This window comes from Burkholderia pyrrocinia (assembly GCF_003330765.1).
In the GTDB taxonomy this organism is placed as follows: Bacteria; Pseudomonadota; Gammaproteobacteria; order Burkholderiales; family Burkholderiaceae; genus Burkholderia; species Burkholderia pyrrocinia_B.
This window is the reverse complement of the sequence record NZ_CP024903.1, coordinates 112,923-170,277: the sequence shown is the minus strand read 5'-3', so window position 1 is coordinate 170,277 and position 57,355 is coordinate 112,923. Positions and strand designations below refer to the sequence as shown.

The following is a 57,355-nucleotide window of genomic DNA, read 5'->3' as shown; positions in this document are numbered from 1 at the left end:
AACAGCGTCAGCGCATTCGCGAGCTTCCATTGCTCGGCCCACGTGCGGCGCTTGCCGCTCGCGACATCGAGCATCAGCCGGAACAGTTCCCAGCCCGTATCCTCGATCGTGGCCGCGCCGGTCGCGATCTGCCCCGCGTCGAGATCCATCAGGTCGTGCCAGCGGCGCGCGAGATCGCTGCGCGTCGCGACCTTGATGACCGGCACCTGCGCGAGGCCGTACGGCGTGCCGCGGCCGGTCGTGAACACGTGCAGGTTCATCCCCGCCGCGAGTTGCAGCGTGCCGCAGATGAAATCGCTCGCGGGCGTCGCCGCATACAGCAGCCCCTTCTGCCGCGCGCGATCGCCGGGACGCACCACGCCGGCGATCGGCGCGCTGCCCGACTTCACGATCGACCCCATCGCCTTCTCGACGATGTTCGACAGCCCGCCCTTCTTGTTGCCGGGCGTCGTGTTCGCGCTGCGGTCGACGCGGCCACGCTGCAGGTAGCGGTCGTACCAGTCCATCTCGCGGATGATCTCGCGTGCAACCTCCTCGTTCGCCGCGCGCGACGTGAGCTGCGCGACGCCGTCGCGCACTTCCGTCACCTCGGAGAACATGATCGTCGCGCCCGCGCGCACCAGCAGGTCGGCCGCGAAGCCGACGGCCGGATTCGCGGTAAGCCCCGAGAACGCGTCGCTGCCGCCGCACTGCACGCCGACGACGAGATCCGACGCGGGGCACGTCTCGCGGCGGCGGCGGTTCAGCCGCTCGAGATGCGATTCGGCCATCGTCATGATCGAGTCGATCATCGAGTTGAAGCCGACGTGCGCGGCGTCCTGCAGGCAGACGACGCCGCCGTTGTCGGTCGCGCCGTCGGCGGTCACCGGAATCACGCCGGGCGGCAGCAGGCGCTCGGGCTGCAGCTTCTCGCAGCCGAGGCTCACGGTCATCACCTCGCCGCCGAAGTTCGGATTCAGGCTGATGTTGCGCAGCGTGCGGATCGGGATGTCGGCGTCGGGCGCGTCGATCGCGACGCCGCAACCGTACGTGTGCTCGAGCCCGACCACGTCGTCGACGTTCGGGTAGCGCGGCAGCAGCTCGGTCTTGATTCGCTGCACCGCATGCTCGACGACGCCCGACACGCACTGCACGGTCGTCGTGATCGCGAGGATGTTGCGCGTGCCGACCGACCCGTCGGCATTACGGAAGCCCTCGAACGTATAACCTTCGAGCGGCGGCAGCGACGGCGCGGCGCGCGTCGCGAGCGGCAGGTCGTCGAGCCCCGGCGGCTCGGGCATGCGCATCGTGCGCTCGTTCACCCAGCTGCCGCGCCGCAGGTCGGCCAGCGCATAGCCGATCACCACGTTGTAGCGGACGATCGGGTCGCCGGCCGCAAGGTCGGCAAGCGCGACCTTGTGCCCCTGCGGCACGCCTTCGCACAGCGTCAGCCCGTCGGCGAACGTCGCGCCCTCGGGCAGCCCGCCGTCGTTGACGACGATCGCGACGTTGTCGTCCGGATGCACGCGGATGTAGAGAGGGGAAGCAGTCATTGGAATTCCTGGAAACGGCCGGTCACATTGTTAGTCATCATACGACATTCAACCCTAACCGGCGATGCTGCGTAAACCCTTACTCGGAAAGACCCTACCATTGAACGGCCAGCAAACCGCTTGCGTCACCCTTCCCCTCGTTGTACGATGACATACAACGACATCGCCAATGTGGCACGTATGCCGTTCCCGACGAACCCAGCACTCGCGCTAGACGGACGACCCCAACCATGACTTCACCGCAAGAACTCAAACAGATCATCTCCCACGGCCTGCTGTCGTTTCCGCTGACGGATTTCGACGCCGACGGCAGCTTCCGCCCGACCACCTATGCCGAGCGCCTGGAATGGCTCGCGCCGTATGGCGCGAGCGCGCTGTTCGCGGCCGGCGGCACCGGTGAATTCTTCTCGCTCACGCAGCGCGAGTATTCGGACGTGATCCGCGTCGCGACGGAAACCTGCAAGGGCAAGGTGCCGATCCTCGCCGGCGCGGGCGGTGCGACGCGCGTCGCGATCGAATATGCGCAGGAAGCCGAGCGCCTCGGCGCGAGCGGCGTGCTGCTGATGCCGCACTACCTGACCGAAGCGAGCCAGGAAGGGATCGCGGACCACGTCGAGCAGGTGTGCCGCTCCCTGAAGATCGGCGTCGTGGTGTACAACCGCGCGAATTCGAAGCTGGACGCCGACATGCTCGAGCGCCTCGCCGACCGTTGCCCGAACCTGATCGGCTTCAAGGACGGCGTCGGCGAAATCGAGAGCATGGTCACGATCCGCCGCCGCCTCGGCGACCGTTTCGCGTACCTCGGCGGCCTGCCGACGGCCGAAGTCTACGCCGCCGCGTACAAGGCGCTTGGCGTGCCGGTGTACTCGTCGGCCGTGTTCAACTTCATTCCGAAGACGGCGATGGACTTCTACGAAGCGATCGCGAAGGACGACCACGCAACGGTCGGCCGCCTGATCGACGATTTCTTCCTGCCTTACCTGAAGATCCGCAATCGCCGCGCGGGCTATGCGGTCAGCATCGTGAAGGCAGGCGCGAAGCTGGTCGGCCACGATGCAGGCCCCGTGCGCGCGCCGCTCGTCGACCTCAACGACGACGAAATCGCGCAGCTCGACGTGCTGATCAAGAAGATGGGCCCGCAGTAAGCGGGCGCGGCCGGCGCGGGGCTTCATCGGCGCCGCGGCCGGCAGTTTGCGTCGCGGCCGGCTCTCGCCGGCCGCGACCGTTTGTTTCCGCCATGACGCGCGCATCCGCCGCGATGCGTGCCGTCGCCGTTACATCTGCGCGATGATCCCGACGATCCGGTGGCGCACGTTCCCCAGCTTGACCCGCGTCATCTCGATCTGACCCTGCGCGCCCGTACGCGCGCGGGTATTCGATTCGCCGTCGAGAATCTGTCCGAGCACGTCGCGGTCGACGACCGCATCGAAGAACCGGCCGATCGTGATCGTCGCCGACTGCTTCGCGGTCGCAAGCTGGCTGTTCGCTTGCGTCAGCGCTTCGGCGCGCAGGCTCTGGTCGCGTTCATCGATGCTGCGCCGGTACTGGAGCGCGAACACCAGCGCTTCCATGTCCTGCCGGAAACGGCGAACGGCCTGCCCGAACATGAGCGAATGCGCGTCGGCGCCCGTGACGAGCCGCCCCTGGTTGATGGTCAAGTCGAATTCGCTGCCGCCCAGGTCGCGCTGGAATTCCAGCAGTGCATTCGCGAGCACGCGCCCTTCGCTGTATTGGCCGATCTGGGTGCGGACGGATTTCGCGACGTCGCCGATCGCTTTCCACAATCCGGCCGCGAACAGGTGATCGCCGCGCTTGTTGATGTTCATCGGAGGGTTCCTCTTTGGTCTTTTGTCGGTCTCTCAGGCTCGCCTGCGGACCGGGCGGTCCGAGGCTTCGCTACTGTAGGAGAAATTCGGGGGACGGGGAAGATGGGGCGACGACGCGCGTCGCGGTTGATATGGGAGTCGATACCGGCATCGATTGACGGCAAAATCGATGCGCCCGCGTCTCCAGAGCACATCGTGCGCATAACCTTATCCATAGACAATGCATTGCTTGCCAAAGCGCAGCAATTGACTGGCATTGCCGAAACGTCGGCGCGGGTCAGAGAGGCGCTGAGCTCGCAGATTGAGCGCGAAAGTGCGCGGCGGCTCACCCGGCTCGGCGGCACCGACCCCGGTATCGGCGCCGTTCCGCGCGACCGATTGGAGCCCGGATGGTTCTTATAGGTACTTCCGTTTGGATCGACCACCTGCGGACTTGGGGTGCGGCATCCAACTGTGTGTGCTACGTGACTTCACGCAGTTGTCTTGCCATGGAAAAAGTAATTCGCAGGTTTCCGTGGACGTCGCTTGCCGACCGAGCCGGCCATTCCAGATGAACACCAAGCTATGGCCGCTTTCGAGGTGGAACTGCCGAAGCCTAGGAAGCTGAATCACTGCTTGTCGAGAACGATGCTGCTTGCGTGCTTAACAACGCGTCAACGCCGCATCCCGCTGGCGATTTCGTTTGCGCGGGCAGTCACAGGCATTTGTGCGACGCTTGCCAAGCTCGCGTCGTTTCGATCCTTTGCCACCGAGAGCAACGTCGCGCGTCGAGCGCTATCGAGCAAAGTCGCTAATGCAGCGTTGATGACCGCAGGAACGTCGAAGCGACCTTTGGGTCCTGATAGCGTCGACGCGCCTTGCAAATGCCCGAACGAGTCCGACACGGGCACTGATGCCGAGGCAGTTCCGGGGCTCTCTTCCCGAATGAGACGGCCCATAGCCGGTTCCGGATCTCCTGCCAGCGCGATCCTGCATTTCAGTGAACGCCAGCAAACCCTTGCCCCCATCGACCCCTCTTGCGAATGCTGGTGGGCCCTTGGTCGATATCCGCTTGCCCACGATGAGCTAGGTCTGCCTCAGATCACGGACGATCCATTCGAGCGCGGACTGCGCGAGATCATCGAGGCTGCGTCCGGCGAGAGTCAGTACTTGCAGACGGCGCTGTGTAAGCAGCGGATTATCGAACGGTATCGCTCTCATTCGATCGATGCTCAGCCGCTTGGCAACGGAAACATACCCTGACGGCATGATCGCCAGCGGCACCGAAAGCGCGAAGCGATAGAGCGCCGCGACGTATCGGCTGGTCATCAGCGGCACGATCTCGATGTTCTCGACGTTGCACGCGATATCGAAGAGTTGACGGTTCGTCGTGCCCTTGTCTTGCAGCACCACCGGATAGACGGCGAGATCCTTCAGCGCAATCTTCGCCTTTGCCACGAGCGGATGCTCTTCATGCATCAACGCCATGACGGGCGCGCGCTGCGTATGCTGCGCCACGACCCCCCCTTCCGGTTTGAAGCTGAACGTGAGCGCGATAGACGCCTCGCCCGACAACAGCATCTGGCTCGCACGCTCGGACGGCACGACCTCGAGTTGAATCGCGACATCGGGATGCTCGCCACAGAACGCGCCTAGCGACACCGGCAGGAAATCGAAGGCAAAACCCTCGGTGCAGGCGATCGTGATCGTGCGCGAGCGGCGTCGTTCTTCGCCCTGAATTTCATCGAAGACCTCCTGCGCGTCCGACAGCGTGCGTTGCGCGTGGCGCAGCAGGAGCCGCCCGGCGTGTGAGAGCACCATGCCGCGCGCGTGCCGCTCGAACAGTGGCACGCCTATATCACCTTCGAGTTTGGCGATATGCCGGCTCAACGCGGACACGGTGAGCCCGAGTTTCTCCGTCGCCGACGTCAACGACCCCGCCTGAGCGACAACCGAAAAATAGTAAAGCGACGGCTCCAGCAGCTTTCGCATGGCGATGAACGAGCGTAGCCCAGGTTCGAAGCTAGGTTTGAGGATTTTGCAAATGTACCTTGTTTGATTGCGAATACAAAAATACTTCCACACCGTTAATCTGGGACGGTCGCACCAACTTCTTTTCGACATGTCCAGACACAGCGCACTCGCCCTCGCCCGCTCGCACTTCGACAGCGGCGATTTCCTCGCCACCCTGACCCGGCGCGTCGCGCTCGCCACCGAAAGCCAGCGCGCCGAGGCCGCACCGCTCTTGCGCCGCTATCTCGCAGAGGAAATCGAAGGCGCGCTCCGCGCGCTCGGCTTCACGTGCGAGGTAATGGAAAACCCTGTAGCAGGAATGCCGCCGTTTCTCATCGGCGAGCGCATCGAATCGCCTTCGCGCCCCACGGTGCTGTTCTATGGCCACGGTGACGTGATCGACGGCGACGCCGCCAACTGGACCTGCGAGCGCACGCCGTGGCAGGTGAGCGTCGAAGGCGAGCGCTGGTACGGACGCGGCATCGCCGACAACAAGGCGCAGCACTCGATCAACCTCGCCGCGCTCGCCACGGTTTTCGCGGAGCGCGGAGAACTCGGCTTCAACGCGAAGATCATCTTCGAGATGGGCGAGGAAGTCGGCTCGCCGGGGCTCGACGCCATCTGCTCGATGTTGCGCGAACGCCTCTCGGCCGATCTCCTGATCGCCTCCGACGGGCCGCGTCAGCGCGCGGCGTCGCCCACGGTGTTCCTCGGCTCGCGCGGCGCGCTGCATTTCCGGCTGCGCGTCGCCAACGCATTCGGCGCGCGTCATTCGGGCAACTGGGGCGGCGTGCTCGCCAATCCCGCGACCGTGCTGGCCAATGCGCTCGCCAGTCTCGTCGATGGCCACGGCCGCATCCGCATCAATGGCCTTCTGCCGCCGCCGATTCCGCCGCTAGTACGCGAGCGCGTCGCGCATCTGGAAATCGGCAAGGATGAAGGCGATCCGCCGCTCTCGCCGAATTGGGGAGAACCCGGACTCTCGCCGGCGGAACGCGTGTTCGCATGGAACACACTCGAAGTGCTCGCGATGCAGTCGGGCAACGTCACCAATGCGGTCAGCGCGATTCCGCGCGCCGCCGAAGCTGTGTGCCAGTTGCGCTTCGTGGTCGGCACCGACTGGCGCCGCGCGCAGGAGCTGATCACCGCGCATCTCGCACGCGAGGGCTTCGAAGGCATCGAGGTGACGATCGAAGCTTCGGGCGGCGCGACGCGTCTCGACCCGGATGATCCGTGGGTCGCGTTCACGGAACGTTCGATCGAGGTGTCCACGGGCAAGCCCGTGACCTTGCTGCCGAATCTCGGCGGCACGATCCCGAACGAATGCTTCGCGGACACGCTCGGCCTACCGACCATCTGGATTCCGCATTCCTATCCCGGCTGCCGCCAGCATGCGCCCGACGAGCATGTGCTCGCGCCCGTCATGCGCGAAGCGCTGCAACTGATGACCGGCGTGCTATGGGATCTCGGGGAAGCCGACGTACCGACCATCCGCTGAACTCCACTTCCATCCGACCTCTTGCCCGGAACATACATCATGGATTCGACCGTCATCGAGGACAACATGTGGCAGGCCAGCGCAAAGCCCATGCGACGCCTGATCATCGCGACGAGCATAGGCAACGCGCTGGAGTGGTTCGATTTCGCGGCATACGGCTTCTTCGCGGTCACGCTCTCGAAGCTGTTCTTTCCCGCTCACGACGCGACCGTTTCCCTGCTGATGACTTTCGGCACCTTCGGTCTTTCATATGTGTTCCGTCCGCTCGGCGCGCTGCTGCTGGGGCGCTACGCCGACCACCGCGGACGCAAGTCCGCGCTGCTCGCGGCGCTCACGCTGACGACGATCGGCACGCTCATCTGCGCGGTCATTCCCACGTATGCGCAGATCGGCCTTGCCGCACCGATCGGCCTGATGGCGGCGCGCATACTCATCGCCTTCTCGACGGGCGGCGAGTTCGGCAGCGGCACCGCGCTCATGATCGAGCAAAAGAGCAAGCGCAAAGCGTTTCTGTCGAGCTGGCAGTTTTCTAGCCAGGGCATGAGCACCGTGCTCGCGTCCTTCGCGGGACTTGCGCTCAGCACACAGTTGTCGCAGGCGCAGATCGAATCGTGGGGATGGCGCGCGCCGTTCATCTTCGGTCTGCTCGTCGCGCCCGTGGGTCTTTATATCCGCAAGCACATCGACGACACCCTGCCCGTCGCCAAGGAAGGCGCGCCGCTCAAGGCGCCCGTGAGCGAACTGCTCGCGCATAGCAAGGGCCGCATCATGCTTGCCGCGGGCATCATGGCCGTCTCCACCGCAGCGAGCTATCTGATGATCCTGTACATGCCGACGTACGCGGTCAAGCAACTGCACCTGCCGGCATCGACGGGCTTCGCGGCGACGGTCGTCACCGGCCTGATCCTCATGTTCTGCACGCCGCTGATGGGTCATCTCGCCGACCGCTACGGCCGCAGCCGCATGATGGTCGGCTCCGCGCTGCTCACGCTGCTGACGATCTATCCATGCTTCGCCTGGCTGCTGTCGAGCCCTTCGTTTGCGGTGCTGATGGCGATCATGATGCTGGCTGGCGTCTTGAAGGCGATCTACTTCGGCCCACTCGCCGCGGTGCTGTCGTCGCTGTTTCCGACGGGCATACGCAGCACGGGTCTGGGCTTCAGCTACAACATCGGCGTGATGGTGTTCGGCGGATTCACGCCCTGGCTCGTCACCGCGATGATCGGCGCGACGCACGATCCGATCTCGCCCGCGTTCTATCTGATGGCGTGCGCGGTGCTCAGTCTTGCCTGCGTCGGCATCTATCACTTCAAGCTCGTGAAGCACATCTAAGCTTATGACCATGCACCACAACGACACGCAAACGCTCCACGACGATTTCAGCGGCTGGCTCATGTATCACTCCGTCGGCGTGTATCCGGGCCATCGTCAGGCGATGACCGAGGCGCTCGCCCGCTTCGCCGCGACCTGGTGCGCGCCCGACGACACCCGCTGGGACGAGGCGCTCGCTGCGCGTGCGCGGCTCTTTGCGGACTGGGCAGCACTGATCGGCGCGCGCGACGCCGACGTGTTCGGCGCGCAGAACGTGACGGACACCTTCGCCCGCTTTCTCGACGGCCTCGCCGACGATGTGCTGCGCGATCGCACTGTGCTCGTCGCGGCGGATTGCTTCCCGAGCCTGCACTTTCTGCTATCGGGCCAGGCCGCACGGCGCGGCTTCACGTTGCGTACCGTTCCCGTACGTGAAGGTGAAGCGTATGTACGCGACGAGGACTTCATCGAGGCATGGACTGGCGATGTCGCGCTCGCGCTCGTGACGTGGGTCTCGTCGTTGACATCGAAGCGGGTGAGTCTCGCCGCGATGTGCGAGCAGGCGCGCCGTCGCTTGAGTCTCGTGGCGCTCGACGTGACGCAAGGCATCGGCATCCTGCCTTTCGACCTCAACGAAACGCCCTTCGACTTCGTCTGCGGCTCGACGCTCAAATGGCTGTGCGGCGCGCCGGGAACGGGCCTCGGCTACATCGCACCGCGCGTGCTCGCGCAGGGCTCGGAGCCAGCCGTGCGCGGCTGGTTCAGTCAAGAGAATCCGTTCAACTGGAACATCGATGCATTCTCTTATGCATCCGATGCACGCCGCTTCGATACGGGCACGCCTTCGATCTTGCCGTTCGTCGCATCGCAGCCGGGCATGTCGTGGATGCGCGCGCAACCGGCGGGCAGCATCCGCGCGCACAATCTCGCGCTCTGCCATGAATTGATCGCGATGCTCGACGGCAAGGGTTATCGCCTGCTCTCTCCGCGCGCGGACGACGAGCGCGGCGCGAGCATCATGGCCGAAGCGCCCGTGCATCTCGATGCGGCGAAGCTCGTTCTCCAACTGAAGGACGAGGGTGTCTTCGTCGATTCGCGCGGCCGCACGTTGCGCTTCTCGCCGGGCGTCTGCACGACGCGCGCGGGACTCGAAAGGCTCGCGCAATGCCTGCCGCGATGAACGCCGCGTGTACGCGATCGCGTGCACCGCGCCGCATCGGAATCGCCTGCGTGCTGACAGGGCCGCCGGCGCGCGTGTTGATCACACGCCGCCGCTTCCCTTTCATCACCTATGCGAGGTTCCATGAACACCTCTTCCATCAAGACTGATGCGCCGATCGCGGGCGTGCAAGGCTTCATCGTGCCTATGCATTGCACCGATCTTCCCGCGACGATGCACTTCTTCATCTCGCGGCTCGGATTCCGGCTCGATGCGATCTTCCCCGCCGACAGCCCGCGCACCGCGATACTTTCGCGCGGCGGTTTCAGGCTCAGGCTCGGCCTCGACGTGCGCGACGGCATCGGCACGCTGACCGTGCTGTGCGACGATCCCGCGCAGTTGCCCGGCGAGACGCGCGAACTAATCGCGCCCAATGGCGTCGTCGTGCGTCTCGTGCATGCTGATCCGCCGATGATCCTCCCCGCCACGCGCCAGCAACTCGTGCTCTCGCACGCGGGCGACGACGCTCACTGGAGCGTCGGGCGCGCCGGTATGCGTTATCGCGACCTGCTACCGGAGCGGCATGGCGGTGCTTTCATCGCGTCGCATATCCGGATACTCGAAGGCGGGCCGGTGCCGGACTACGTGCACTATCACAAGATCCGCTTTCAGACGATTTTCTGCCGCAAGGGCTGGGTGCGTCTCGTCTATGAAGGACAAGGCGAGCCCTTCATTCTCGAAGCGGGCGATTGCGTGCTGCAGCCGCCGGAGATCCGGCATCGCGTGCTCGAAAGCTCGGCGGGCGCGGAAGTCATCGAACTCGGCAGCCCCGCCGAGCACATCACGATGGCCGATCACGAGATGACGCTGCCTACGTCTATCTATGATCGCGAGCACGAGTTCAACGGTCAACGCTTCGTGCGCCATGTCGCGAAGCATGCGACGTGGCATGCGTGGAAATCGCCCGGATTCGCCGTGGCGGATACCGGTATCGGCGCGGCGACGAAAGGACTTGCAGGTGTGCGCGTCTTGCGCCCGCAAAACGGGCAACAGGAAGCCGCGCGCATGCACGACACCGAGTTCTGCTTCTTCTTCGTGCTCGCGGGCAGTCTCGATGTGCAGCAAGGCGACAGCACATGGCGCCTCACAGCCGATGACAGCATCGCGATTCCGGGCAAGCTTTCCTACTCTTTCAAGCGATGCAGCGCGGATCTTGAACTGCTCGAAGTGACACTGCCCGCCGATTTCTCACTCGACTGATGAGCCATCCATGATCGATTGTCATACCGTCGCTTTCGTGACGGGCGCAAATCGCGGGCTCGGCGCGCAATTCGTCGCGCGTCTGCTCGCACGCGGTGCGCGCAAGGTCTATGCCGCGTCGCGCGCGGGGACCGTCGCCATCGCGGATGAACGCGTGATTCCCGTCGAGCTCGACGTGACCGACGACGCGAGCGTCGCGCACGCCGCGCGCCTCGCCGACGACACCACGCTGCTCATCAACAACGCGGGCGTGAACCGCCATTGCGCATTTCTCGCGCCACAAGCGCCCGAAGCCGCCCGCGCGGAGATGGACGTGAACTACTTCGGCACGCTGCGCATGGCGCGCGCCTTCGCGCCCGCGCTGATGCAAACGCATGGCGCGATGCTCAACGTGCTCTCGGTACTCGCTCGGGTGAGCTTTCCCGCGATGGGTTCGCTTTGCGCGTCGAAGGCGGCGGGCTTGCGTCTCACCGAATCGCTGCGCGCCGAGCTCGCGCCGCACGGCGTGCGCGTGTTCGCCGCGATGCCCGGCGCGATCGATACCGACATGAGCCGCGACTTCGCTGGCCCCAAGCTTATTCCCGCCGAAGCCGCCGATGCCATGCTCGACGCGCTCACGGGCGACGCCGGTGAGATCTACATCGGCGAGATGGCGAAGAGGCTCGCGCAAGGGCTCACGATGGATCGAGCCACGACGCAGGCGCAACTTTTTTCCCCACCAGGAGACGCATAGCGACATGGGATCGTATATCGACATCGACAGTCACGATGGCAAGCACTTTCGTGCATATCAGGCCGTGCCCGCGCAGGGCTCGGGGCCGGGCATCGTGCTACTGCAGGAAATCTTCGGCATCAACGGCTATCTACGCGCGATGGCCGACCGCTTCGCCGAAGAAGGCTACGTGGTGCTCGTCCCGGACCTGTTCTGGCGCATGAAGCCGGGAGTCGAACTCGGCTATGGCGACGCGGATTTTCGTGAGGCGCTCGGGCTCAACGAAGCGTTCAACATCGATCTTGCCGTGCGCGATATCGGCTCGACGCTCGATGCATTGCGCGCGCTGCCGATGCAGGCGGGCAAGGTCGGCGCGATCGGCTACTGCCTCGGCGGTAAGCTCGCGATGCTCGCCGCCGCGCGGCTCAATCTCGATTGCGCGGTGAGCTACTACGGCGTCGGGCTCGATGCATATCTGAATGAAGTGCCGTCGATCCGCTGCCCGATGGTCTTTCACTTCGCGGGCGACGATGCCTTCTGCCCGCCCGAAACCCGCGAGCGGCTGCTCGCCGCGTTCGCCGCCAATCCGCGAGTGGAGGCGCATGTCTATCCCGGCTGCGATCACGCCTTCGCGACGCCCGAACGCCTGCACTTCGACAAGCCCGCCGCGACGATGGCCTACTCGCGTTCCATGGCGCTGCTGCGCCGAACGCTCGGGCCGATCCACGATCTCAATACGCTGTGGGAACGCCACTGCTACTACGAGTTTGCGACGCGCGACGTGGACGCCGTCATGCCGACGATGGTCGCCGAGCCCTACGTGAACCACGTTCCCACGATGACGGGCGGCGTCGGCCACGACCAGCTCAAGCGTTTCTATCGCTATCACTTCGTGAACGCGAATCCCGACGACACGAAGCTTATACCGCTTTCGCGCACGATCGGCGCGGACCGCCTCGTCGATGAGTTCGTCTTCTGTGCGACACACGACCGCGAGATCGACTGGCTGTTGCCGGGCCTCGCTCCGACGGGCAAGTACTTCGAGGTGCCGATGCTCGCCGTCGTGTGCTTTCGGGGCGACAAGCTCTACAACGAGCACATCTATTGGGATCAGGCCTCGGTGCTCGTGCAGATCGGCGTGCTCGATCCGACGGGCCTGCCCGTCGCGGGTGTTCAGACCGCAAGGAAGATGATCGACGAAACGCTGCCCAGCAATACGCTGATGCCCAACTGGGCGAGCAGCGAAGGCAAGCCGATCTGACGTGCATATCTGCAAAGACGCCCGCAGGCGCGATGGCATGACCGGCATCGCGCCATTTTTTTTCGCGCAAGACAGCCGCATGCGAAGCGTTGCGAAAGTTGCAAACCCAGCTTGATTGATTGCGAATACTCGATGCTTCACGAGACGGTAATGTTGCACGTGGAGCCGGCGATATGAACGCCCCTCGCGCGCCTGACACTTACAAACCATATCCATTCGTCATGCTAATTAAAACCAGGACAATATCGGCGGCCGTTCTTCTCGCTGCCAGCGGCGTCGCCCACGCCAATGTGAGCTCGGTCACCTTGTATGGGCTCATCGACTACGGTGTGAATTACCAGAGCAACAGCGGCGGCGGGCGCGTGATCAGCGGCTCGAGCGGCATCATGCAGGGCTCGCGTTGGGGCTTCAAGGGTGTGGAGGATCTGGGCGGCGGTGTGTCCGCTGTGTTCCAACTCGAAAACGGCTTCGATCTCGGCAAGGGCACCGCCTTGCAGGGCGGCACGCTCTTCGGACGCCAGGCGTACGTCGGATTGTCGAGCAAGACGTACGGCACGCTGACGTTGGGTCGTCAGTATGATTCGCTCGTGACGTTCGTCGAATCGCAAATGAACTCCGCGAACTACGGCGGCGGCACGACCGCGCATCCGGGCGATCTCGACAACCTCAACAACAGCAAGCGCGTGAACAACTCGGTGAAGTACACGAGCCCGAGCATCGGCGGCTTTTCTATGGGCGGTGTATATGGGGTCGGCGGCCAGGCGGGCGATTTCTCGCGCAATCAAATATGGTCGGTCGGCGCAGGCTACGAGTACGGGAATTTCTCCGCGGGCGCGGCCTTCATGGACGTGCGCAATCCGAACCAGTCTTTCTTCACCAGTACACCCACCAACGTCGCGGGTGCGAATCTCAACAACATGACGGCGAGCCCCGTTTATAGTGGATACGCTTCGGCGCACTCGTATCAGGCGGTCGCGGCAGCGGGACGCTATACACTCGGCCCCGCGACCTTCGGCCTCGTCTACAGCAACGTGCAATTCAAGAATCTCGGCGATACGTCGTCCGGCTCGGATCCGCTCAGGCTCTCGGGCACCGCGAAATTCAACACGGGGGAATTCAATCTCACGTACTTCTGGACGCCTGCTCTTGTGAGCGAATTCGTCTATAGCTATACGCACGGCTCGGGCGCCGGCACGATAGGATCATCGAGTTACAACACCCTTTCGTTGTCGCTCGACTACTACCTCTCCAAGCGCACCGACGTGTATGTGATCAGCAGCACACAGTTCGCAAGCGGCACTGATTCCACCGGGCACGCGGCGCGCGCGGCGCTCAACGCGTTGACCGCCTCCTCGACGAATCGGCAGACGTTCGTTCAGTTAGGCATTCGCCATAAGTTCTGAGCACAGGGACGGCGCGCGAGCGCCGTCATCGTTGTCGGTTGCGGTCGATCCGATGGACGGAAACGAATGCGACCACGGATTGCGACCGAGCATCACGGATCTAAGCAGGCCTCTGGAACTCGCTGCATGTTTCCTCCTTCTCGCCCAGCCTGCCGCGTGTCATCGCGACGTCCTCAGCGAGCATCGCCACCGGCTTGGTGTAGCGCTCCATGCGCCGTCGCGTTGCGCGTCATCGTACAAGCGAGCGCGCGCCAATGGCCAACTTCGCATAGACATCGTCCGTCCGTTCTACTTGGATTTTCACTTCGCCCCAGCGACTCTTATCGAATTCGAACCGCCGTTCGAATGACGACCCACCCCCGATGCTGAACGGCAGAAACTGACCTCGGACAACACATATCCCCCGAGTAACCCGTGACACGACTAACGATAAAAAAAAGCGGAAGCGGCCACCCGGCCGCTTCCGCTTCTTCGTTTCCAGCCCCCATTCCGACGTCAAAATCAGCCGCCGAAACGATGCTTTCAGTCGATCCGGCCCATCACTCCGCCTTCCCGTCCCGCAGACGCGGAATCGCGAGCGGGTTGCTTTCCTGCAGCCCTTCGGGCAGCAGGTCGTCCGGGAAATCCTGGTAGCACACGGGCCGCAGGAAACGCTCGATCGCCGTCGCGCCGACCGACGTGACGGCCGGGTTCGACGTGGCGGGGAACGGCCCGCCGTGCACCATCGCGTCGCACACCTCGACGCCGGTCGGGTAACCGTTCACGAGCAGGCGCCCGGCCTTGCGTTCGAGGATCGGCAGCAGCCGGCGCGCCAGCGGCTTGTCGTCGGCATCCATCTGCAACGTGGCCGTCAGTTGGCCTTCGAGCGCGTCGAGCACGCGCGCGACTTCGTCGAGATCGCGGCAGCGCACGATCAGCGACGCCGGCCCGAACACCTCGTGGCTGAACGCCGGCTCGGCCAGGAACGCCTGCGCGCCGACTTCGTACAGCGCGCCGCCCGCCTGGCATTCGGCCTGCGCAGCCTCGCCCGCGCCGATTTCGCGCACGCCCGGCAGTTCGGCCAGCTTGCCGCGGCCGTTGCGATACGCATCGGCGATGCCGCGCGTCAGCATCACGCCGGCCGGCTTTTTCGCGAGCGCTTGCGCGGCGACGGTCTCGAAGCGGTCGAGATCGGGGCCGTCGAGCGCGAGCACGAGGCCGGGGTTGGTACAGAACTGGCCGACGCCGAGTGTCAGCGAATCGACGAAGCCCGTCGCGATCGCGTCGCCGCGCGCGGCGAGCGCGGCCGGGAACAGCACGACCGGGTTGATGCTGCTCATTTCCGCGTAGACGGGAATCGGCTGCGGGCGCGCGTTCGCGAGCTGCACGAGCGCCATGCCGCCCTGCCGCGACCCCGTGAAGCCGACGGCCTGGACCGCCGAATGGCTGACGAGCGCCGCGCCGATCACACGGCCGGGGCCGATCAGCAGCGAGAACACGCCGGCCGGCATCCCGCATTTCGCGACGGCGGCGCGGATCGCGCGGCCGACCAGCTCGGACGTGCCGAGGTGCGCCTCGTGCGCCTTCACGATCACCGGGCAGCCGGCCGCGAGCGCCGACGCCGTATCGCCGCCGGCCACCGAGAACGCGAGCGGGAAATTGCTCGCGCCGAACACGACGACGGGTCCGAGCCCGACTTTCTGCAGCCGCAGGTCCGCACGCGGCAGCGGCGTGCGCGCGGGCTGCGCGGGATCGATCGACGCGGCGAGGAAGCGCCCGTCGCGCACGACGCGCGCGAACAGCCGGAGCTGGCCGACGGTGCGGCCGCGCTCGCCCTGCAGCCGCGCGACGGGCAGGCCCGTTTCGGCGTGCGCACGTTCGATCAACACATCGCCGAGCGCAACGATCTCGTCCGCGATCGCGTCGAGAAACGCCGCGCGGGCCGCGAGCGGCTGCGCGCGGTACGCATCGAACGCGTCGCGCGCGAGTTCGCACGCGCGGTCGACGTCGGCCTGCGTCGCGACGCCGAACGCCGGCGCATCGATCGGCGCGCCCTTCGTCGGGTCGAACGCGTGCAAGGTACCGGCCGAGCCGGCCACCGCTTCGGCGCCGATCAGCATCTCTCCTGTCAGTTGCATGGGGTGTGCTCCGTGGTTCGGGAATGGATTGCCTATTGTAGCTCAACAGATATGATGTCTGCCGACCCATTTGATGATTCACGCCGGCTACCGGCCAGTCGGCGATACGCGTGGAATCCTTGTCCAGTCGAGCTTATCACGACATTTTTACCATCTCGCGTCGCCATTCAAAGGGAAAACCCGAGGTTTCTGCGTCCGGGCATTACCCATAAACTTCGGCTCATGTCATACGACGACGTACATTAAAGTGCCCAATCAGACCACTCCTCGCGATCTTCCGATCGACCTCGCGCGCACGGCGCGCCGGACCGCCGTGCGCTACTGGATCCTGGCGATGCTGTTCGTCGTCACGACGCTCAACTATGCGGACCGCGCGACGCTGTCGATCACCGGCACGCCGATCCGCAAAGCGTTCGGCATCGATCCGGTGACGATGGGCTACATCTTCTCGGCGTTCAGCTGGGCGTATGTGCTCGCGCAACTGCCGAGCGGCTGGCTGCTCGACCGCTTCGGCGCGCGGCGCGTATATGCGGCGAGCATCTTCCTGTGGTCGGCGTTCACGCTGCTGCAGAGCACGATCGGCCTCGGCGGCAGCGCCGCATTCGCGGTCGCCGCGTTGTTCGCGATGCGTTTCGCGGTCGGCATCGCCGAGGCGCCGGCGTTCCCGGCCAACGCGAAGGTCGTCGCGAGCTGGTTTCCGACCGCCGAGCGCGGCACGGCGTCGGCGATCTTCAATGCCGCGCAGTACTTCGCGGCCGTGGTGTTCTCGCCGCTGATGGCGTGGCTCACGCATGCGTACGGCTGGCACCAGGTGTACCTGTGGCTCGGCCTCGCGGGCATCGCGCTCGCGTTCCTGTGGCTGCGCGTCATGAAGGATCCGGCCGACCATCCGGCCGTGAACCGCGCGGAACTCGACCATATCGAGCAGGGTGGCGGCCTCGTGCGGTCGACGAGCAGCCCGACTGGCGCGCGCGGCATCGGAGGAGCGTCCGAAGGCAGCCGCGTCGCCGGCTGGTACTACGTGCGCCAGTTGCTGTCGAACCGGATGCTGATCGGCGTGTACCTCGGCCAGTACTGCGTGAACGTGCTCACGTACTTCTTCCTCACGTGGTTCCCGATCTACCTGGTGCAGGCGCGCGGGATGTCGCTGCTGAAGGCCGGCTTCATGACCTCGCTGCCGGCGATCTGCGGGTTCCTCGGCGGCGTGCTCGGCGGGATGCTGTCGGACGCGCTGATCCGCCGCGGCGTGTCGCTGACGCTCGCGCGCAAGATTCCGATCGTCGGCGGGATGGCGCTGTCGATGGCCATCATCGGCTGCAATTACGTCGACAGCGAAGCGCTGGTGATCGCGCTGATGGCCGTGTCGTTCTTCGGCAAGGGGATCGGCTCGCTCGGCTGGGCCGTCGTCGCGGATACGGCGCCGAAGGAAGCGATCGGCCTGTCGGGCAGCCTGTTCAACATGTTCGGCAACACGGCCGGCATCGTTGCGCCGATCGTGATCGGCTACCTCGTCGGCGCGAGCGGCTCGTTCAACGGCGCGCTCGTGTTCGTCGGCCTGAACGCACTCGTCACCGTGTTCAGCTATCTCGTGATCGTAAAGGACATCAAGCGCGTCGAACTGCGTCATCGCGACGCTTGAGGTGCTGCGGGAAAGGAAGACGACGGCGGCCGCATGAAAGCGGCCGCCGTTTTTTGCATCAGGTCGACGCATGCGCGACTTGCAGCATGTCGTGCACGCCGGACGTCATCAGCGCGAGGAACGCGAGCAGGCCGACGTAGCAGAGCGCGTACGTGGTCTTCGTTTCGATCGACGTCGCGTAGTACACGCGGTTCTCCGGCGCGTCGGGATTGTAGCGCCACGCGCGCTTCAGTTGCGGCAACGCGAGGATCGCCATCACGATCAGCAGCGGGCTCGGGCGATACACGAACAGCGCGATCAGCACGGGCACGCCCGCGAACCAGATGCGCGGCGACAGCACCGCGGTGATCCGCCCGCCGTCGAACGGCGACAGCGGAATCATGTTGAACAGGTTCAGGAAGAAGCCCGTGTACGACAGCGCGAGCAGCAGGTGGCTGTCGTAGTGCCGCGCGGCCGCGTAGCAGGCCAGCGCACCGAGCGTGCCGACGAACGGCCCGGCGAGCCCGACATACGCCTCGGTTTCCGCGTCGTGCGGCATCTCCTTCAACTGGATCCACGCGCCGACGAACGGGATGAACGTCGGCAGCCCGACGTCGAGCCCGCGCCGCTGCGCAGCCAGGTAGTGGCCGCCTTCGTGGACCAGCAGCAGCGCGACGAAACCGGCCGCGAACCGCCAGCCGTAGAACAGCGCGTAGACCGCGATCGACGCCAGCATGGTGCCCGCCGAAACGAGCACCTTGCCGAGCTTGAGGCCGCCGAAGATCAGCAGCAGCAGCTTCGTCATTCCTTGCGCTCCGTACCGGACGTGTCGGACACCTCGGCGACGGCCGGCACCGCGGCTGCCTTCGGCGTGCGCCCGAAGAAGCGCTTGAGCGCCGCGCCGCCGGCCAGCAGCGCAACCGCACCGATCTTGAAGAACTTCAGCGCGAACGCGCCGATCAGCGCGAGCAGGCCGAGCTTCTTCGCGCCGACGCCGACGATCAGCGCCGCGAGGCCGTACTCGGCGACGTGGTCGGTCGACTTGTTGAAATCGGCGTAGCGCTTGCCGTCGTTGAAGCGGATGTTCGACAGCAGGTCGTCGGCCGATGCCTGGTATTTCGGCAGATCGGCCAGCGTCGACGCCATCGTCAGCGACAGGTAGCCGTCGCGGCCGAGCACGAGCGTCCGGTAGTTCACGCCGTCGTTCTCGGCGTTCGCGGCCGCGCCCTTGTCGCGGATGATCGCGGACCACACGAGCCGGTGCGTGGCCGCGTCGTACGCGGGCGCCTTCGCCCAGCCCACCACCTCGGTTTCGGGCAGGCCGCGCTCCTTGCGCCCCGGGTTGTCTTCCTCGGTCCCGGCCTGCAAGCTCTTCAGCAGCTCGCCGGGCTTCCAGTCCTTCGCGTCGTCGTCGCGAATGTAGCCGCTCGGCTCGAACGACACGACCGAGATCCAGTCGGCGTCGGGGTCGTCGGGCAGCACGAGGCCGACCAGCTTCGATTCGTCGATCGAGTTGCCCATCGAGCGCAGGTAGCGGCCGGCTTCGGCGGCCGGCACGAACGACTCGCCGGCCTTCAGCTTCAGCACGGCTTCATGCTTCACGTCGATGTCGGCCGGCCCCTTCACGACGGCCTCGTTGGCGGCCGCGGCAGCGGCCCTCATTTCCACCTGCGCAGCTTCGGTCTGCGCGTGGCCGCTGGTCGCGGCGAGTGCAAGCATCGCCACGCAGGCGAGCCGGACGGCAAATTTTTTCATTGTTGGATTCCCCTGTAATGCCTTGTTGTGAATCTGCGCGGCAGCCGGCCCGTGCGTTGTCGTCGCGGGTCCGGCGCCGCCTCTCAGGTGGCACGGAGGCTATGGTAACGCAGCGCCGCGACGCTCCCGGGAACGGCGAAATGCTTACGTTGCAGGTAATGCCCAACGCGCACGGGATTGCCTATCATCTGCTCATGAACCCAACCGCCGCCCTTCATTCGCCCTCCCCGTCCGCCGGCCGCGCGTCCGGCATCGGCCCGCTGCTGCGCACGTGGCGGCAACGCCGGCGCCTGAGCCAGATGGCGCTCGCGCTCGACGCGGAAGTCTCCGCGCGCCACCTGAGCTTCGTCGAATCGGGCCGGGCACAGCCGAGCCGAGAGATGGTGCTGCATCTCGCGGAGCGTCTCGACGTGCCGCTGCGCGAACGCAACGCGCTGCTCGTCGCGGCCGGCTTCGCGCCGCTCTTTCGCGAACGGCCGTTTTCGGATCCGCAACTGGATGCCGCACGCCATGCAGTCGAAGCCGTGCTGCGCGGCCACGAACCCTACCCGGCGCTCGCGGTGGACCGCCACTGGACGCTGCTCGCCGCGAACCGGATGCTCGGCGCGCTGGTCGCGCAGGCCGATGCGTCGCTGCTGCAGCCGCCCGTCAACGTGCTGCGGCTGAGCCTGCATCCGGACGGCCTCGCGTCGCAGATCGTCAACTGGCATGAATGGCGCGCGCACATCCTGCATCGGCTGCAACGGCAGATCGATGCGAGCGGCGACCGCACGCTGCATGCGCTGCGCGACGAGCTCGCCGCGTATCCGGCGCCGGCCGGCCAGCCCGACGACACCCATGCGCGCGCCGACTTCGCGGATATCGCCGTGCCGCTGCGGCTGCGCACCGCGGCCGGCGAACTGGCGTTCTTCAGCACGACGACGGTGTTCGGCACGCCGGTCGACGTCACGCTGTCGGAACTCGCGATCGAGGCGTTCTTTCCGGCGAATCCGGAGACGGTGGACGCGATGCGGGCGCTGGCGGATGCGTTGCCGGCGTAGGGACCGCCATCAGCGGCGCTCGAGCGCCGGCTTCACGCCGAGCGCGAGCAGGGCCGCGCCGCTGACGTAAGGCCTCCAGCAGCTCACGTTGACGATCCACCCAGTGCGGACGATCCGGCGCGCACGCAGGCTGTGCGAGCGTCCCGTTGGCCCCCGCCCGATTATCTGGTGACGATACCGCAGCAACGCTTGCGCTCGCCGGCCGCTTCATCGCGCACATCACCCAACGAATTTCTCCCAAAACATAGCATTCGGCCGCCGCAGCAAACATATGCGCGACTGAGGCCGATCAAAATGCGTCGTCGCGACTCGAGCTGCGGATCCGGGAAGTTCCAACGTGGCCGTGACAAAAGCAAGCAGCTGCATCCTGCTCCATTTCCCTTCTCCCTGAATCCGCCATATTGCAAATTTGATTAGTACACCTTTTATTTGACAATCAAAAAAATCTGGCGCCCGTCATAAAAACAACACGAATGAATCAATGCGATCGGGAAATCGCGAACGGTGACATGCAAGCCACAACACGATTTTTATATTGAGCCTAGGAAAACAAATGAACAAGAATCAACGAGGGTTGGGGAATCCGGCACACCGCGCGCCGGAAAAGTCAAAAACCGCACTAGCTGTCGCGGTCTGTGCAGCCATGGTCGCATTCGCGGCGTCGGCGCCCGCGCGCGCCGACTATGTGCAGAACGGCACGTCGACCGAAACGTCGGGGAGCTGTGTCGGAAACATTGCAATCTCGGGGAGCAGCACGTATCCGGCGGCCGCCACGGGTTGCGACAACGTTGCGATCGGCACTGCAGCGGCCGCGAATTCCGGGTCGTCGACGGGCGCGTATAGCGAAACCGTCGCGATTGGCCGCGTGGCCGTTGCGACCGGCACACAGGCCACCGCGGTGGGTGGCAACGCCACCGCGACCGGAGACCACGCGACGGCGGTCGGCGCGCTTTCCGGTGCGATCGGAACCCAGGCGACGGCAGTCGGCGACGGAGCACTCGCGAACGGGGCAACGGCTTCGGCATTCGGCCAGGGCGCATCGGCAGTCGACCAGGCAACGGCGGTCGGGCAAGGTGCGAGCGCCACCGCGACATTTTCGACCGCCGTGGGCAAGGGCAGCATTGCGGCCGGCGGTACGGCACTCGGCTTCCAGGCAAACGCCGGTGCGGGCGATGCGGTCGCGCTCGGCATCGACAGTGTGGCATCCGCGACCGGCAGCGTCGCGATTGCGCGCGCAACCGCATCGGCGGTGAATTCGGTCGCCATCGGCGAAGGCGCGAACGCAGCCAACGCGAATTCCGTGGCCCTGGGTTCGAACGCTGCCACGCGTGCTTTCACGACCGTGAGCAGCGTGACGCTCAACGGCGTCAGCTACAGCGGTTTCGCGGGTACGCCGGTTGGCGTGGTCAGCGTGGGCAGCGCCGGCGCCGAGCGTCAAATCGTGAATGTCGCGGCCGGCGCCATCAGCGCGACCAGCACGGACGCCGTCAACGGCTCGCAGCTCTTCTCGATTGCAAGCCAGGTTTCGACACTGACGGCGGATCTCGCAACGCTCACGACCACCGTCGGCAAGATTTCGTCGAATGTCCCGAGCGGCACGGTTGCGGATGATACGGGCACCGCGATCGGCAAGAATACGCTGGTCAGCGTGCCGAACGGCACCGCAGTGGGCAACGGCTCCAACGTCTCGGGAGACAACGGTACGGCGGTCGGCGTCAACTCCACTGTCACCGCCACGAACGGAACGGCCATCGGCACGAATTCGAAAGTCACCGCGACAAACGGAACGGCGATCGGCACCGGCTCGAATGTGTCGGGCACGGACTCGACCGCGATCGGCACGAACAGCCGCGCGACCGCCAACAATTCGGTGGCGTTGGGCGCCAACTCGGTCGCGGATCGCGACAACACGGTTTCGATCGGCGCGCCGGGCGCCGAGCATCAGTTGACCAACATGGCCGACGGCACGGCACCGACAGACGGCGTGAACGTGCGCCAGTTGAACGGTGCAATCAATTCCGTCCGCGAGGAAATGTCGAAGTATCGCAAGGACGCAAACGCGGGCACGGCGAGCGCGATCGCAATGGCAAACATGCCGCAAGCCGTGCTGCCAGGCGAGAAGGTTGTCGCGCTCGGCGGCGGTACGTACGGCGGTCAAAGCGCAATGGCGGTCGGTCTTTCCGTCGCGACGGCGAAATGGCTGGTCAAGGGCTCGGTGACGACGGCGGTTTCGGGCCACGGCTCGTTCGGTGCGGGCGCAGGCGTCGGCTACCGCTGGTAATCGGTCTCTGACCGTGCAGTGTCAAGAGACTGTTTCTTGACACTGCCATGCTGGTCATCGGCGCCACCGCGCCGATGACACGGTCGTGACACGCGGTATGCCGGTTACGCTGGCGATTCATTTCGCTTACGTATAGAGCGACGCCTGCGGCAACTCCCCCGTCAACGCGAACCGTCCGACATCCCGAAGCCGATAGTCGAGCGGATCGTGCAACGTATGCGTGCGCGCGTTCCGCCAGAAGCGGTCGAGGCCGAGCGACGCGGCCGTCGCGCGCGCGCCGCAGGCATCGAACAGCGCCTCGCCGTTCTCGAGCGCCGCTCGCTGCGCGACGATCTTCGCCTCCGATACCGCGAGCGCCACTTCAGCGCGCTCGTCCGCCGTCAGCGCATCCCGCCGTACCCACGCGCGCTGCAACGCGCCGGCCGCTCGATCGGCCAGCGCCGCTGCGGCAATCGCGCGCACGCGCATGTCGCCGAAGCGCTGCAGCGTATACGGATCGTCGCCCGCCTGCGCGGCGCCAGAGTGAATCCACGGCCGCCCATGCTTCAGCACATAGTCGCGCGCCTCCGCCAGCGCGCCTTCCGCGAGCCCGACGAACAGGTTGGTCAGCACGAGCTGCGACACCAGCGTGCGCAGCGTCGCGCGCGGGGTCGGCGCCGTTTCCGAGCGGTGCAGCACCTCGTCCGCCGCGAGCGTCACGCCGTCGAAGCGCACGCTGCCGCTGTCGGTCTGGCGCTGGCCGATCGGATCCCAGTCATCGTTGACCGTGATCCCCGGACGATCGGTCGGCACCACGCCGAACACGGTGCGGCCGGTTTCCGGATCGTGCGCGGACACCGTCATCCGCTGCGAGCCGCGCGTGCCCGAACAGAAGCCCTTCACGCCGTCGAGCCGGTAGCCGCCGTCCGGCGTCGCGGCGGCAACGAGCCGCGTGTCGAGCGGATTGACCGCATTGCCCCACCACCAGCGCTGCTCGACCGTGCCGCGCAGATAGCGTTCGCGCTGCGCGGCGCTGCCCCACACGTCGACGCTCACCACCTGCAGGCACTGGAACCCGACGAGATGCGCGAGCGCGCTGTCGACGCGCGCGATCTGCCGGATCGCCTCGTAGATCGCGGGCCACACGGCTTCCTGCCCGCCGAACGCACGCGGCACCGCGAGCGTCAGCAGGCCCGCATCGGCGAGCCACTGCTTCTCCCGCGCCGCATGACCGCCCGCGCGGTCTCGCGCGGCGGCGGTCGCACACAATGCGTCGATGGCGTGTGTCAATGCGTCCGGGTCGAGTGCCGGCGCATCGTCGGTATCCGGCGCAAACGTCGCCGGGCCTCGTGGATCGTTCATGCGACGGCTTCCTGCACAACGGTTTCGCCCGACAGCGGCACGAGCGCGCCGAGCCGGCGGCCGGTCAGCCGCGACAGGATCTCGCGCCGCCAGTCGTCGTAGATCGCGCGATAGTCGGCGATGTCCGCGCCGAACACGTGCTCGGTGTGCGCGTACTCGTCGTGCAGATAACCATCGAGCCGTGCCTGCGCTTCCTCGTCGGCCGCGATCACGCGATCGACCAGCGCATCGCGCTCGGCCGCCGGCAACGCCTTCAGCGTGTCGAACCACCAGTTGACGATCTGCACGCGATGCCATTCCTCGTCCGGACGAATCCGGTTCTCGCCGTGCTCGCGCATCGCGCCGTCGCCGATGCGGCCGGTCTTGCGCTGGATCCACAGCTTCGCGAGGATGTGCAGTTCGTAATGCCATTCGAACGCGAGAAAGCCCGCGACGTCGCGCACCGCGATGTCGCCGATGCGCGCCCAGTGCGCGGCGACGAGCCGGTCGACTTCCGGCAGCGGATCGCGCCCCGTCAGTTCGGTCACGCGTTCGCGGCCGATCACCGCGTGCGCGCCGTCGTCACCGAGCTGGCGCGACAGGATCAGCTGGAAATGCGGGTCGTCGCGGAACAGCGTGTCGATCGCCTTCGCGACGACCTGCACGATGAACAGGTCGTGCGACGCCATCTTCGTGTAATAGTCGGCGACGGCGGCCAGCTCGTCGTCGTTGCGCGGCTCGCTCGGCGGCGTGGCGAGCTTGGTCGGAAAGCCGGGACGATGGCGTCGCGCCACGTCGAGAAACAGCGCCTCCTCGAATTGTCCGTTCCATTCGCGCGGCGCGCCGATGGGCAAGGTCATATCTGTCGGTCTCTCAGGATCATTGATGAAGCGAGCGGACGCTTGTGGCGTCGCTCAGGTACGCCGGGTCACGCGTCGGACCAGGCGGTCGCCCGTGATTTGCACGGCCGAGACGAGCGCGATCAGGATCACGATCACGGTCGCCATGACGGTGGTGTCGAAACGCTGGTAGCCGTAGCGGATCGCGAGATCGCCGAGCCCGCCCGCGCCGACGGCGCCCGCCATCGCGGTCGAGCCGATCAGCGCGACGACGGTGATCGTGAAGCCGCCGAGCATGCCGGGCAGCGCCTCCGGCAGCAGCACGTGCCACACGATGTGGCGGCGCTTCGCGCCCATCGCGAGCGCAGCCTCGATCAGCCCGCGATCGACTTCGCGCAGGCTCACTTCGGCGATCCGCGCGAAGAACGGGATCGCGGCGATCGATAACGGCACGACGGCCGCCCATACGCCGATCGTCGTGCCGATCAGCACGCGCGTGAACGGCAGCAGCGCGACGAGCAGGATGATGAACGGCGTCGAGCGGAACACGTTGACGAGCGCGCCGAGCACCGCGTTCACGCCGCGCCGCGCGTAGATGCCGCCGGGCGCGGTCGTCACGAGGATCACCGCGAGCGGAATGCCGATCAGCGCCGCGATCGCGGCCGACGCGGCGACCATCGACAGCGTGTCGCGGATCGCGTCGAGCAGTTCGGGCCACCAGAGGTCAAACATAGCCGAGCACCTCCGCGTGATTCGCGTGGCGGCGCGCGCGTTCGAGCAACGCGGCGACCACGCCGCGCGCATGCGCGTGGCCGGCATCGTCGGCGCGCGGCGCCGCCGCGATCACGAGGCGCCCCTGCGCATGCCCCTGGATGCGCTCGATCCCGCCGTGCAGGAAACGCACGGAACCGCCGAGCGCCGCCGCGAGCGCGCCGACGTCCGGCTCGCCGCCGCTCTCGCCCGTATAACGAACGTCGAGCACGACCTGCGTGCCGTCGGGCAATGCGGCCTGCTCGGGCAGCGGCTGCACGCGCGCGGCGAGTTCAGCCGGCAGGTCGTGCACGAGCGTGCTGAGCAGCGCGCGCGTCGCACCATGGCGCGGATCGCCGAACACACGCCACACGGGGCCCGTTTCGACGACTTCGCCCTGTTCGATCACCACTACGGTGTCGCACACCGCGCGAATCACCTCCATCTCGTGCGTGATCAGCACGATCGTCAGCCCGAGGCGGCGGTTGATGTCAGCGAGCAGCGCGAGGATCGACTGCGTCGTCTCGGGATCGAGCGCCGACGTCGCCTCGTCGCACAGCAGCACCTCGGGATCGTGCACGAGCGCGCGGGCGATGCCGACGCGCTGCTTCTGGCCGCCCGACAGGCTCGCCGGATACGCGTCGCGCTTCGCGGCGAGCCCGACGAGTTCGAGCAGCGCCTCGACCTTGCGCATGCGCTCGGCCTTCGGCACGCCGGCGATCTTCAGCGGCAGCGCGACGTTCTCGAATACCGTCTTCGCGGACAGCAGGTTGAAATGCTGGAACACCATGCCGGTGCGACGCCGCAGCGCGACGAGCCCGTCCTCGTCGAGCGCGCCGACGTCGACGCCCTGCACGTGCACGCGGCCCGAACTCGGCCGTTCGAGCCCGTTTACGAGCCGCAGCAGCGTCGACTTCCCGGCGCCGCTACGGCCGATGATCCCGAACACCTCGCCGCGCCGCACGTCGAGCGTCACGTCTCGCAGCGCGGCGGCCTGGCCGCGCGGTGTCGCGAACACCTTGCCGACCTGCTCCAGCGACACGGCGACGCCGCCAGCCAGCGCGGCCTCCGCTTCATGCGTCGTTGCAGCGGCGCCGGCACGCGCGGCCGATGTATCGATGAAACCCAGCGTATCGAACAATTGCGTCATCGCTTCGCTCCGTCAGGTTCAGGCATGCGCGGGATGCGCGGGTTCGGACACGGCGCCCGGTCGGTGCTGCGCGCCCGTGTGCCACGCGGGCAGGCGCGGGCCCGCGCCGAACAGCTTCTCGCGCAGCGTCGGCGCGGGATCGTAGTCTTCCTTGTAGATGCCGCGGTTCTGCAGTTCGGGCACGACCCAGTCGACGAAATCCTCGAACGATTCGGGCATCACGGTGCGCGTCAGGTTGAAGCCGTCGATGCCCGTCTCGTCGATCCACGCCTGCAGTTCGTCCGCGACCTGCGACGGCGACCCGACGATCGGCGCATAACGACCGCCGAGCGACATCTGTTCGAGCATCCGGCGCACGGTCCACGTGCCGGTCGTGCTCTTGCGCGAGATCGCGTCGACGGCCGACTGGATCGAATCGGTCTTCACGTACGAAATCGGCTCGTCGAGGCCGTACTTCGCGAAGTCGATGCCGGTCGAACTCGCGAAATGCGCAAGGCCGGCTTCCGGGCTCGCATAACGCCGGTATTCGTCAAACTTCTCGCGCGCGAGAAGTTCGGTCTCGGCCGTCACGACGCTCACGCCCGCGAAAATCCGGATCGACGCCGGATCGCGGCCCTGCCGCGCGGCGGCCGCGCGAATGTCGAGCGCCGCCGCGCGCGCGGCGGCCTTGCTCTGCCCGTTCACGAACACGCATTCCGCGTGACGGCCCGCGAACTCGACGCCGCGCGCGGACGACCCGGCCTGGTACAGCACCGGCGTGCGCTGCAGCGACGGCTCGCTCAGGTGGATCGCGTCGACCGAATAGAACGGCCCGTCGTGCTTCACGCGCCGCACCTTGCCTGGCTGCGCGAACACGCGTGCCTGCGCGTCACGGATCACCGCGTCGTCGTCCCAGCTCTGTTCCCACAGCTTGTAGACGACCTCCAGGTAGTCGTCGGCGCGCTCGTAGCGGTCGTCGTGGCCGATCTGCTGCGCGAGGCCCATCCCGCGCGCGGCGCTGTCGAGATAGCCGGTGACGATGTTCCAGCCCACCCGCCCTTTCGTCAGGTGATCGAGCGTCGACATGCGGCGCGCGAACAGGTAAGGCGGCTCGTAGGTGAGGTTCGCGGTCACGCCGAAGCCGAGATGCCGCGTGACCTGCGCCATCGCGGGCACGAGCAGCAGCGGATCGTTGACGGGCACCTGCACCGATTCGCGCAGCGCGGCGTCGGGGCCGCCGCCGAACACGTCGTACACGCCGACGATGTCCGCGAGAAAGATACCGTCGAACTTGCCGCGCTCGAGTGTCTTCGCGAGATCGGCCCAGTAGTCGAGATCGGTGTAGTGCGCGGAGCGGTCGCGCGGATGCGTCCACAGCCCGTGATTGATGTGCCCGACGCAGTTCATGTTGAACGCGTTGAGCAGGATCTTCTTGCCGTTCGCCATGTTCGCCTCCGTCACCAAGCGATCGCGTACAGCGAGCCGAACGCGTTGTCGAGTGCCTTGCGCACCGCCGGCGAGTGCTGGTAGATCGCGATGAACTTGCGGATGCGCGGATCGTTCACGCTGTCCGGCCGCACGACCCACTGGATCGCAAAGCTCTTGTTCTCGGTACCGTCGAACAGCAGCGCGCTGTTCGGGTCGGTCGTGCCGGCGAGCTTGATGAAGCTCGGGTAGCCCTGCGCGAGATCGACGTCGTCGAGCGAACGCGCGAGTTGCGACGCTTCGAGCGGGATGATCTTCAGGTGCTTCGGGTTCGCGACGATGTCGTGCGTCGTCGCGCGGTAATCGGTGCCCGGCTTCAGCGTGATGAGGCCCGCGCGCTGCAGCAACAACAGTCCGCGCCCGCCGTTCACGGGATCGTTCGCGATCGCGACCCGCGCGCCGTCCTTCAGCTCGGCAAAGCTTTTCACCTTCTTCGAATAGAGGCCGATCTTCATGATCGTGCCGGGCGCGATCGACACGAAGTTGTAGCCGCCCTGCTTTTTCGCGTTCTCGAGAAACGGGATGTGCTGGAAGTAGTTGACGTCGATGTCCTTGTTCGCGAGCGCCGCGTTCGGCGTATTCCAGTCGGTGAACTCGACGATCCGCACGTCGAGCCCCTGCGCCTTGGCCTCCTTCGCGGCGATCTTCAGCGCCTCGATCTGCGGGCTGGTCGAGATGCCGACCTTCAGCGGCGCGGTGTCGGCGCGCGCGCCGTTCGGCAGCACGAGGCCGAGCAACACCGCGAGCAGCGCGGCCGCCAGCAGGCGGGCCGGCCGGGCAAGGCGGCCGGAGGATAAGCGGGCGGAAAAAACGGCATGCAGCATGGAAACCACTCTCCTGTCCAAAGACGGTATCGACGGATGAGCGACGCCGCGGCGAACGCGCGGGCGTTCTCCGGACAGTCGTCGTCGCATCGGAAAAGGATCAGCCGATGATAGAGAGCGGCGGGAGGGCGGTCTACGAAGCGATTGTGCGAAGAAAATCGCGCGCGGCGATATGGCGCACGATCGGGCGCGGCCGGGCGCCCGGCCGGCGATCCGGCCGAAATCTCGGCCCGGGCGCCGCGCGAATTCCGAAATCTCGGAACGGCCTGCGCGAGCCCCTTTCAGAAGACGAAGCAAATCCCTTATGAATCAATGACCTGCAAGCGAGCAGGCGAACCGGAATCCTGGCACGGAGGTTGCGTAATAGTCGGCACACGATGCCGCGAAGTCATGCAGGCATTCCAACATCAGGAGACACGTCTTGCAGACCTCTATCCATACCCCGTCCCATCCGGAACCGATTGCCGAAGCCGGTCCCGCCACGCGCGAACGCTTCTGGCCTGAAGGCTGGTGGAAGCTGATGGAAATCCGCATCGGCATCATTCCGCTGCCCGTCTACTTCATCCTGCTCGCGCTGATCGTCGGCTTCGTGGTAACCGGCAAGGTGCCCGGCGAGATCTCGATGGCGATCGCGGTGCTCGCGTTCTTCGGCTTCACCTGCGCCGAACTCGGCAAGCGTCTGCCGCTGCTGCGCAATATCGGCGCGGCCGCGATCTTCGCGACCTTCGTGCCGTCGGCGCTCACGTACTACCACGTGCTGCCGAAACCGGTGCTGAACCTAACGACCGAATTCACCAAGTCGACCAACTTCCTGTACCTGTTCATCGCGTCGATCATCGTCGGCAGCATCCTGAGCATGGACCGGCGCGTGCTGATCCAGGGCTTCGTGAAGATCTTCATCCCGCTCGCGGCGGGCTCGGTGGCGGCGGCAATCGTCGGCACGGCGGTCGGTACCGCGCTCGGCCTCGGCGCACGCCACACGCTGCTGTACATCGTCGTGCCGATCATGGCGGGCGGCGTCGGCGAAGGCGCGATTCCGCTGTCGATCGGCTATTCGGAACTGATGCACCTGCCGCAGGGCGAAATGTTCGCGATGGTGCTGCCGCCGGTGATGCTCGGCAGCCTGACCGCGATCATCCTGTCGGGCGCGCTCGACATGCTCGGCAAGCGCCTGCCGCACCTGACCGGCAACGGCCGCCTGCAGGTCGGCGAAAGCGGCGACATGACGCCGGAAAACGAAGAAATCCGCGGCCACGTCGACGTCACGCACATCGCGGGCGCCGGCATCACCGCGATCACGCTGTATCTCGTCGGCCTGATGGCGCACAAGCTGTTCGGCCTGCCCGCGCCGGTCGCAATGCTGTTCCTCGCGGTGCTCGTGAAGCTCGCGCGCGCGGTGTCGCCGCCGCTGCAGGAAGGCGCGTTCGTCGTCTACAAGTTCTTCTCGACGGCCGTCACGTATCCGCTGCTGTTCGCGATCGGCGTCGCGATGACGCCGTGGGACAAGCTGACCGCCGCCTTCACGATCGTCAATGTCGTGACGATCGTGTCGACCGTCACGACGCTGATGGGCACCGGTTTCGTGGTCGGCCGCCTGCTGAAGATGTACCCTATCGACACCGCAATCGTGAACGCCTGCCATAGCGGGCAAGGCGGCACCGGCGACGTCGCGATCCTGACCGCCGCGAACCGGATGCAGTTGATGCCGTTCGCGCAGATCGCGACGCGCATCGGCGGCGCGATCGTCGTCACGGTCACGCTGATCCTGGTCGCGCACTTCGGATGACGCGCCGCCGCGCGCCCCGTCGCGCAGGCCGTCGTGCCGCCGGACCCGCACGCGCCGCCGCCGGCTTTGCCGGCGCGCGGCGCGCGTCGTTCCGGGCCGGTTGCGGGCTTCGATGAGGGCGAACGTGCAGAAGAGCTTCAAGGGAATCCCGTGGTGGGGCTGGGCGTCGGCCGCCGTGCTGTATGTCGGCGTGGCGGGCGCGGCCGTCGATTTCGCATGGGAGCGCGCGATCGACGCGCTCGAGGAAGCCGGCGCGCACCGGCTCGACCTGTATGCGTCGAGCCTGAAGAGCGAGCTCGGCCGCTTCGAGATCCTGCCCGGCCTGGTTGCGCGGCAGGACGGCGTGCGCGCGATGCTGAAGGCCGCGCCGCACGATGCGCCCGGTCTCGTGCACACGGTGAACACGTACCTCGAAGCGGTGAACCGCGACGCGGGCAGCGGCGCCGTCGACGTGATCGACCTGCGGGGCGAGGTGATCGCCGCCAGCAACTGGAACGAGACGATCAGCTTCGTCGGCACCAACGTGTCGTACCGGCCGTACTTCAAGGACGCGCTCGCGCGCGGCAGCGGCCGCTTCTTCGGCATCGGCACCAACACGGGCGTGCCGGGCGTCTACTTCGCCAGCGCGGTGCGCGACGACGGCGTGCCGATCGGCGTGGCCGCCGTCAAGATCAGCGTCGATCCGCTCGAATCGGCGTGGCGCGCGCCGGGCGTCGCCGCGATGGTCGTCGACAGCAACGGCGTGGTCGTGATCTCGACCGAACCCGCGTGGAAATTCACCGCGCTGCGCCCGATCACCGCGCAGCAGCAGCGCGACATCCAGTCGTCGCGGCAATACGCGGGCCGCACCGTCGACGCGCTGCCGTACCGCCGCATCGGCGACCGCAGTGCGGCCGCGTGGTTCGGCACCTTCCCCGATCCGCGCCGCACCGGCCGCGCCACGCGTTATCTCGTGATGTCGCGCCCCGCGCCGCAGGCCGGCGACTCGCTGATGGTGCTGCTCGACATCGCGGGCGCGCGGCGCCAGCAGCAGACGGCGTTCGTGTTCGTCACGGGCGCGTTCCTGATCGCCGCGCTGCTGGCCGGCTACGCGATCCAGCGCCGCCGTGCGATCGTCGCGCGGCTGAACGCGCAGGACGCGCTGCGCCGCGCGAACGACCAGCTCGAACTGACCGTCGCGCAGCGCACGGCCGCGCTGACCGCCGCGAACGAGCGAATGCAGCTCGAGATCGACGAGCGCGAGCGCACCGAGCAGCGGCTGCGCGATTCGCAGCAGGAAGTCGTGCACGCGGGCAAGCTCGCGGTGCTCGGGCAGATGGCCGCCGGCCTCACGCACGAGCTGAACCAGCCGCTCGTCGCGATCCGCACGCTGTGCGACAACGCGCGCACGTTCTTCGAGCGTAACCAGCCCGCGCAGGCGTTCGCGAATCTCGAGCGGATCGGCAAGCTCGTCGACAGCATGGCCGTGCTCACCGGCGAGCTGAAGACCTTCGCGCGCAAGCCGGACGTCGAGCGCGTCGCGGTGTCGCTCGCCGAGGCCGTCGCGCATGCGCGGCTGATCTACGATGCGCGGATCCGCGACGAAGGCGTGCGGCTCGACGTGAACATCGCGCCCGGCACGACGGTGTCCGCCGAATCGAGCCAGTTGCAGCAGGTGATCGTGAACCTGCTCGGCAACGCGCTCGACGCGGTGCACGACGCACCCGTGCGCCGGATCGTCATCGACGCCGACGGGCCCGACGAAGCCGGCCGCGTGCGCTTCAGCGTCGCCGACAGCGGTGCCGGCATCACGCCCGACGTGCTGCCGCACCTGTTCGAGCCGTTCGTCACGACCAAGCCGCGCGGCCAGGGCCTCGGGCTCGGCCTCGCGATCACGTCGCGCATCGTCGAGGGGTTCGGCGCGAAGATCGCTGCCGCGAACCGCGACGAAGGCGGCGCGCAGTTCAGTATCGAATTCGCGGCGGCCACGCCGCAAAGGACAGAGCATGGAAGATGAGATTCGCGTGCTGGTCGTCGAGGACGACGAGAACGTCCGGATCGGCGTTGAGCAGGCCGTCGCGCTCGCCGGGTTCCCGGTCGACGCCTTCGCGTCGGCCGCCGACGCACTCACGCACGTCGCGCCCGGCGCGCCGGTCGTGATCGTGTCGGACGTGCGGATGCCGGGCATCGACGGGCTGCAGCTGCTCGACCGCGTGATGGCTGTCGATGCGCAGATCCCGGTCGTGCTGATCAGCGGCCATGCGGACATCTCGACGGCGGTCGGCGCGATGCAGGTCGGCGCATACGACTTCATCGAGAAGCCGTTTTCGTCGGACGTGATCGCAGGCCGCGTCGCGCGCGCGGTCGAGAAGCGCCGCCTGACGCTCGAGGTGCAGGGGCTGCGCGCGGCGCTGCACAACTGGCAGGGGATCGAAGCGTTCGTGCTCGGCAAGTCGCCCGCGATGGCCGACGTGCGCAAGAAGATCCTGCGCCTCGCCGATACGTCGGTGTCGGTGCTGATCACCGGCGAAACGGGCACCGGCAAGGAGCTGATAGCGCGCAGCCTGCACGATTTCGGCGGGCGGCGCGACGCGCACTTCGTCGCGCTGAACTGCGGCGGGCTGCCCGAGCAGATCTTCGAGAGCGAGCTGTTCGGCCACGAGGCCGGCGCATTCACCGGCGCGATCAAGAAGCGCATCGGCAAGATGGAGTGGGCGCACGGCGGCACGCTGTTCCTCGACGAGATCGAGACGATGCCGATCCCGCTGCAGATCAAGATGCTGCGCGTGCTGCAAGAGCGTGTGGTCGAGCGGCTCGGCGCGAACGAGCTGATTCCGGTCGACTGCCGCGTGATCGCTGCGTCGAAGGCCGATCTCGCCGAACTCGCGGCCGACGGCCGCTTCCGCGCAGACCTGCTGTATCGCCTCAACGTCGCGCAGATCGAGCTGCCGCCGCTGCGCGAGCGGCGCGAGGACGTGCCGCTGCTGTTCGAGCATTTCGTGCTCGCGGCCGCACGGCGCTTCGGACAGCCGGCGCCGATCGTCACGGCTGCGCAGGTGTCCGAACTGATGACGCATGCGTGGCCCGGCAACGTGCGCGAACTGCAGAACGTGGCCGACCGCTTCGTGCTCGGCCTCACCGGCGACAGCCTGCTGTCGGCCGGCGGCGCGCCGGCCGTGGGCGGCACGCTCGCGGAGCAGCTCGCGTATTTCGAGCGGATGCTGATCGAGGACATGCTACGGCGTCACAACGGCAACGTCGCGGACGCGAGCGTCGCGCTCGGCATGCCGAAGAAGACGCTTTATCACAAGCTGCGCAACCTGCGGATTCCCGCGCGCGGCGACGCCGCGGCCGACGGCGGCGAATGACGCGAACGAGGACACGCACAGCATGGATCGCATCGAAGTGACTGAACAAGGCCGCATCGCCGGCCACCTGATCCGCGGCGTCACGCGCGCGCAGAAGACCTTCCGCCCCAGCGACTGGCCCGAACGCCTCGCAGGCGTTATCACGCTGTTCGTCGGCGAACGGCGGCCCGGCTATCCGTGCGCGCTGTCGCGGCTCGCGATGCCCGTCGTCGACGGCGGTGCCAAATGCCTGTTCGTGTCGGACGAGCTGCGCGACGTGTGCGCGGACGCGTTCGACTTCGCGATGCAGTTCGCCGCCGACAACGACCTGCCCGTCGAGCTTCAGACCGCACCCGCGTTGACGGTGCGCTGACGCGCGGGCCCGCCTGCTTCCTTTTTCCCGGTGCGAATGCGCGTGCGCGCAGGCCGTCGCACGCCCTTTCGGCGACGAAACCGATCGTCAGATTATTGAAGGCTTCGACGCACGCCCACGCTCCGACAGGGGTTTGCGGCACAGTCATCAATAAAATTGATCGTCACGATGAAAATTATGCGTTTTCCTTGCAGGTCGCCGTGGGGCATAGTTGCGTCGTGTTGACGCACCTTTGAGTCCCTCAGTCATGAACATGCGAATCGAGCCTTCCGTGCTCGCGAACCCCGACCTGCAATTTGCGACGCTTTCGTCAGGCATCAGCCTGCCGTATGTCGAGCGGGGCAGCGGCGCGCCGATGGTGTTCGTGCACGGCTCGCTGTGCGACTACCGCTACTGGGATCCGCAACTCGCGTCGCTGTCGGCCCACTATCGCTGCATCGCGCCGAGCCTCAGCCATTACTGGCCGGCCGTCGAAGCGGGCATCCAGGACGAGTTCAGCTGGCAGAACCACGTCGACGAGCTCGCCGAATTCATCGACGCGCTCGATCTCGGCCCCGTGCATCTGGTCGGCCATTCGCGTGGCGGCAGCGTCGCGTTCAACGTCGCGCGCCAGCATCCGCATCTCGTCGACTCGCTCACGCTCGCCGATCCGGGCGGCCCGCTGCAGCAGCCAGGCGTGCGCGAAGCCGCGCTGCCGGCCGCCGCGATCGCGCTGCGCACGAAGGCCGTGAACCTGATCGGGCAAGGCGACGTCGAGGGCGGCCTCGAGATGTTCGTCGATTCGGTGAGCCTGCCCGGCGCGTGGAAGAAGAGCACGTCGCGCTTCCGCACGATGGCGATCGACAACGCGAGCACGCTGCCGAAGCAGTTGCGCGACCCGCTGCCCGCGTATTCGCAGCACACGGCCAGCGACATCGCATGCCGCACGCTGCTGATCGACGGCCAGCGCAGCCCGAAGATGTTCCGCAACAACGTCGACACGCTGTCGCAATGGATCGGCGATGCGCAACGGCAGACCGTCGCCGGCGCATCGCACGGGATGAATGCGGCGAGCCCCGCCGTGTTCAACCGCTACGTGCACGAGTTCGTCGCGGCGTAATTTCACGCGCGGCATTCGCTCCGCCCGGTCTTTCCCTTCCGTTTCAGAAGCGATGCGGGCCCTGCTTCGCATCGCTTCGCTGCCCCCACGTTACGCAATCGGTTCGGCCTTGCGCGTGACCGCATCCGGCAACCCGAACACGCTGTCGAACGACCAGTTGTACGCGAACGTGAAGATCGGGAAGAACACGATCAGCACCGCCGTCGCTGCACCGAGCCATCCGGCGATCGCCGAATGCGCAGCCGGAGAGACAGGCGTAACGGACTTCCCATAAAAAAACCCGATCCGCGTCGCCGCGGATCGGGGTTCTTCAGCGCACCTCTGTTACGACGGCCCGTCACGGGCCGCCCGCTTCAACGCACTGCAACCTCCTGCTTGCCCGTCGCCGCATCGCCGACGGCGGCCGGAGCCGATGCCGGCGCCGCGCCCCACCCGCCGCCGAGCGCGCGAATCAGGTTGACGGTCGACACGGCCTGCGCGCCGGTCAGCTGGTTCGACTGCAACTGCGACTGCAGCACCGAGCGCTCGCTGTCGATCACGTCGAGATAGGCAACCTCGCCTTCCTGGTACTGCGTGCGCGACAGCGTCGCCGCGCGGCGCGACGCGTTGACGGCCGCATCCTGCGCGCGGATCTGGTCGTCGAGCAGACGCAGATCGGCGAGATTGTCCTCGACCTCGCGGAACGCGACGAGCACCTGCTGCCGATAGTTCGCGACCTGCTCGTCGTACTGCGCACGCGCCTGCTGCACGCCCGCCGCACGGCGCCCGCCATCGAACAGCGGCAGCGTCAGCGCGGTGCCGGCGAACGGCCCGAGCAGGAACGTGCGGCTCGACCACAGGAACAGGTTGCCGAGCGTCGACGCCTCATAGCCGAACGCACCCGTGATGTCGAGCTTCGGGAAGTACGCCGACTTAGCAAGACCGATCCGCGCGTTCGCGGCCGCCATCGCGCGCTCGGCCGCCGACACGTCCGGACGACGTTCGAGCAGCGCGGACGGCAGGCCCGGCGGAACCTTCACGCCGACCGGCACGATCGGCGTTTCCTTGAACGCGAAATCCGCAGGCGCCTTGCCGAGCAGGATCGCGAGCGCATGCTCGGAGGCCGCTCGCCGGCGCGCGACGCCGACCGCATCGGCCTGCGCGCTGGCCAGCTCGTTCTTCGCGCGCGACACGTCGAGCTCGCTGATGTCGCCTTCGTTGAAGCGACGCTGCACGAGCTTCAGCGCCTGATCGCGCAATTCCACCGTGCGACGGTACAGGTCCTGGTCCGAGTCGAGCTGGCGCAGTTCGAAGTAGTTCTGCGCGACGTCCGCCTGCAGCGCGAGTTGCACCGAACGGAACAGCGCTTCGCTTTGCGCCTGGTCGGCGCGCGACGCCTCGACGTTGCGGCCGACGCGGCCGAACAGGTCGGCCTCATACGACACCGTGCCCTGCGCACGCCACAGCGTCGCGTTGGTCGGGCCCGTGCCCTGCGGCTGGAGCTGCGACGCCGACGACAGCCCTTCGCGCGTCGGCCCGAAGCCGGCGCCGATTTGCGGGAACCATTGCGAGCGCGCCGAACGCGTCGCCGCGCGCGCTTCCTCGACACGCGCGGCCGCGGCCTTCAGGTTCTGGTTCGCGGCGAGCGCCTGCGTCTCGAGCGAATCGAGCACGGGATCGCCGAACACCGTCCACCATTCGCCGCGATGCGCACCGTCCGACGGCTCGGCCGTCTTCCACGTGCCGGACTGTTCGCCCGCTGCGAGCGTCGGCGCTTCCTTGAATGCCGTCGGCGTCGACGCATCCGGGCGCTTGTAGTCGGGGCCCACCGCGCACGCGGCGAGCAGCGTCGCGAGCAGGGTGCTCGCGGCCGCCACCTTCGCGAAGCGCATCAGGCCATTCGAGTTGTGCATGTTGTTCATCTTTTTATCCTCAAGCATCCGGAGCAGGCACGCCCGGGGCCGGTACGCCGTAGCCGGCCGAATCCTTGCCGGCGACGTGGATCTTGCCGCCCGCGAGCGTGCGCAGCACGACGTAGAACACCGGCGTCAGCATCAGCCCGAACAGCGTCACGCCGAGCATCCCGAAGAACACGGCGACACCCATCGCATGCCGCATCTCCGAGCCCGCGCCCGTCGACGTGACGAGCGGCACGACGCCCATGATGAACGCGATCGACGTCATCAGGATCGGGCGCAGCCGCATCCGGCTCGCCTCGATCGCGGCCTCGAGCGGCGTCCTGCCGTCGTGTTCGAGTTCGCGCGCGAATTCAACGATCAGGATCGCGTTCTTCGCCGACAGCCCCACCAGCACCATCAGGCCGATCTGCGTGAAGATGTTGTTGTCGCCCTGCGTGAGCCACACGCCCGTCAGCGCCGACAGAATGCTCATCGGCACGATCAGGATCACCGCGAGCGGCAGCGTCAGGCTCTCGTACAACGCGGCGAGCACGAGGAACACGAGCAGCACGCTGATCGGGAACACGACGATCGCCGCGTTGCCCGCGAGGATCTGCTGGTACGTGAGGTCGGTCCACTCGAACCGCACGCCGCGCGGCAGCGTCTCGTGCGCGATGCGCTCGATCGCGGCCTGCGCCTGCCCCGACGAGAAGCCCGGTGCCGGGCCGCCGTTGATGTCGGCCGCCGTGTAGCCGTTGTAGCGCACGACCATTTCAGGGCCGAACGTCGGCGTCACCGTGACGAGCGACGACAGCGGCACCATCTCGCCCTTGTCGTTGCGCGTCTTGAGCTGCAGGATGTCGTCCGCGCGCTGGCGGAACGGCGCATCGGCCTGCACGCGCACCTGGTACACGCGCCCGAAGCGGTTGAAGTCGTTCACGTACAGCGAGCCGAGATACACCTGCATCGTGTTGAACACGTCGGTGACCGGCACGCCGAGCTGCTTCGCCTTCACGCGATCGAGATCGACGTTGAGCTGCGGCACGTTGATCTGGTAGCTCGTGAACAACGGGCCCAGTTCCGGCGCCTGCTGCGCGCGCTTGATGAAGTCGTTGGTCGCATCCGCGAGCCGCGCATAGCCGACCGCGCCGCGATCCTCGATCTGCATCTTGAAGCCGCCGAGCGTGCCGAGGCCGAGCACCGGCGGCGGCGGGAACACCGCGACGAACGAGTCCTTCATTGCGCCGTACTGCTGGTTCAGCGCGCCCGCGATCGCGCCGGCCGACAGCGCCTTGCCGTGCCGTTCCGAGAACGGCTTGAGCGTGACGAACACGATGCCCGCGCTTGAGCTGTTGGTGAAGCCGTTCACCGACAGCCCCGGGAACGCGACCGCGCTCTCGACGCCCGGCTGCTTCAGCGCGATCGAGCCCATGTCGCGGATCACCTTCTCGGTGCGGTCGAGCGACGCGCCGTTCGGCAGCTGCGCGAACGCGATCAGGTATTCCTTGTCCTGCGCGGGCACGAAACCGCCCGGCACGACCTTCGACACGAGCACGGTCGCGCCCACCAGCACGAGGTACACGCCGAGCATCGCCGTCTTGCGCGACAGCACGCCGCGCACGCCTCGGCCGTAGTTCTCCGCGCCGCGATGGAACACCTTGTTGAAGCCGCGGAAGAAGCCGCCGAGCACGCGGTTCATCACGCGCGTGAGCCAGTCTTCCTTCTCGCCATGGCCCTTCAGCAGGATCGCGGACAGCGCCGGCGACAGCGTCAGCGAGTTGAACGCCGAGATCACTGTCGAGATCGCGATGGTCATTGCGAACTGCTTGTAGAACTGGCCGGTCAGGCCCGACATGAACGCGAGCGGCACGAACACGGCGACGAGCGTCAGCGCGATCGCGATGATCGGCCCGCTCACTTCCTGCATCGCCTTGTAGGTCGCCTGCCGCGCGTTCATCCCGCTCTCGATGTTGCGCTCGACGTTCTCGACGACGACGATCGCATCGTCGACCACGATCCCGATCGCCAGCACCATCCCGAACAGCGACAACGCGTTGATCGAATACCCGAACGCGAGCAGCAGCGAGAACGTGCCGATGATCGACACCGGCACCGCGATCAGCGGAATCAGCGATGCGCGCCAGGTCTGCAGGAACACGATCACGACGATCACGACCAGCGCGATCGCTTCGAGCAGCGTGTGCACGACGGCCTTGATCGACGAGCGCACGAACTGCGTCGGGTCATAGACGATCTTGTAGTCGATGCCCGCCGGCATGTCCTGCTTCAGCTCGGCCATCGTCTTGCGCACTTCGTCCGAGATCTGCAGCGAGTTCGCGCCCGGCGACTGGTTGATCGCCATCGCGACAGCCGGCTTGTTGTCGAGCAGCGAGCGCAGCCCGTACTCCGACGCGTCGAGCTGGATCCGTGCGATGTCGCGCAGGCGCGTGACGCCGCCGTCCGGCGTCGTCTTCACGACGATGTCGCCGAACTCGTCTTCCGTCTGCAGACGGCCGCGCGCGTTCACCGACAGCTGCAGCGGCGTGCCGGGCAGCGACGGCGACGCGCCGATCACGCCGGCCGCCACCTGCACGTTCTGCTCGCGGATCGCCTGCACGACGTCCTCGGCGGACAGCCCGCGCTGCGCGACCTTCTGCGGATCGAGCCACACGCGCATCGCGTAGTCGCCCGAACCCCACAGCTGCACCTGGCCGACGCCCTGGATCCGCGACAGGCGATCCTTCACGTTGATCAGCGCGTAGTTGCGCAGGTAGGTCATGTCGTAGCGGTTGTCCGGCGAGATCAGGTGGACAACCATCGTCAGCGTCGGCGAGCTCTTCACCGTCGTGATGCCGAGCCGCTGCACGTCTTCCGGCAGGCGCGGCAGCGCCTGGTTCACGCGGTTCTGCACCAGCTGCGTGGCCTTGTCCGGATCGGTGCCGAGCTTGAACGTGACGGTGATCGTCATGTTGCCGTCGCTGTTCGCCTGCGACTGCATGTAGAGCATGTCCTCGACGCCGTTGATCTGCTCTTCAAGCGGCGACGCGACCGTCTCGGCGATCACTTTCGGGTTCGCGCCCGGGTACTGCGCCTTCACGATCACGGAAGGTGGCACGACTTCCGGATATTCCGAAATCGGCAGCAGGAACATCGCGATCACCCCGCCGAGCAGGATGATCACCGATAGGACTCCTGCAAAGATCGGCCGGTCGATAAAGAATTTTGAAATGTTCATGTGTGGCTCTGTCTGGTTGAACGCGGAGGCGAAGCGGCGTGCCGCTTACGAATCCGCCTTCGCCGCCTTCGTCGGCGCTGCCGGCTTCGCGTTGTCCGCCAGCGGCGCGGACGGTGCATCGCCTCCCGTCATCGGGACCATGTGCGGCTTCACCTGCTCGCCGGGCCGCACGCGCTGCGTGCCGTTCACGACCACGCGGTCGCCCGCGGCGAGGCCGCTCACGATCACGCGCCGGTTGCCGTGCTGCATCCCCTGCTGCACTTCGCGGTACGACACGCGGCCCTGCTGGTCGACGACGAACACGAACTTCTTGTCCTGGTCGGTGTTGATCGCCGCGTCGTCGACGAGCAGCGCCTGGTGCGGCGCGCTGCCGCCCACCTTCACGCGCGCGTAGAGGCCCGGGACCAGCGCGCCGTCCGCGTTGTCGAAGCGCGCACGCACGCGGATCGTGCCGGACGACGTGTCGAGCCGGTTGTCGACCGAATCGATCACGCCGCTGCGCGAGTAGCCGGTTTCGTTCGCGAGGCCGAGCTCGACCGGCACCTTGCGGCCGTCGCGCGCGCCGTTGATGTATTGCAGGTAGGTCTGCTCGTCCGCGTCGAACGACGCATAGATCGGCGACACCGACACGAGCGTCGTCAGCGGCGCGGCCGACGCGCCGGCCGATACCACGTTGCCGACCGTGATCTCCGCACGCGACACGCGGCCCGACACGGGCGCGGTGATCCGCGTATAGCCGAGGTTGATGCGCGCCGTTTCCAGCGCCGCATCGGCCGCCTTCAGGTTCGCATTCGCCTCGCGCGCCGCGTTCTGCTTCTCGTCGTAGTCGCGCTTCGCGATCGCGTTGTCGACGATCAGCCGCTGCGCGCGCTGCCAGTCGGTCTGCGCATAGCCGTTGCGCGCCTGCGCGCCCGCGAGCTGCGCGGCCGCGCGATCGGTTTCCGCCTGGTACGGACGCGGGTCGATCACGAACAGCACATCGCCCTTCTTCACGAGCGCGCCGTCCTTGAAGTTCACCGCGACGATCGTGCCCGACACCTGCGGGCGCACGTCGACCTTCTCGACCGCTTCGAGGCGGCCCGAATAGCTTTGCCAGTCGGTCACGGTCTGCGGCACGATGGTCGCGACGTCGACTTCGGGCAGCGGCGCCGCCGCTTTCTCGGGCGCGTTCGCGTTCACGCGCATCGCGCCGAACGTTCCGAGGCCGACGACGGCGAGCGTCACGATCGCCGCAGTCGCGATTCGGGAACGGGAGGTGCGTAGGATGGCCATGTGGATCTCCAGTAAACGTGGATTGGTTTGGTTATTCGGAACGGTTCGGCTGGCGCGCCTGGAAGCGGCACTGGAAGAAGCGCACGGCTTCCTCGAAGGCGGCTTCGTGCGTCGCGAGCGCGGCGTGCGTGATGTCCGGATAGCGGATCACCTGCGTGAGCACGCCCGACGAGATCAGGCAGCCCGCATATTTCTCCGCTTCGACATGCAGCACGTCGTTCTGCGCGGTGACGACGAGCGTCGGCGGCAGGCCCGCGAGGCGCACCGATTCGAGCGGCGCCGCGTACGGGTGCATGCGCTGCGCCGCCTGCGGCAGATACGCGCGATAACATGCGGCACATTCGCGTGGCGTGATGTCCGACTCGAGCCGATCGGCGTCGCCAATGCGCGTCATGCTCGGATCGAGCATCGGCCCGAACAGCGCCTGCGCGACGATCGACACTTCGCCGCGATCGCGCGCGATGAACGCGAGGCAGTTCGCGAGCTGGCCGCCCGCGTCGTGGCCTGCGACGCCGATCTTCTTCGGGTTGCCGCCGAATGCGCGGGCGCGCGTCGCGGCCCACACGGCCGCGCGATACGCATCCTCCGGCGCAGCCGGAAAAGGAAAGGCCGGCGCGAGCGAATAATCGACCGACACTACGAGAGCTGGTAAGCGTTCTGCTAAAAAGCGCGCGGCGAAGTCGGCGTCTTCGAGCGAACCGCGCACGAAGCCACCGCCGTGGAAATAAAGCACTACTGGCAACCCGGTCTTGTCCGGGCGGCGGTAGAGGCGCAGCACGATGTCCTGCGCGTAGCCGGGGATTTCCACCTCCGACACCACCAGCGCCGCGCCGGCTCTGGCTTCGGCGGGCAACGCGGCTTTCAGGAATTTGCTGAATTCAGAAGCGTCCATGACGATGCAGCATCCATTTCGAGATGGAACGAATTCTGGGTCCGGCAGACATCCGGATAAATGCCTATAATCCGGCAACACAATTCAACGCCCCCGAACAATCCAAGGCTGCGTTCACCCACGAGGTAACGCAGCCTCTTTGTTCCGGAGGCTCATTAGATTGCGGAGGTTGTGATGGACCGGCTTCAGGCCATGCAGGTGTTTACTCGCGTCGTCGATACAAGCAGCTTCACCAAGGCAGCAGAAACGCTCGGCTTGCCGCGGGCGTCCGTCACGACGATCATCCAGAATCTCGAAGCGTTCCTCGGCGTGCGGCTGATGCACCGGACCACGCGCCGGCTGTCGCTCACGCCGGACGGCGCCGCGTACTACGAAAGATGCGTGCGGATCCTCGCGGACGTCGAGGAAACCGAAGCAAGCTTCCAGAACAACAACCGGAAGCCGCACGGAAAGTTGCGTATCGACATGCCCGGTTCGATCGGGCGCCTGCTCGTGATTCCGTCGCTGTGCGAATTTCATACGCGCTATCCGGACATCGACCTGCAGCTCGGCCTGTCCGACCGGCCGGTCGACCTTCTGCAGGAAGGCGTCGATTGCGTGATCCGCGTCGGCGCGCTGCAGGACTCGTCGCTCGTCGCGCGTCGTGTCGGCCTGTTCGAAGGCGTGACGGTCGCCGCGCCCGACTATCTCGAGCGCCACGGCGAGCCGCAGACGATCGACGACCTGAGCCATCACAAGGCCGTCAACTATTTCTCGAGCCGCACCGGCCGCACGATCGACTGGACGTTCCTGAGCGACGGCAAGGAAGTCGAGGTCAAGATGGACAGCATCGTGTCGGTGAACGATGCGGATGCGTACGTGACCTGCGGGGTCGAAGGCTTCGGGCTGATCCAGCCGCCGCTCTTCATGGTGCTGCCGCACCTGCGCGAGGGCCGGCTCAAGGAGGTCCTGCCCGGCGTCAAGCCGCTGCCGATGCCGATCTCGGTCGTGTATCCGCACAGCCGCCATCTGTCGCCGAAGGTGCGTGTGTTCGTCGACTGGGTCGCCGAAGTGTTCGACCGCTGCCCGCTGCTGAGCGGCAAGGGCAGCCTCGACGCGACGTGCAGCAAGCGCACGTTCGAGGAAGCCGAACGCGCGCCGGCGCTCGACACGCCGGTCATCAACGAATGGGTCGCGTAATCGTCTGAACTGCGCGTCTGAACTGCGCGCGCGGGCTGCGAGGCCCGTGCGCCGCCCCGCCTTCGCGCCGCCTTTCCGCGTGGCGCACAAGATCTTTCCCGAATCCGCAGCAAACCTTTGTGCCGACCGCGGCAATCGTCCGCGCGAGTCGTTGCGCGTCGCCGTCGCACCCGCGCGAGGCCCGCTGCAAGCGGGTTCGAGCGATTTCCGCATCACCCTGCCGGCCATGCGGATGACGATTGTTCCACTGCAACGACAAATCAATTCGCGTCTGCCGCATTTATCGCGACGGAACAGATACCTAGAGTAAACCCTGTCGCGCACCTCGTTGCGCATCGAACAGATCCCGTTGATGGGACCGGAGTGAGCGCTAAAGCGCCAACTCCGACAGACAGGAGTTACGCCATGAACCGCCGCCACCTTCTCTCCGCCGTCGCCCTTGCACTCGCCGTGTCCGCACCGGCCTTCGCCGATTCAAGCACCCCGCATGCCGGCGATTACGGCAACACGTCGTGGTACTCGCAGCACTCCGGCCCGCGTACGCGCGCCGAAGTCAGCGCGGAAGTCGAACAGGCCCGCCGCGACGGCACGCTCGCGTACCTGCGCAAGGCGAATTCGTATCCGCAAGGGCTCGAACTGGCACAAGGCCCGTATCGCCCGATGCCGGAAAGCAACCAGCTCGCCGGCGGAGGCCGGTAAACGCGCAACGCCGCGCAGCGGGTTACCCCGTGCGCGGCGTCGGAAAACATCACTCGACGACTCGCTGAGTCAGTTAGTTGCAGGAGCACATGATGAACGACCCACTTCCTTCGCCGCTCGATCACTGGGACGACACCACGCCGGTCTGGACGCCGTTCCGTTCGGCCCAGCACGCGCATTGACCGCCGGCTGAGTCATCGTCCGGACCTTACCGGCGCGGCACGCCGTCGCGCCATTCGCCCCAGTGCGTCACGATGTCCTGCACGAGCGGATTGCCCGCGCGGTACAGGTTTTCGGTCGCCGGGGCGAAGCCGCCCTGGTCTGCGTAGTTCAGCAGGTTGTCGGCGCTCGTCTGCCCCGCATACGGCCGGTCGAAATCGGACCCCGTGCGCAGCACCGCGACGCGCGACAGGTCGACCCGCTTCACGCTCGCCGCGCGCTTGAGCGCTTCATACGTCGCGTTGTCTTCCTGCGCGGTCATGCAGTAGGTACCCTTGCCGTCCGTCAGGATCTTCGTCCACTGGCGCGCGCGCTCGCCGATCAGCGTGCCCGAGAACCACGTGTTGCCCGATGACGTGTCGCACTGGATCACCGTCGGCGGCCGGTTCGCCGGCGCATACGTGAACTTCGCGCGCGCGGCCTGCGCCTGCGCGCTGTCGGCGAGCACGACGTTGCGCGACAGCGCGTACGCAGCGTCGGTCAGCTGCGGGTTGAGCTGGAACACTTCGGTGCGGTAGTCGAGCGGCGGCTTGTCGTTCGGGCTCTTCGTGTTGATGCCGAGATAGCCGGTATTCCAGCCGGCCGGAATCTCGCGTGCATCGAGTTCCCACTGCAGGCTGAAGTCGACGAGGTATTTCGACCACGCGGCGGAACCGACCGTGCCTTGCGCGGGGTCGACGCCCGCGATGCCCGAGACCAGGAAATACGTGCGGCGCAGATCGAAGCGCTGCGAGAACGTGAGCGCCATGATCGTCGCAGTCGCATTCGCATAGCCCATGCCGGTCGTCACCACGCACACGTCCTGCTTGTTGCAGTGCACGGCCGGATAGTCGGACGACAGGCCCGGCACGGTGATGTCGCGCCACGGGCCGAGCCGGTCGAGCCAGGCCTGGCCCTCCGGACCGAACATCGTGATGATCATGACCTTGACCGGGCGGCCCTGTGCACCGGTCTCGGCGAATGCATTGTTGCCCGCGTTGTTGCCCTGGTTGTCCTGCGCGATCGACGGCGCGGTCGCACAGGCTGCGAGCGAGAATGCAGCAGCGGAAAGAATGGAGCGAGTCAGCATCGGCGTTCCTTGTTTCGGTGATGTTGGGTGAGAACGGCTCTCGGAGACTGCGCGAGGGAGTATAGAACGGGCATGCGCAATGCGGAACCCGACTACGAAACGGCTGCGGGTGTTTTGGCGCGTGAGTGATACGCGTGGAGAGCGTGACGGCATCGGCATGCCGAATTACACAATAACTTCAGGAATACTATCCGGTTGATCGGCACGCCAGCTGGTGCCGGCACATCCACCGCCTAAACCGCTACGACTGCGCAAGCACGACGAGCGCTGCGTAGTTCGCGATCATCAGCCCGAACAGGAAGTCGTTCATCGGTGTCGATGCCTTCGATGGAAGGCATCGATTCTAGCGACCGCAAAACGATCCGGTATGGAATTTCCGCGTCAGGCAACGTCGACGCGCGCAGGCCCGTCCACCATCTCGCCGATCACGGCCGCGCGGTCGAAACCGTCGGCACGGAAGCACGCAAGGACTTCGTCGACAGCCTCGGGCGCGCACGCGACCAGCAGGCCGCCCGACGTCTGCGGATCGGTCAGCAGTGCCTGCGCGACGGGCAGCAGCCCGTCGGCCAGCCGCACATCCGTGCCGTACGCGGCCCAGTTGCGACCCGATGCGCCGGTGAACACGCCGTCGGCAACGAACGTCTCGACGCCCGCGAGCCACGGCAGCGACGCATAGTGCACACGCGCGGTGAGATGCGCGCCGCGCGCCAGTTCGAGCGTATGGCCAAGCAGCCCGAAGCCCGTGACGTCGGTCAGCGCGTGCACGCCCGGCAGCGCGGCGAGTTCGGCGCCCGGCCGGTTCAGCTTGGTGGTCGTCGCGACCATCTGCGCATAGCCCGCGGCGTCGAGCTGGTTCTTTTTCAGCGCGGCCGACAGCACGCCGACGCCGAGCGGCTTGCCGAGCACGAGCACGTCGCCCGCGCGCGCGGCCGCGTTGCGCTTCACGCGTGACGGATGCACGACGCCGATCGCCGCGAGCCCGTAGATCGGCTCGACCGAATCGATCGAATGGCCGCCCGCGACCGGAATGCCGGCGTCTGCGCATACGGACTCGCCGCCGCGCAGCACGGCCGCGATCGTCTCGTGCGGCAGCACGTTGATCGGCATCCCGACCAGCGCGAGCGCGAGGATCGGCTTGCCGCCCATCGCATAGACGTCGGACAGCGCGTTGGTCGCCGCGATGCGGCCGAAGTCGAACGGATCGTCGACGATCGGCATGAAGAAGTCGGTGGTCGCGACGATCGCCTGCTCGTCGTTCAGCCGGTAAACAGCCGCGTCGTCGGACGTCTCGGTGCCGACCAGCAGATCCGGGAACAACGCGGGCGGCGTCGCGCGCTTCAGCAGCTCGGACAGCACGCCAGGCGCGATCTTGCAACCGCAGCCGCCCCCGTGCGACAGGCTCGTGAGGCGCGGAACGGCAGGCTGGGCTTGGGTGGCTTCGGTCATCGTCGGCATCCGGTAAATAACAACGTTCTATTATCGACAATTCCGCGCGAGCGCGCCCGATACCCACATAATTGACGGCGCCTGCCCGCTCCCGCTCCCGTCCGCGCCTTCGTCAATGGATCACCTTTTTATCGGCCTCGTGCTGTGCTCCGCGCTGCTGCACGCCATCTGGAACGCCTTCCTCCACGTCAGCGAAGACCGGCTCGTCCAGCTCGGCACGATGTCGCTGCCGTATCTCGCGTTCGGCGTCGCCGGCGCCGCGCTGCTGCCCGCGCCGGCGCCCGCCGCCTGGCCATACATTGCCGCGTCGGCCGCGCTCGAGGTCGCGTACTGCTTCACGCTCGCGCGCGCGTACCGCAGCGGCGAGTTCGGGCAGATCTATCCGATCGCGCGCGGGATGTCGCCGCTGCTCGTATCGGTGCTCGCGTTCGCGGTGCTGCACGAGCGTCCGACGCCGTTCGGCTTCGCGGGCATCGCGCTCGTGTCATTCGGCATCATGTCGCTCGCGCTGCGGCGCGGGTTCAGGTTCTCCGGGGAAGGCGTGCCGTATGCGCTGCTCACGGGCGTGTTCATCGCCACGTATTCGATCTGCGACGGGATCGGCTCGCGCGTGTCCGGCAGCGCGCTCGGCTACATCGCGTGGGTGTACCTGCTGTGGAGCGTGCCGCAGCTCGTGCTCGTCTGCGCAGCGCGCGGCGGCCCGCGTGCAGTGCTCGGCTCGCGCACGGCGCTGCGGCAGGGTGCGATCGCCGGCACGATCTCGCTCGCCGCGTATGCGATCGTGATCCTCGCGTACCGGCACCTGCCGGTCGCGACCGTGTCGGCGCTGCGCGAAACGAGCTCGATCTTCGCGGTCGCGATCGGCTGGTTCGTGATGCGCGAGCGGCCCGGCGCGCAGCGGCTCGCCGCGTGCGCGCTGGTGGTCGCGGGCGCGGCGCTGATCCGGCTCTAAGCGCGAATGTTCTCCGCGCTGCGGAGAGAATGGCTCGATCCCGCGTCGACCGCCTACACCATACCGCGACAATGCCGTCGCGCCGTTCCCTTCAAGCCGCCGCAACCACCCTCCCGAACGCCCGCTCGTCGATCGCCTCGGCGAGCGTCGCGAACGCCGGCGCGATCTCGTCCTCCGGCACGCACGCATAGCCGAGCAGCAACCCCGACGCCGCGCGCTCGCGGTCCGCGTAATAGCCGGACAACGGCCGCACGACGATATTGCGCTCCAGCGCGGCCTGCGCGACCGCACGATCGTCGACGCCTGCCGGCAATTGCGTGACGAGATGCAGCCCCGCATCGCTGCCGAGCGCCTGCAGCGTGTCGCCATAGCGGCGCGCGACCGCGTCGAGCAGCACTTCGCGGCGTTGCCCGTACAGCGTGCGCATCTTGCGGATATGCGATACGAAGTGCCCTTCCGCGATGAATTCCGCGAGCACGGCCTGCTGCAGCAACTGCCCTTCGCGATACAGTTCGGCGCTCGCGGTCGCGAAGCTTTCCGCGAGCGGTTCCGGCGCGACCAGATAGCCGACCCGCAACCCGGGAAACAGCGTCTTGCCGAAACTGCCGACGTAGATCACCTGCCCGGCCGTATCGAGACCCTGCAGCGACGCGAGCGGCCGGCTGCCGTAGCGGAATTCGCTGTCGTAATCGTCCTCGATGATCCAGCAGCCGTGCTGGCGCGCGTATTCGAGCAGCATCCGCCGCCGCGCGAGGCTCATCACCATCCCGAGCGGATACTGGTGCGACGGCGTGACGAGCATCAGCTTCGGCGGTTCGGCGAGATCGGCGGCCGACGGCGCGATGCCTTCGTCGTCGACCGGAATCGGCCGCGTGGTCAGCCCCGACACATTCAGCACGCTGCGCACGCCCCAGTAGCACGGGTCCTCGGTCCAGATCGCGTCGCCCGGGTCGGTCAGCAGCCGCACCGCGAGGTCGATCGACTGGTGGATGCCGGTCGTGATCACGATCTGCTCGGGTGTGCAGCGCACCGAGCGCGCCGTGCGCAGGTAGTCGGCCAGCGCCTCGCGCAGCAGCGCAAGCCCGCCGCCTGGCGCATAGGTCAGCAGGTCGGGGCGCAAACGCCGCCAGTACTTGTTGTGCAGCCGCGTCCACACGCGCGCCGGAAATCGCGACACATCGGGCACGCCCGGCATGAACGCGCCGCCCTGCCGCTTCGACACGCCGGCCCCTTCGACGAGCCGCGTGCCGCGCGCGGACAGCCGCCGCGCGGACGGCAGCACGACGGCCGGGCCTGCCGTCGCGTCGGGCGGCGCGCCGACGATCTCGTCCGGCGCGCTGTCGGCGACGAACGTGCCGCGGCCCGTCGCCGAATTCACGTAACCTTCGAGCGCAAGCTGTTCGTAAACCTGCGTGACCGTGTTGCGTGCGATCCCTAGCTCGGCGGCCAGCAGCCGCGACGACGGCACGCGCGTGCCGGCCGGCAGTTCGCGCGACAGGATCGCCTGTTGCAACAGCCGGTGAAGCTGCCGGTAGATCGGCTGTTCGCCGCCGCGCACGAGGCGCTGCGCCAGCCAGTCCGACAACACGCTCGCGCGCATGATTGGCTCCTGAATATTTATTGAAATGGCTCTGATTGCCAGAGCCAAATGTGATTATAGTCGCCTCCATGGGCTGCCAATGCGCCCGATTTTCTGCTCACCGGATAGAACATCAAGGAGATGACCGTGAAGAATGCCGACCTGCAGGCCCGCAAGAACGCCGCCACCCCGCGCGGCGTCGGCGTGATGTGCGATTTCTACGCAGCCCGCGCCGAGAACGCGGAGCTGTGGGATGTCGAAGGCCGCCGCTTCATCGATTTCGCCGCCGGCATCGCGGTGCTGAACACCGGCCACCGCCACCCGAAGATCGTCAAGGCGATCGCGGATCAACTGAACAACTTCACGCACACCGCTTACCAGATCGTCCCGTACGCGTCGTACGTCGAACTGGCCGAGAAGATCAACGCCCGCGCACCGGGCGATTTCCCGAAAAAGACCGCGTTCTTCACGACCGGCGCCGAAGCCGTCGAAAACGCGATCAAGATCGCGCGCGCATCGACCGGCCGTCCGGGCGTCATCGCATTCTCGGGCGGCTTCCACGGCCGCACGATGATGGGCATGGCGCTGACCGGCAAGGTCGCCCCGTACAAGCTGAACTTCGGCCCGTTCCCGGGCGACGTGTTCCACGCGCCGTACCCGAACGCGCTGCACGGCGTGACGACGGCCGACTCGATCAAGGCGATCGAGATGCTGTTCAAGGCCGATATCGATCCGAAGCGCGTCGCCGCGATCATCTTCGAACCGGTCCAGGGCGAAGGCGGCTTCTACTCGGCGCCGGCCGAATTCGTGCGCGCGCTGCGCAAGATCTGTAACGAGCACGGCATCCTGCTGATCGCCGACGAAGTGCAGACCGGCTTCGCACGTACCGGCAAGCTGTTCGCGATGCAGCACTACGACGTGCTGGCCGACCTGATCACGATGGCGAAGAGCCTCGCGGGCGGCATGCCGCTGTCGGGCGTCGTCGGCCGTGCGGACGTGATGGACGCGGCAGCGCCCGGCGGCCTCGGCGGCACGTATGCGGGCAACCCGCTGGCCGTCGCATCGGCGCACGCGGTGCTCGAAATCATCGACGAAGAGAAGCTGTGCGAGCGCGCCACGCAACTCGGCGACGTGCTGAAGGCGAAGCTGAATTCGCTGCAGGCCGACGTGCCGCAGATCGCCGACGTGCGCGGCCCGGGCGCGATGATCGCGGTCGAGTTCCTGAAGCCGGGCTCGGGCGAGCCGGACGCCGACTTCACGAAGCGCGTGCAGGCGCGTGCGCTCGAGCGCGGCCTGCTGCTGCTCGTGTGCGGCGTGTACTCGAACGTCGTGCGCTTCCTGTTCCCGCTGACGATTACGCAGGCCGTGTTCGACGAAGCGCTCGTGATCCTCGAGGAAGTGCTGAAGGAAACGGTCGGCGTGCCGGCCTGAGTTCCCGTCAACCGAATGCGCCGCCGCCGTCGTCAAGACGGCGGCGGCCGTTTCATCCGTCATCTTCAAAGCAGGCTACTCACATGAGCACTGTTCAGGAAACCCTGGCACTGAAAGATCCGTCGCTGTTCCGCCAGCAGGCGTACGTCAACGGCGAATGGCAAGATGCATCGAACGGCGAGTCGTTCGAAGTCCGCAATCCGGCGACGGGCGGCCTGCTCGGCACCGTGCCGGCGATGGGTACGGCCGAGACGCGTCACGCGATCGACGCCGCGAATGCCGCCTGGCCGGCCTGGCGCAAGAAGACCGCGAAGGAACGCGCGGCGATCCTGCGCAAGTGGCACGACCTGATGATGGAAAACGCCGACGACCTCGCGCTGATCCTGACGACCGAACAGGGCAAGTCGCTGGCCGAAGCGAAGGGCGAGATCGGCTACGCGGCATCGTTCCTCGAGTGGTTCGCCGAGGAAGGCAAGCGCGTGTACGGCGACACGATCCCGACGCCGGCGAGCGACAAGCGCATCGTCGTGACGAAGGAAGCGATCGGCGTGTGCGCGGCGATCACGCCGTGGAACTTCCCGGCGGCGATGATCACGCGCAAGGTCGGCCCCGCGCTCGCGGCAGGCTGCCCGATCGTCGTGAAGCCGGCCGAGGCAACCCCGTTCTCTGCGCTCGCGATGGCCGTGCTGGCGGAGCGCGCGGGCGTGCCGGCCGGCGTGTTCAGCGTCGTCACGGGCGACCCGAAGGCGATCGGCGGCGAACTGACGTCGAACCCGATCGTGCGCAAGCTGTCGTTCACCGGCTCGACGCCGGTCGGCCGCCTGCTGATGGCGCAATGCGCGGCGACGGTCAAGAAGGTGTCGCTGGAGCTCGGCGGCAACGCGCCGTTCATCGTGTTCGACGACGCCGATCTCGATGCGGCCGTGCAGGGCGCGATCGCGTCGAAATACCGCAACAGCGGCCAGACCTGCGTGTGCACGAACCGCTTCTACGTGCATGAAGCCGTGTACGACCAGTTCGCGCAGAAGCTCGCGGCGGCGGTCGGCCAGCTGAAGGTCGGGCGCGGCACCGAGTCGGGCGTCACGCAAGGCCCGCTGATCAACGAGGCGGCCGTGCTGAAGGTCGAGGCGCACATCGAGGACGCGCTCGCGAAGGGCGCGACCGTCGTGACGGGCGGCAAGCGCCACGCGCTCGGCCACAGCTTCTTCGAGCCGACCGTGCTGACGGGTGTCACGCCCGCGATGAAGGTCGCGAAGGAAGAGACGTTCGGGCCGCTCGCGCCGCTGTTCAAGTTCAGCAGCGACGACGAGGTGATCCGCCTCGCGAACGACACCGAGTTCGGTCTTGCCGCGTATTTCTTCAGCCGCGACATCGGCCGCGTGTGGAAGGTCGCCGAAGCGCTCGAATACGGGATGGTCGGCGTGAACACGGGCCTGATCTCGAACGAAGTCGCACCGTTCGGCGGCGTCAAGCAGTCGGGCCTCGGCCGCGAAGGTTCGCACTACGGCATCGACGACTACGTCGTGATCAAGTACCTCTGTCTCGCTGTCTGACGGTTCAGGGCCTGGGCATCACGCGCAGGCCCTGACCGCCCGGCCGGAACCGGGCGGTCCGACGCGGGCCGGCGCCCCTCTCCGTCGCGCCCGCGTCACCTCGCGGCGCTACGCTCGATGTCTTCGTGCTTCCCATGCGCGATTTCGGCGCCGCCTCGGCCGAACGTCATACCGTTCGCGAATTTCGTTCACGTCTCATTTCTCGTTCCGCAGCAAGCCGCTAGATTGAGCGTTCCACCTCGATCCGGTTTGCATGCGCATGAACACTTCACCCGACGGCGCGGCCCGCGCACCATCTGCTCGCGGCGTGCCCGCACCACTTCCTTGCAATCGCCCAGGCACCCGCCAACGCCCGCGGCGCGCGATCGCGCCTGCGAAGCAAGGAGCCTGCGCATGATCTTGAGTACGTCCAATCGTCGAACGATCCCGCTCGCGGGAAATTCACGCGGCACGAGCAATCACCAGCCGTTCGTCGTCATCTACGACGGGCCTGCACTCGCCGAGCACAGGATGGACGTGCGCGACCTGGCCCCGGCGCTCATCGCTATCGCCGATCTGTTCACGTCTACCAACAAGGAGCTCAACGGCGAAAACGCCGAGGTGCGTCTCGAGGTCCGGGGCAGCTTCAAGGCCGGCTCGTTCCACTCGGAGCTGATCTTCGTCCAGTCACTCGCGAGCCAGATCCGCGACCTGTTCGCGGGGCCGAACGCCGGCGCGTTCAGCAACGCGATGGCGATCCTCGGCGCACTCGGCATCGTCGGAGGCGGCGGCCTGATCGGCCTGATCCGTACGCTGCGCGGACGCAAACCGCGTCGCATCGAACAGGAAGGGGAACAAACCCGGGTCTGGATCTCGGAACAGGAATCCTTCACTGTCGACGAAGTCACCTATCGGCTCTACCTGAACCGGACGGTCCGCGTCAGCCTGCAGAAAGCGCTGTCGCCGCTCGAACGCGACGGCATCGCCAGCTTCGGCATCGTTCGCGGCAACACGATCGAACTCACGATCGAGAACGACGAACTCGATGTGTTCGCGAGCAGCGACGATCCCGGCGAAGTGGTCACCGATACGATCGCGCGCAAGGTGCTGCTGCTCGAATCCGTCGTGTTCAAGGACGGCAACAAGTGGCGTGTGCACGACGGCACATCCGCGTTCTTCGCCGCGCTGGAGGACGAACAGTTTCTCGCGAAGGTCGATGCCGGCGAGCGCTTCGGAAAAGGAGACGTGCTGGTCGTCGATCTTCGTCAGACGCAGATCGTCACCGACGAGGGGCTCCGCAACGAATACCGGATCGTCAAGGTTCGCGAGCATCGTGCGCCGCTGCAGCCGGCGCTGATCTGACCGTCGCCGGCAGGATGCGCGGGCCGGCGCCCCTCTCCGCCGCGCCCGCGTCGCGTCGCCTCCCCGCCATCAGCGGAACACGTTCACCGCATCCACGAGCCGCGTCGCCTGCTGCTTCAGGCTCTCCGACGCCGCCGTGCTCTGCTCGACGAGCGCCGCGTTCTGCTGCGTGATGTTGTCCAGATGCACGACCGCCTGGTCGACCTGCGCGACCCCCGTGCTTTGCTCAACCGTCGACGAGCTGATTTCCGCGATCAGGTCCGACACGCGCTTCACCTGCGTGACGATGTCCTCCATCGTCTTGCCCGCGCCGTCGACGATCCGTGCGCCCGATTCGACCCGCTCGACACTCGCACCGATCAGCGTCTTGATCTCCTTCGCCGCGTTCGCGCTGCGCTGCGCGAGCGCCCGCACCTCGCCCGCGACCACCGCGAAGCCGCGCCCCTGCTCGCCCGCGCGCGCGGCCTCGACGGCCGCGTTCAGCGCGAGGATGTTGGTCTGGAACGCGATGCCGTCGATCACGCCGATGATGTCCGCGATCTTGCGCGAGCTGTCGGTGATGTCGCTCATCGTCGTGACGACCTCGCTCACGGCCTGCCCGCCGCGCCCGGCCGCATCGCTCGCCGATACCGCGAGCCGGTTCGCCTGCAGCGCGGTTTCCGCGTTGCTGTCGACGGTCGCCGTCATCTCGGCCATCGACGCGGCCGTCTCCTGCACGCTCGACGCAGCCTGCTCGGTGCGCGCGCTCAGGTCGTTGTTGCCCTGCGCGATCTCGTTGCTCGCGCGCTGCACGTTGTGCACCTGCTCGCTGACGTCGTCGACGAGCCAACGGAACATCAGCCCGAGCTGGTTGAGCGTGCGCAGCGTCATGCCGATCTCGTCGACGCGATCCATCCGCACGCCGCGCCGGCTCTCGCCGGTCGCGACGTTCAGCGCCTGGTCGTGCAGCCGCTTCAGCGGACGCACGATCTGCGCGTCGAGCCACAGGCCAGCAGCAGCAGCCACGCCGACCGTCGCGGCGGCAAACGCCGCGAGCCCGCCGCCGGCCAGCCCGCATGCCCAGCCCGCACCGACGACAGCCGGCGCCAGCACGCACAGCGCCGAATGAACCCGCGCGCGCACCGACATCGTCTGCGACAGCGACGCGATGCGCATCAGCCCCGTGCGGATGATCAGCCCCTTGTGGAACCGGCGCTGGCCGGCCTTGCCTTCGCGAAACGCGCGATACAGCGCGTCGGCGGCCTCGGTCTCGTTGCGCGGCGCCTTCGTGCGCACCGACATGTAGCCCTGCGGCTCGCCGTTGCGCATCACCGGTATCGCGTTCGCGCGCACCCAGTAGTGGTCGCCATTCTTCCGGCGGTTCTTCACGAGCGCGGTCCACGGCTCGCCGCGCTTGAGCGTCGCCCACATGTCGGCAAACGCTTCGCGCGGCATGTCCGGGTGGCGCACCGCGTTGTGCGGCTGGCCGACGAGCTCCTCGTTCGAGAAACCGCTGACCTGCGCGAACGTGGTATTCGCGTACGTGATGATGCTGTCGGCATCGGTCGTCGACATCAGCGTGACGTCGTCGGGAAAATCGAATGCTTGTTGGGTAACGGGCTGGTTGTTGCGCATGCAAGGCTCCGAAAGGCGGATATGTCGTCCGCGCCGCGCTGAAATCGCGCTCAGTAGCCGAAAAACGGTTGATCGCTTTACGACGGTCTTCATCTTTACTGTCGGCAACCCAGTGGAAAACCTTACCCTTGTCGCGCATAAAATATCCAATTCTGCCGCCGCCATGATTTCGATCAAATAATCCGGCGATAATCGGCGCGTGCACTTATCCGTATGTCACAACGCGCTGCCCGACAGCGCCGTGCGGCGAGTCAACGCAGGCATCCATTGCCTGCGACAAAACGATTCGGTCTATCCTGCTCCATTCAACCGCAATTCAAATTCAATGAAAAAGGCATTGCACGCACTGAATCGGCTGTCCTGGAATACGGCGACGGTCGCGGCGACTGGTTCCGTGGGTTGTTCGACGATGCGCGACTCGTCGCGGCAACCGTCGTGGACAGCCGGCCGCTCGGCCCGCAACGCGACATACTGCAGTTGAAGTTCCTGCATGTGAGTCGCAACTGGCGCGGCTGCGGGCTTGGCGAGCAGCTCTACCACGCGGCCCATGCGCAGACTGGGTGAAGCGTGGAATTTCCCGCTTTGCGACAGCCGCCATCAGCCATCACGGAGAGCGAAATTGCAGAACGAGCGGCAACCGCAAGCCATGCTGAAGATCCTCGTCAGCCTATGCGTGGTCGGTCATCCGGTCCGTTACAACGGCTCGGCCAGGACCGCCGCGCACGAGGCGCTCGAACGGTGGCAGCGCGAAGGGCGGCTCGTGCCCGTCTGCCCCGAACTGGCGGGCGGCTTCAGCGTGCCGCGCCCGCCCGCCGAAATCGCGGACGGTGAATCGGGGCAGCGGGTGTTGTCGGGCGCCGCCCGCATCGTCGACGTGAACGGCACCGACGTGACTGCGCCGTTCGTTTCCGGTGCGCAAACCGCGCTCGCACTCGCGCGCGCGCACGATTGCCGCTTCGCGATCCTGGCCGACGGCAGTCCGTCGTGCGGCAGCACCTTCATTTATGACGGGAGTTTCGCCAACCGGCGGCATGCCGGCGCCGGTGTCACGGCGGCCTTGCTGCGCGAGCATGGCATCGAGGTGTTTGCGGACACCGAGATCGACGCGCTCGACGCGCGCCTCAAGCAGATGTCGCAGGCCGGTTAACGACAATGCGCGGCACGAGGATTCTCGTGCCGCGCATCGTTCGAGGAACGGCGAAGCGGCGCGTGTCCGGCCGCTGCGCCGCATGACGCGGGTCAGACGCGTTCGATCGCGATCGCGATGCCCTGGCCGACGCCGATACACATCGTGCACAGCG

At 66.7% G+C, this 57,355-nt stretch carries 46 protein-coding genes (2 of these 46 only partly in view); 25 read left to right on the top strand and 21 right to left on the bottom strand.

What is annotated here, in order from left to right:
• Positions 1-1,532 carry the 5' portion of a galactarate dehydratase gene (garD, locus tag CUJ89_RS18340; RefSeq protein WP_114178866.1) on the bottom strand. Its footprint begins 22 nt before the window's first position, so 1,532 of the gene's 1,554 nt are visible here — the first part of the coding sequence; it begins with the start codon at positions 1,530-1,532; the stop codon falls past the left edge of the window.
• A 230-nt stretch (positions 1,533-1,762) separates the two neighbouring features.
• Here garD and kdgD point away from each other — a divergent pair, with 230 nt between their 5' ends.
• Positions 1,763-2,677 carry a 5-dehydro-4-deoxyglucarate dehydratase gene (gene kdgD, locus CUJ89_RS18335; RefSeq protein ID WP_114178864.1) on the top strand — a complete coding sequence of 305 codons (915 nt, stop codon included), beginning with the start codon at positions 1,763-1,765 and terminating at the stop codon, positions 2,675-2,677.
• Positions 2,678-2,806: 129 nt separating this feature from the next.
• On the opposite strand, the gene CUJ89_RS18330 is transcribed toward kdgD, so the two are convergent.
• The gene (locus CUJ89_RS18330; RefSeq protein ID WP_114178862.1) at positions 2,807-3,358 is read right to left on the bottom strand and encodes a hypothetical protein; all 552 of its coding nucleotides are present in this window, start codon (positions 3,356-3,358) and stop codon (positions 2,807-2,809) included.
• A gap of 102 nt (positions 3,359-3,460) precedes the next feature.
• Between CUJ89_RS18330 and CUJ89_RS18325 the strand changes: the two genes are divergently transcribed.
• Positions 3,461-3,760: a type II toxin-antitoxin system VapB family antitoxin gene (locus tag CUJ89_RS18325; RefSeq protein WP_415859052.1), complete on the top strand. Its 300-nt coding sequence runs from the start codon at positions 3,461-3,463 to the stop codon at positions 3,758-3,760.
• Positions 3,761-4,423: 663 nt separating this feature from the next.
• Here the strand turns inward: CUJ89_RS18325 and CUJ89_RS18315 are convergent.
• Complete coding sequence (locus tag CUJ89_RS18315; RefSeq protein WP_114178860.1) at positions 4,424-5,329, bottom strand: LysR family transcriptional regulator; 906 nt, start codon at positions 5,327-5,329, stop codon at positions 4,424-4,426.
• 130 nt (positions 5,330-5,459) lie between these two features.
• Between CUJ89_RS18315 and CUJ89_RS18310 the strand changes: the two genes are divergently transcribed.
• The 7 genes from CUJ89_RS18310 (at position 5,460) to CUJ89_RS18280 (ending at position 13,954) form a co-directional block, all read left to right on the top strand.
• Complete coding sequence (locus CUJ89_RS18310; RefSeq protein WP_114178858.1) at positions 5,460-6,848, top strand: M20 family metallopeptidase; 1,389 nt, start codon at positions 5,460-5,462, stop codon at positions 6,846-6,848.
• Between the two features lie 39 nt (positions 6,849-6,887).
• Positions 6,888-8,180, top strand: coding sequence for an MFS transporter (locus CUJ89_RS18305; RefSeq protein WP_114178856.1), 1,293 nt, complete (start codon positions 6,888-6,890; stop codon positions 8,178-8,180).
• 4 nt (positions 8,181-8,184) lie between these two features.
• Positions 8,185-9,339: an aminotransferase class V-fold PLP-dependent enzyme gene (locus CUJ89_RS18300; RefSeq protein ID WP_114178854.1), complete on the top strand. Its 1,155-nt coding sequence runs from the start codon at positions 8,185-8,187 to the stop codon at positions 9,337-9,339.
• 123 nt (positions 9,340-9,462) lie between these two features.
• Positions 9,463-10,578 (top strand): cupin domain-containing protein, encoded by a 1,116-nt coding sequence (locus CUJ89_RS18295; protein ID WP_114178852.1) that lies wholly within the window; start codon positions 9,463-9,465, stop codon positions 10,576-10,578.
• A 10-nt stretch (positions 10,579-10,588) separates the two neighbouring features.
• Positions 10,589-11,311 (top strand): SDR family NAD(P)-dependent oxidoreductase, encoded by a 723-nt coding sequence (locus CUJ89_RS18290; RefSeq protein WP_114178850.1) that lies wholly within the window; start codon positions 10,589-10,591, stop codon positions 11,309-11,311.
• A gap of 4 nt (positions 11,312-11,315) precedes the next feature.
• The gene (locus CUJ89_RS18285) at positions 11,316-12,551 is read left to right on the top strand and encodes a dienelactone hydrolase family protein (RefSeq protein WP_114178848.1); all 1,236 of its coding nucleotides are present in this window, start codon (positions 11,316-11,318) and stop codon (positions 12,549-12,551) included.
• A 221-nt stretch (positions 12,552-12,772) separates the two neighbouring features.
• Entirely contained in the window at positions 12,773-13,954 is a 1,182-nt protein-coding gene (locus tag CUJ89_RS18280) for a porin (RefSeq protein WP_114178846.1), read from the top strand.
• A gap of 539 nt (positions 13,955-14,493) precedes the next feature.
• On the opposite strand, the gene CUJ89_RS18275 is transcribed toward CUJ89_RS18280, so the two are convergent.
• Complete coding sequence (locus CUJ89_RS18275) at positions 14,494-16,071, bottom strand: aldehyde dehydrogenase (NADP(+)) (RefSeq protein ID WP_114178844.1); 1,578 nt, start codon at positions 16,069-16,071, stop codon at positions 14,494-14,496.
• A 247-nt stretch (positions 16,072-16,318) separates the two neighbouring features.
• Between CUJ89_RS18275 and CUJ89_RS18270 the strand changes: the two genes are divergently transcribed.
• Entirely contained in the window at positions 16,319-17,710 is a 1,392-nt protein-coding gene (locus CUJ89_RS18270; protein ID WP_114178842.1) for an MFS transporter, read from the top strand.
• 58 nt (positions 17,711-17,768) lie between these two features.
• On the opposite strand, the gene CUJ89_RS18265 is transcribed toward CUJ89_RS18270, so the two are convergent.
• Both CUJ89_RS18265 and CUJ89_RS18260 read right to left on the bottom strand, forming a co-directional pair.
• Positions 17,769-18,494 (bottom strand): site-2 protease family protein, encoded by a 726-nt coding sequence (locus CUJ89_RS18265; protein WP_114178840.1) that lies wholly within the window; start codon positions 18,492-18,494, stop codon positions 17,769-17,771.
• The gene (locus CUJ89_RS18260) at positions 18,491-19,444 is read right to left on the bottom strand and encodes a DUF2167 domain-containing protein (RefSeq protein WP_114178838.1); all 954 of its coding nucleotides are present in this window, start codon (positions 19,442-19,444) and stop codon (positions 18,491-18,493) included. The genes CUJ89_RS18265 and CUJ89_RS18260 overlap by 4 nt, the downstream gene beginning before the upstream one ends.
• A 194-nt stretch (positions 19,445-19,638) precedes the next feature.
• Between CUJ89_RS18260 and CUJ89_RS18255 the strand changes: the two genes are divergently transcribed.
• A complete protein-coding gene (locus tag CUJ89_RS18255; RefSeq protein ID WP_114181435.1) occupies positions 19,639-20,484 on the top strand; it encodes a helix-turn-helix domain-containing protein in 846 nt (281 codons plus the stop codon).
• A 553-nt stretch (positions 20,485-21,037) separates the two neighbouring features.
• Positions 21,038-22,765 carry a YadA family autotransporter adhesin gene (locus CUJ89_RS18250; RefSeq protein ID WP_114178836.1) on the top strand — a complete coding sequence of 576 codons (1,728 nt, stop codon included), beginning with the start codon at positions 21,038-21,040 and terminating at the stop codon, positions 22,763-22,765.
• A gap of 126 nt (positions 22,766-22,891) precedes the next feature.
• On the opposite strand, the gene CUJ89_RS18245 is transcribed toward CUJ89_RS18250, so the two are convergent.
• Genes CUJ89_RS18245 through CUJ89_RS18220 form a run of 6 tightly spaced genes read right to left on the bottom strand, consistent with a single transcriptional unit; the run spans position 22,892 to position 29,112 of the window.
• Positions 22,892-24,106 carry an acyl-CoA dehydrogenase family protein gene (locus tag CUJ89_RS18245; RefSeq protein WP_114178834.1) on the bottom strand — a complete coding sequence of 405 codons (1,215 nt, stop codon included), beginning with the start codon at positions 24,104-24,106 and terminating at the stop codon, positions 22,892-22,894.
• The gene (locus tag CUJ89_RS18240; RefSeq protein ID WP_114178832.1) at positions 24,103-24,945 is read right to left on the bottom strand and encodes a hypothetical protein; all 843 of its coding nucleotides are present in this window, start codon (positions 24,943-24,945) and stop codon (positions 24,103-24,105) included. The genes CUJ89_RS18245 and CUJ89_RS18240 overlap by 4 nt, the downstream gene beginning before the upstream one ends.
• Positions 24,946-24,999: 54 nt before the next feature.
• Positions 25,000-25,656: a methionine ABC transporter permease gene (locus tag CUJ89_RS18235; RefSeq protein WP_006491339.1), complete on the bottom strand. Its 657-nt coding sequence runs from the start codon at positions 25,654-25,656 to the stop codon at positions 25,000-25,002.
• Positions 25,649-26,824 carry a methionine ABC transporter ATP-binding protein gene (locus CUJ89_RS18230; protein ID WP_114178830.1) on the bottom strand — a complete coding sequence of 392 codons (1,176 nt, stop codon included), beginning with the start codon at positions 26,822-26,824 and terminating at the stop codon, positions 25,649-25,651. The genes CUJ89_RS18235 and CUJ89_RS18230 overlap by 8 nt, the downstream gene beginning before the upstream one ends.
• 18 nt (positions 26,825-26,842) lie before the next feature.
• A complete protein-coding gene (locus CUJ89_RS18225) occupies positions 26,843-28,249 on the bottom strand; it encodes an LLM class flavin-dependent oxidoreductase (protein ID WP_114181434.1) in 1,407 nt (468 codons plus the stop codon).
• Positions 28,250-28,260: 11 nt separating this feature from the next.
• A complete protein-coding gene (locus CUJ89_RS18220; protein ID WP_114178828.1) occupies positions 28,261-29,112 on the bottom strand; it encodes a MetQ/NlpA family ABC transporter substrate-binding protein in 852 nt (283 codons plus the stop codon).
• A gap of 421 nt (positions 29,113-29,533) precedes the next feature.
• On the opposite strand from CUJ89_RS18220, the gene CUJ89_RS18215 reads away from it, so the two are divergent.
• The 5 genes from CUJ89_RS18215 to CUJ89_RS18195 all read left to right on the top strand — a co-directional run bounded on the left by CUJ89_RS18215 (position 29,534) and on the right by CUJ89_RS18195 (position 35,696).
• Entirely contained in the window at positions 29,534-30,898 is a 1,365-nt protein-coding gene (locus tag CUJ89_RS18215) for a 2-hydroxycarboxylate transporter family protein (protein ID WP_114178826.1), read from the top strand.
• Between the two features lie 112 nt (positions 30,899-31,010).
• Positions 31,011-32,894: a sensor histidine kinase gene (locus CUJ89_RS18210; protein WP_114178824.1), complete on the top strand. Its 1,884-nt coding sequence runs from the start codon at positions 31,011-31,013 to the stop codon at positions 32,892-32,894.
• On the top strand, positions 32,884-34,245 hold the full coding sequence (locus tag CUJ89_RS18205; RefSeq protein ID WP_114178822.1) for a sigma-54-dependent transcriptional regulator: 1,362 nt from the start codon (positions 32,884-32,886) through the stop codon (positions 34,243-34,245). Before CUJ89_RS18210 ends, CUJ89_RS18205 begins: the two co-directional genes overlap by 11 nt.
• Positions 34,246-34,267: 22 nt before the next feature.
• Positions 34,268-34,597, top strand: coding sequence for a DUF3579 domain-containing protein (locus CUJ89_RS18200; RefSeq protein ID WP_114178820.1), 330 nt, complete (start codon positions 34,268-34,270; stop codon positions 34,595-34,597).
• Positions 34,598-34,844: 247 nt separating this feature from the next.
• The gene (locus CUJ89_RS18195) at positions 34,845-35,696 is read left to right on the top strand and encodes an alpha/beta fold hydrolase (RefSeq protein WP_114178818.1); all 852 of its coding nucleotides are present in this window, start codon (positions 34,845-34,847) and stop codon (positions 35,694-35,696) included.
• Positions 35,697-36,049: 353 nt separating this feature from the next.
• On the opposite strand, the gene opcM is transcribed toward CUJ89_RS18195, so the two are convergent.
• Genes opcM through CUJ89_RS18175 form a run of 4 tightly spaced genes read right to left on the bottom strand, consistent with a single transcriptional unit; the run spans position 36,050 to position 42,972 of the window.
• A complete protein-coding gene (gene opcM / locus CUJ89_RS18190; RefSeq protein ID WP_114178816.1) occupies positions 36,050-37,597 on the bottom strand; it encodes a multidrug efflux transporter outer membrane subunit OpcM in 1,548 nt (515 codons plus the stop codon).
• Between the two features lie 10 nt (positions 37,598-37,607).
• Positions 37,608-40,808 (bottom strand): multidrug efflux RND transporter permease subunit CeoB, encoded by a 3,201-nt coding sequence (gene ceoB, locus CUJ89_RS18185; RefSeq protein ID WP_114178814.1) that lies wholly within the window; start codon positions 40,806-40,808, stop codon positions 37,608-37,610.
• A 45-nt stretch (positions 40,809-40,853) separates the two neighbouring features.
• Positions 40,854-42,080 (bottom strand): multidrug efflux RND transporter periplasmic adaptor subunit CeoA, encoded by a 1,227-nt coding sequence (gene ceoA, locus CUJ89_RS18180; RefSeq protein WP_114178812.1) that lies wholly within the window; start codon positions 42,078-42,080, stop codon positions 40,854-40,856.
• Positions 42,081-42,111: 31 nt separating this feature from the next.
• Entirely contained in the window at positions 42,112-42,972 is an 861-nt protein-coding gene (locus tag CUJ89_RS18175) for an alpha/beta hydrolase (RefSeq protein ID WP_114178810.1), read from the bottom strand.
• Positions 42,973-43,146: 174 nt separating this feature from the next.
• Here CUJ89_RS18175 and ceoR point away from each other — a divergent pair, with 174 nt between their 5' ends.
• On the top strand, positions 43,147-44,151 hold the full coding sequence (ceoR, locus tag CUJ89_RS18170; RefSeq protein ID WP_114178808.1) for a putative multidrug efflux transcriptional regulator CeoR: 1,005 nt from the start codon (positions 43,147-43,149) through the stop codon (positions 44,149-44,151).
• 405 nt (positions 44,152-44,556) lie between these two features.
• A complete protein-coding gene (locus CUJ89_RS18165) occupies positions 44,557-44,850 on the top strand; it encodes a DUF4148 domain-containing protein (RefSeq protein ID WP_114178806.1) in 294 nt (97 codons plus the stop codon).
• A 208-nt stretch (positions 44,851-45,058) separates the two neighbouring features.
• Here CUJ89_RS18165 and CUJ89_RS18160 read toward each other — a convergent pair whose 3' ends face one another.
• Positions 45,059-46,138 carry a purine-nucleoside phosphorylase gene (locus CUJ89_RS18160; protein WP_114178804.1) on the bottom strand — a complete coding sequence of 360 codons (1,080 nt, stop codon included), beginning with the start codon at positions 46,136-46,138 and terminating at the stop codon, positions 45,059-45,061.
• 381 nt (positions 46,139-46,519) lie between these two features.
• Positions 46,520-47,584, bottom strand: a complete 1,065-nt coding sequence (gene selD, locus CUJ89_RS18155; protein ID WP_114181433.1) for a selenide, water dikinase SelD — start codon at positions 47,582-47,584, stop codon at positions 46,520-46,522.
• Between the two features lie 115 nt (positions 47,585-47,699).
• Here selD and CUJ89_RS18150 point away from each other — a divergent pair, with 115 nt between their 5' ends.
• A complete protein-coding gene (locus CUJ89_RS18150; RefSeq protein ID WP_114178802.1) occupies positions 47,700-48,536 on the top strand; it encodes a DMT family transporter in 837 nt (278 codons plus the stop codon).
• Positions 48,537-48,627: 91 nt separating this feature from the next.
• Here CUJ89_RS18150 and CUJ89_RS18145 read toward each other — a convergent pair whose 3' ends face one another.
• Positions 48,628-50,136, bottom strand: a complete 1,509-nt coding sequence (locus CUJ89_RS18145; RefSeq protein ID WP_114178800.1) for a PLP-dependent aminotransferase family protein — start codon at positions 50,134-50,136, stop codon at positions 48,628-48,630.
• Positions 50,137-50,256: 120 nt separating this feature from the next.
• On the opposite strand from CUJ89_RS18145, the gene CUJ89_RS18140 reads away from it, so the two are divergent.
• The 3 genes from CUJ89_RS18140 to CUJ89_RS18130 all read left to right on the top strand — a co-directional run bounded on the left by CUJ89_RS18140 (position 50,257) and on the right by CUJ89_RS18130 (position 54,440).
• Positions 50,257-51,546 carry a 4-aminobutyrate--2-oxoglutarate transaminase gene (locus CUJ89_RS18140; RefSeq protein ID WP_201752365.1) on the top strand — a complete coding sequence of 430 codons (1,290 nt, stop codon included), beginning with the start codon at positions 50,257-50,259 and terminating at the stop codon, positions 51,544-51,546.
• A gap of 83 nt (positions 51,547-51,629) precedes the next feature.
• A complete protein-coding gene (gene gabD, locus CUJ89_RS18135) occupies positions 51,630-53,099 on the top strand; it encodes an NADP-dependent succinate-semialdehyde dehydrogenase (protein WP_114178798.1) in 1,470 nt (489 codons plus the stop codon).
• Positions 53,100-53,216: 117 nt separating this feature from the next.
• Positions 53,217-54,440 (top strand): hypothetical protein, encoded by a 1,224-nt coding sequence (locus CUJ89_RS18130; RefSeq protein WP_236655028.1) that lies wholly within the window; start codon positions 53,217-53,219, stop codon positions 54,438-54,440.
• Between the two features lie 69 nt (positions 54,441-54,509).
• Here the strand turns inward: CUJ89_RS18130 and CUJ89_RS18125 are convergent, their stop codons facing one another.
• Positions 54,510-56,054, bottom strand: a complete 1,545-nt coding sequence (locus tag CUJ89_RS18125) for a PAS domain-containing methyl-accepting chemotaxis protein (RefSeq protein WP_114178794.1) — start codon at positions 56,052-56,054, stop codon at positions 54,510-54,512.
• 267 nt (positions 56,055-56,321) lie between these two features.
• Here CUJ89_RS18125 and CUJ89_RS38540 point away from each other — a divergent pair, with 267 nt between their 5' ends.
• Both CUJ89_RS38540 and CUJ89_RS18110 read left to right on the top strand, forming a co-directional pair.
• Positions 56,322-56,618 carry a hypothetical protein gene (locus CUJ89_RS38540; protein WP_236655027.1) on the top strand — a complete coding sequence of 99 codons (297 nt, stop codon included), beginning with the start codon at positions 56,322-56,324 and terminating at the stop codon, positions 56,616-56,618.
• An 82-nt stretch (positions 56,619-56,700) separates the two neighbouring features.
• The gene (locus CUJ89_RS18110; RefSeq protein ID WP_114178792.1) at positions 56,701-57,201 is read left to right on the top strand and encodes a DUF523 domain-containing protein; all 501 of its coding nucleotides are present in this window, start codon (positions 56,701-56,703) and stop codon (positions 57,199-57,201) included.
• Between the two features lie 92 nt (positions 57,202-57,293).
• Here the strand turns inward: CUJ89_RS18110 and pcaF are convergent, their stop codons facing one another.
• Positions 57,294-57,355, bottom strand: the final stretch of a protein-coding gene (gene pcaF / locus CUJ89_RS18105) for a 3-oxoadipyl-CoA thiolase (RefSeq protein WP_114178790.1). 1,141 nt of this gene lie beyond the right edge of the window; the window shows 62 of its 1,203 coding nt (coding positions 1,142-1,203); the start codon falls outside the window, past its right edge; its stop codon occupies positions 57,294-57,296.

Bases quoted from the DNA above. Each gene is read 5' to 3' on its own strand.
- CUJ89_RS18165 (WP_114178806.1), top strand. From the start codon at position 44,557: ATGAACCGCCGCCACCTTCTCTCCGCCGTCGCCCTTGCACTCGCCGTG.
- CUJ89_RS18150 (WP_114178802.1), top strand. From the start codon at position 47,700: ATGGATCACCTTTTTATCGGCCTCGTGCTGTGCTCCGCGCTGCTGCAC.
- CUJ89_RS18250 (WP_114178836.1), top strand. From the start codon at position 21,038: ATGAACAAGAATCAACGAGGGTTGGGGAATCCGGCACACCGCGCGCCG.
- CUJ89_RS18315 (WP_114178860.1), bottom strand. From the start codon at position 5,329: ATGCGAAAGCTGCTGGAGCCGTCGCTTTACTATTTTTCGGTTGTCGCT.
- CUJ89_RS18175 (WP_114178810.1), bottom strand. From the start codon at position 42,972: ATGGACGCTTCTGAATTCAGCAAATTCCTGAAAGCCGCGTTGCCCGCC.
- CUJ89_RS18265 (WP_114178840.1), bottom strand. From the start codon at position 18,494: ATGACGAAGCTGCTGCTGCTGATCTTCGGCGGCCTCAAGCTCGGCAAG.
- opcM (WP_114178816.1), bottom strand. From the start codon at position 37,597: ATGAACAACATGCACAACTCGAATGGCCTGATGCGCTTCGCGAAGGTG.
- CUJ89_RS18245 (WP_114178834.1), bottom strand. From the start codon at position 24,106: ATGAACGATCCACGAGGCCCGGCGACGTTTGCGCCGGATACCGACGAT.
- CUJ89_RS18300 (WP_114178854.1), top strand. From the start codon at position 8,185: ATGACCATGCACCACAACGACACGCAAACGCTCCACGACGATTTCAGC.
- CUJ89_RS18140 (WP_201752365.1), top strand. From the start codon at position 50,257: ATGACCGTGAAGAATGCCGACCTGCAGGCCCGCAAGAACGCCGCCACC.
- CUJ89_RS18230 (WP_114178830.1), bottom strand. From the start codon at position 26,824: ATGACGCAATTGTTCGATACGCTGGGTTTCATCGATACATCGGCCGCG.
- CUJ89_RS18110 (WP_114178792.1), top strand. From the start codon at position 56,701: ATGCTGAAGATCCTCGTCAGCCTATGCGTGGTCGGTCATCCGGTCCGT.
- CUJ89_RS18295 (WP_114178852.1), top strand. From the start codon at position 9,463: ATGAACACCTCTTCCATCAAGACTGATGCGCCGATCGCGGGCGTGCAA.
- CUJ89_RS18220 (WP_114178828.1), bottom strand. From the start codon at position 29,112: ATGCTGCATGCCGTTTTTTCCGCCCGCTTATCCTCCGGCCGCCTTGCC.
- CUJ89_RS18305 (WP_114178856.1), top strand. From the start codon at position 6,888: ATGGATTCGACCGTCATCGAGGACAACATGTGGCAGGCCAGCGCAAAG.
- ceoA (WP_114178812.1), bottom strand. From the start codon at position 42,080: ATGGCCATCCTACGCACCTCCCGTTCCCGAATCGCGACTGCGGCGATC.
- CUJ89_RS18200 (WP_114178820.1), top strand. From the start codon at position 34,268: ATGGATCGCATCGAAGTGACTGAACAAGGCCGCATCGCCGGCCACCTG.
- CUJ89_RS18145 (WP_114178800.1), bottom strand. From the start codon at position 50,136: ATGCGCGCGAGCGTGTTGTCGGACTGGCTGGCGCAGCGCCTCGTGCGC.
- CUJ89_RS18275 (WP_114178844.1), bottom strand. From the start codon at position 16,071: ATGCAACTGACAGGAGAGATGCTGATCGGCGCCGAAGCGGTGGCCGGC.
- CUJ89_RS18210 (WP_114178824.1), top strand. From the start codon at position 31,011: ATGAGGGCGAACGTGCAGAAGAGCTTCAAGGGAATCCCGTGGTGGGGC.
- kdgD (WP_114178864.1), top strand. From the start codon at position 1,763: ATGACTTCACCGCAAGAACTCAAACAGATCATCTCCCACGGCCTGCTG.
- CUJ89_RS18260 (WP_114178838.1), bottom strand. From the start codon at position 19,444: ATGAAAAAATTTGCCGTCCGGCTCGCCTGCGTGGCGATGCTTGCACTC.
- CUJ89_RS18280 (WP_114178846.1), top strand. From the start codon at position 12,773: ATGCTAATTAAAACCAGGACAATATCGGCGGCCGTTCTTCTCGCTGCC.
- CUJ89_RS18195 (WP_114178818.1), top strand. From the start codon at position 34,845: ATGAACATGCGAATCGAGCCTTCCGTGCTCGCGAACCCCGACCTGCAA.
- CUJ89_RS18285 (WP_114178848.1), top strand. From the start codon at position 11,316: ATGGGATCGTATATCGACATCGACAGTCACGATGGCAAGCACTTTCGT.
- ceoB (WP_114178814.1), bottom strand. From the start codon at position 40,808: ATGAACATTTCAAAATTCTTTATCGACCGGCCGATCTTTGCAGGAGTC.
- CUJ89_RS18235 (WP_006491339.1), bottom strand. From the start codon at position 25,656: ATGTTTGACCTCTGGTGGCCCGAACTGCTCGACGCGATCCGCGACACG.
- CUJ89_RS18205 (WP_114178822.1), top strand. From the start codon at position 32,884: ATGGAAGATGAGATTCGCGTGCTGGTCGTCGAGGACGACGAGAACGTC.
- CUJ89_RS18310 (WP_114178858.1), top strand. From the start codon at position 5,460: ATGTCCAGACACAGCGCACTCGCCCTCGCCCGCTCGCACTTCGACAGC.
- CUJ89_RS18325 (WP_415859052.1), top strand. From the start codon at position 3,461: ATGGGGCGACGACGCGCGTCGCGGTTGATATGGGAGTCGATACCGGCA.
- CUJ89_RS18160 (WP_114178804.1), bottom strand. From the start codon at position 46,138: ATGCTGACTCGCTCCATTCTTTCCGCTGCTGCATTCTCGCTCGCAGCC.
- ceoR (WP_114178808.1), top strand. From the start codon at position 43,147: ATGGACCGGCTTCAGGCCATGCAGGTGTTTACTCGCGTCGTCGATACA.
- gabD (WP_114178798.1), top strand. From the start codon at position 51,630: ATGAGCACTGTTCAGGAAACCCTGGCACTGAAAGATCCGTCGCTGTTC.
- CUJ89_RS18255 (WP_114181435.1), top strand. From the start codon at position 19,639: ATGAACCCAACCGCCGCCCTTCATTCGCCCTCCCCGTCCGCCGGCCGC.
- CUJ89_RS18240 (WP_114178832.1), bottom strand. From the start codon at position 24,945: ATGACCTTGCCCATCGGCGCGCCGCGCGAATGGAACGGACAATTCGAG.
- CUJ89_RS18125 (WP_114178794.1), bottom strand. From the start codon at position 56,054: ATGCGCAACAACCAGCCCGTTACCCAACAAGCATTCGATTTTCCCGAC.
- CUJ89_RS18225 (WP_114181434.1), bottom strand. From the start codon at position 28,249: ATGGCGAACGGCAAGAAGATCCTGCTCAACGCGTTCAACATGAACTGC.
- CUJ89_RS18130 (WP_236655028.1), top strand. From the start codon at position 53,217: ATGTCTTCGTGCTTCCCATGCGCGATTTCGGCGCCGCCTCGGCCGAAC.
- selD (WP_114181433.1), bottom strand. From the start codon at position 47,584: ATGACCGAAGCCACCCAAGCCCAGCCTGCCGTTCCGCGCCTCACGAGC.
- CUJ89_RS18290 (WP_114178850.1), top strand. From the start codon at position 10,589: ATGATCGATTGTCATACCGTCGCTTTCGTGACGGGCGCAAATCGCGGG.
- CUJ89_RS18330 (WP_114178862.1), bottom strand. From the start codon at position 3,358: ATGAACATCAACAAGCGCGGCGATCACCTGTTCGCGGCCGGATTGTGG.